This window comes from Ruegeria sp. AG1, from assembly GCF_056541705.1.
In genome coordinates, this window is the sequence record NZ_JBQFYU010000007.1 from 1 (window position 1) to 56,116 (window position 56,116).

Annotated in this window: 53 protein-coding genes and 2 pseudogenes (1 of these 55 cut by a window edge); 19 read left to right on the forward strand and 36 right to left on the reverse strand. The window is 59.8% G+C overall.

Annotated features, from left to right (window positions below):
• Positions 1 to 180: pseudogene (gene glyA, locus ACR0B5_RS11710) on the reverse strand (serine hydroxymethyltransferase); the annotation flags it as partial.
• Between the two features lie 122 nt (positions 181 to 302).
• Here glyA and ACR0B5_RS11715 point away from each other — a divergent pair.
• Positions 303 to 1,109, forward strand: a complete 807-nt coding sequence (locus tag ACR0B5_RS11715) for an NAD kinase (protein ID WP_170465611.1) — start codon at positions 303 to 305, stop codon at positions 1,107 to 1,109.
• A 260-nt stretch (positions 1,110 to 1,369) separates the two neighbouring features.
• Here the strand turns inward: ACR0B5_RS11715 and ACR0B5_RS11720 are convergent, their stop codons facing one another.
• From ACR0B5_RS11720 to ACR0B5_RS11730, 3 genes are all read right to left on the reverse strand, one after another.
• Positions 1,370 to 2,809: an amidase family protein gene (locus ACR0B5_RS11720; RefSeq protein ID WP_480540564.1), complete on the reverse strand. Its 1,440-nt coding sequence runs from the start codon at positions 2,807 to 2,809 to the stop codon at positions 1,370 to 1,372.
• A gap of 63 nt (positions 2,810 to 2,872) precedes the next feature.
• Entirely contained in the window at positions 2,873 to 4,762 is a 1,890-nt protein-coding gene (gene prpE / locus ACR0B5_RS11725) for a propionate-CoA ligase PrpE (protein ID WP_480540566.1), read from the reverse strand.
• A 268-nt stretch (positions 4,763 to 5,030) separates the two neighbouring features.
• The gene (locus tag ACR0B5_RS11730) at positions 5,031 to 7,304 is read right to left on the reverse strand and encodes an NADP-dependent malic enzyme (RefSeq protein WP_480540568.1); all 2,274 of its coding nucleotides are present in this window, start codon (positions 7,302 to 7,304) and stop codon (positions 5,031 to 5,033) included.
• A 161-nt stretch (positions 7,305 to 7,465) separates the two neighbouring features.
• Here ACR0B5_RS11730 and ACR0B5_RS11735 point away from each other — a divergent pair, with 161 nt between their 5' ends.
• The 7 genes from ACR0B5_RS11735 to upp all read left to right on the forward strand — a co-directional run bounded on the left by ACR0B5_RS11735 (position 7,466) and on the right by upp (position 13,844).
• Positions 7,466 to 8,170 (forward strand): hypothetical protein, encoded by a 705-nt coding sequence (locus ACR0B5_RS11735; RefSeq protein ID WP_480540570.1) that lies wholly within the window; start codon positions 7,466 to 7,468, stop codon positions 8,168 to 8,170.
• Positions 8,133 to 9,236: a cupin domain-containing protein gene (locus ACR0B5_RS11740; protein ID WP_480540572.1), complete on the forward strand. Its 1,104-nt coding sequence runs from the start codon at positions 8,133 to 8,135 to the stop codon at positions 9,234 to 9,236. Before ACR0B5_RS11735 ends, ACR0B5_RS11740 begins: the two co-directional genes overlap by 38 nt.
• A gap of 83 nt (positions 9,237 to 9,319) precedes the next feature.
• A complete protein-coding gene (locus tag ACR0B5_RS11745; RefSeq protein ID WP_480540574.1) occupies positions 9,320 to 9,712 on the forward strand; it encodes a cytidine deaminase in 393 nt (130 codons plus the stop codon).
• Positions 9,713 to 9,716: 4 nt separating this feature from the next.
• Positions 9,717 to 11,024 carry a thymidine phosphorylase gene (locus tag ACR0B5_RS11750; protein WP_480540576.1) on the forward strand — a complete coding sequence of 436 codons (1,308 nt, stop codon included), beginning with the start codon at positions 9,717 to 9,719 and terminating at the stop codon, positions 11,022 to 11,024.
• Entirely contained in the window at positions 11,021 to 12,232 is a 1,212-nt protein-coding gene (locus tag ACR0B5_RS11755) for a phosphopentomutase (protein ID WP_480540578.1), read from the forward strand. The genes ACR0B5_RS11750 and ACR0B5_RS11755 overlap by 4 nt, the downstream gene beginning before the upstream one ends.
• Entirely contained in the window at positions 12,229 to 13,215 is a 987-nt protein-coding gene (locus tag ACR0B5_RS11760; RefSeq protein ID WP_480540580.1) for an adenosine deaminase, read from the forward strand. The genes ACR0B5_RS11755 and ACR0B5_RS11760 overlap by 4 nt, the downstream gene beginning before the upstream one ends.
• Positions 13,212 to 13,844, forward strand: a complete 633-nt coding sequence (gene upp, locus ACR0B5_RS11765; protein WP_170374268.1) for a uracil phosphoribosyltransferase — start codon at positions 13,212 to 13,214, stop codon at positions 13,842 to 13,844. The genes ACR0B5_RS11760 and upp overlap by 4 nt, the downstream gene beginning before the upstream one ends.
• Before the next feature lie 6 nt (positions 13,845 to 13,850).
• Here the strand turns inward: upp and ACR0B5_RS11770 are convergent, their stop codons facing one another.
• Positions 13,851 to 14,864, reverse strand: a complete 1,014-nt coding sequence (locus ACR0B5_RS11770) for a hypothetical protein (RefSeq protein WP_480540582.1) — start codon at positions 14,862 to 14,864, stop codon at positions 13,851 to 13,853.
• Positions 14,865 to 15,002: 138 nt separating this feature from the next.
• Here ACR0B5_RS11770 and ACR0B5_RS11775 point away from each other — a divergent pair, with 138 nt between their 5' ends.
• From ACR0B5_RS11775 to ACR0B5_RS11785, 3 genes are all read left to right on the forward strand, one after another.
• Complete coding sequence (locus ACR0B5_RS11775; RefSeq protein WP_480540584.1) at positions 15,003 to 15,938, forward strand: DMT family transporter; 936 nt, start codon at positions 15,003 to 15,005, stop codon at positions 15,936 to 15,938.
• Positions 15,935 to 16,597: a sulfotransferase family 2 domain-containing protein gene (locus ACR0B5_RS11780; protein WP_480540586.1), complete on the forward strand. Its 663-nt coding sequence runs from the start codon at positions 15,935 to 15,937 to the stop codon at positions 16,595 to 16,597. The genes ACR0B5_RS11775 and ACR0B5_RS11780 overlap by 4 nt, the downstream gene beginning before the upstream one ends.
• Before the next feature lie 162 nt (positions 16,598 to 16,759).
• A complete protein-coding gene (locus tag ACR0B5_RS11785) occupies positions 16,760 to 17,545 on the forward strand; it encodes a Hint domain-containing protein (protein WP_480540588.1) in 786 nt (261 codons plus the stop codon).
• 42 nt (positions 17,546 to 17,587) lie between these two features.
• Here the strand turns inward: ACR0B5_RS11785 and ACR0B5_RS11790 are convergent, their stop codons facing one another.
• The 8 genes from ACR0B5_RS11790 to ACR0B5_RS11825 all read right to left on the reverse strand — a co-directional run bounded on the left by ACR0B5_RS11790 (position 17,588) and on the right by ACR0B5_RS11825 (position 25,312).
• Positions 17,588 to 19,789, reverse strand: a complete 2,202-nt coding sequence (locus ACR0B5_RS11790) for a 3-hydroxyacyl-CoA dehydrogenase NAD-binding domain-containing protein (protein ID WP_480540590.1) — start codon at positions 19,787 to 19,789, stop codon at positions 17,588 to 17,590.
• Positions 19,782 to 20,270 carry a cupin domain-containing protein gene (locus tag ACR0B5_RS11795; RefSeq protein WP_170374257.1) on the reverse strand — a complete coding sequence of 163 codons (489 nt, stop codon included), beginning with the start codon at positions 20,268 to 20,270 and terminating at the stop codon, positions 19,782 to 19,784. The genes ACR0B5_RS11790 and ACR0B5_RS11795 overlap by 8 nt, the downstream gene beginning before the upstream one ends.
• Entirely contained in the window at positions 20,270 to 21,481 is a 1,212-nt protein-coding gene (locus tag ACR0B5_RS11800) for an acetyl-CoA C-acetyltransferase (RefSeq protein WP_170552695.1), read from the reverse strand. The genes ACR0B5_RS11795 and ACR0B5_RS11800 overlap by 1 nt, the downstream gene beginning before the upstream one ends.
• A gap of 11 nt (positions 21,482 to 21,492) precedes the next feature.
• Entirely contained in the window at positions 21,493 to 22,131 is a 639-nt protein-coding gene (locus tag ACR0B5_RS11805; protein ID WP_170552697.1) for a glutathione S-transferase family protein, read from the reverse strand.
• Positions 22,132 to 22,191: 60 nt separating this feature from the next.
• The gene (locus ACR0B5_RS11810; protein ID WP_170374251.1) at positions 22,192 to 22,404 is read right to left on the reverse strand and encodes a hypothetical protein; all 213 of its coding nucleotides are present in this window, start codon (positions 22,402 to 22,404) and stop codon (positions 22,192 to 22,194) included.
• A gap of 55 nt (positions 22,405 to 22,459) precedes the next feature.
• Entirely contained in the window at positions 22,460 to 24,241 is a 1,782-nt protein-coding gene (locus ACR0B5_RS11815) for an acyl-CoA dehydrogenase C-terminal domain-containing protein (RefSeq protein ID WP_480540592.1), read from the reverse strand.
• 45 nt (positions 24,242 to 24,286) lie between these two features.
• Entirely contained in the window at positions 24,287 to 24,688 is a 402-nt protein-coding gene (locus tag ACR0B5_RS11820; protein WP_170465668.1) for a MerR family transcriptional regulator, read from the reverse strand.
• A 255-nt stretch (positions 24,689 to 24,943) separates the two neighbouring features.
• On the reverse strand, positions 24,944 to 25,312 hold the full coding sequence (locus tag ACR0B5_RS11825; protein WP_480540594.1) for a MerR family transcriptional regulator: 369 nt from the start codon (positions 25,310 to 25,312) through the stop codon (positions 24,944 to 24,946).
• A 111-nt stretch (positions 25,313 to 25,423) separates the two neighbouring features.
• On the opposite strand from ACR0B5_RS11825, the gene ACR0B5_RS11830 reads away from it, so the two are divergent.
• Genes ACR0B5_RS11830 through ACR0B5_RS11840 form a run of 3 tightly spaced genes read left to right on the forward strand, consistent with a single transcriptional unit; the run spans position 25,424 to position 27,686 of the window.
• On the forward strand, positions 25,424 to 25,843 hold the full coding sequence (locus ACR0B5_RS11830; RefSeq protein WP_170374241.1) for a PaaI family thioesterase: 420 nt from the start codon (positions 25,424 to 25,426) through the stop codon (positions 25,841 to 25,843).
• Positions 25,844 to 25,848: 5 nt separating this feature from the next.
• Positions 25,849 to 26,367: a PaaI family thioesterase gene (locus ACR0B5_RS11835; protein WP_170374239.1), complete on the forward strand. Its 519-nt coding sequence runs from the start codon at positions 25,849 to 25,851 to the stop codon at positions 26,365 to 26,367.
• Between the two features lie 2 nt (positions 26,368 to 26,369).
• Positions 26,370 to 27,686, forward strand: a complete 1,317-nt coding sequence (locus tag ACR0B5_RS11840) for an MATE family efflux transporter (protein ID WP_480540596.1) — start codon at positions 26,370 to 26,372, stop codon at positions 27,684 to 27,686.
• Here the strand turns inward: ACR0B5_RS11840 and arsC are convergent.
• The 4 genes and pseudogenes from arsC to ACR0B5_RS11860 form a co-directional block, all read right to left on the reverse strand.
• Positions 27,683 to 28,024, reverse strand: a complete 342-nt coding sequence (gene arsC, locus ACR0B5_RS11845) for an arsenate reductase (glutaredoxin) (protein WP_480541022.1) — start codon at positions 28,022 to 28,024, stop codon at positions 27,683 to 27,685. The two genes, ACR0B5_RS11840 and arsC, sit on opposite strands and share 4 nt — an antisense overlap.
• The gene (locus tag ACR0B5_RS11850) at positions 28,021 to 29,079 is read right to left on the reverse strand and encodes a quinone-dependent dihydroorotate dehydrogenase (protein ID WP_480540598.1); all 1,059 of its coding nucleotides are present in this window, start codon (positions 29,077 to 29,079) and stop codon (positions 28,021 to 28,023) included. The genes arsC and ACR0B5_RS11850 overlap by 4 nt, the downstream gene beginning before the upstream one ends.
• Positions 29,076 to 29,507: pseudogene (locus ACR0B5_RS11855) on the reverse strand (DUF1330 domain-containing protein). The gene ACR0B5_RS11850 and the pseudogene ACR0B5_RS11855 overlap by 4 nt, the downstream one beginning before the upstream one ends.
• Positions 29,504 to 29,842 (reverse strand): DUF952 domain-containing protein, encoded by a 339-nt coding sequence (locus ACR0B5_RS11860; RefSeq protein ID WP_480540600.1) that lies wholly within the window; start codon positions 29,840 to 29,842, stop codon positions 29,504 to 29,506. Before ACR0B5_RS11860 ends, ACR0B5_RS11855 begins: the two are co-directional and overlap by 4 nt.
• Positions 29,843 to 29,950: 108 nt before the next feature.
• On the opposite strand from ACR0B5_RS11860, the gene ACR0B5_RS11865 reads away from it, so the two are divergent.
• The 3 genes from ACR0B5_RS11865 to mnmH all read left to right on the forward strand — a co-directional run bounded on the left by ACR0B5_RS11865 (position 29,951) and on the right by mnmH (position 33,388).
• Positions 29,951 to 31,534, forward strand: a complete 1,584-nt coding sequence (locus tag ACR0B5_RS11865; protein ID WP_480540602.1) for a bifunctional metallophosphatase/5'-nucleotidase — start codon at positions 29,951 to 29,953, stop codon at positions 31,532 to 31,534.
• Positions 31,535 to 31,622: 88 nt separating this feature from the next.
• The gene (locus ACR0B5_RS11870; protein WP_170688996.1) at positions 31,623 to 32,288 is read left to right on the forward strand and encodes an SOS response-associated peptidase; all 666 of its coding nucleotides are present in this window, start codon (positions 31,623 to 31,625) and stop codon (positions 32,286 to 32,288) included.
• A gap of 47 nt (positions 32,289 to 32,335) precedes the next feature.
• Positions 32,336 to 33,388 (forward strand): tRNA 2-selenouridine(34) synthase MnmH, encoded by a 1,053-nt coding sequence (mnmH, locus tag ACR0B5_RS11875; protein WP_480540604.1) that lies wholly within the window; start codon positions 32,336 to 32,338, stop codon positions 33,386 to 33,388.
• Here mnmH and selD read toward each other — a convergent pair.
• The 7 genes from selD to ACR0B5_RS11910 are packed head-to-tail and all read right to left on the reverse strand — an operon-like array spanning position 33,379 to position 41,462.
• Positions 33,379 to 35,538, reverse strand: coding sequence for a selenide, water dikinase SelD (gene selD, locus ACR0B5_RS11880; RefSeq protein WP_480540606.1), 2,160 nt, complete (start codon positions 35,536 to 35,538; stop codon positions 33,379 to 33,381). The two genes, mnmH and selD, sit on opposite strands and share 10 nt — an antisense overlap.
• 5 nt (positions 35,539 to 35,543) lie before the next feature.
• The gene (locus ACR0B5_RS11885; protein WP_480540608.1) at positions 35,544 to 35,930 is read right to left on the reverse strand and encodes a Na+/H+ antiporter subunit G; all 387 of its coding nucleotides are present in this window, start codon (positions 35,928 to 35,930) and stop codon (positions 35,544 to 35,546) included.
• 7 nt (positions 35,931 to 35,937) lie between these two features.
• Positions 35,938 to 36,207 (reverse strand): K+/H+ antiporter subunit F, encoded by a 270-nt coding sequence (locus ACR0B5_RS11890; RefSeq protein ID WP_152457439.1) that lies wholly within the window; start codon positions 36,205 to 36,207, stop codon positions 35,938 to 35,940.
• Entirely contained in the window at positions 36,204 to 36,701 is a 498-nt protein-coding gene (locus tag ACR0B5_RS11895) for a Na+/H+ antiporter subunit E (protein WP_170467657.1), read from the reverse strand. Before ACR0B5_RS11895 ends, ACR0B5_RS11890 begins: the two co-directional genes overlap by 4 nt.
• Positions 36,701 to 38,236, reverse strand: a complete 1,536-nt coding sequence (locus ACR0B5_RS11900) for a monovalent cation/H+ antiporter subunit D (RefSeq protein WP_480540610.1) — start codon at positions 38,234 to 38,236, stop codon at positions 36,701 to 36,703. The genes ACR0B5_RS11895 and ACR0B5_RS11900 overlap by 1 nt, the downstream gene beginning before the upstream one ends.
• Positions 38,233 to 38,592 carry a Na+/H+ antiporter subunit C gene (locus ACR0B5_RS11905; protein WP_170374216.1) on the reverse strand — a complete coding sequence of 120 codons (360 nt, stop codon included), beginning with the start codon at positions 38,590 to 38,592 and terminating at the stop codon, positions 38,233 to 38,235. Before ACR0B5_RS11905 ends, ACR0B5_RS11900 begins: the two co-directional genes overlap by 4 nt.
• Positions 38,592 to 41,462 (reverse strand): monovalent cation/H+ antiporter subunit A, encoded by a 2,871-nt coding sequence (locus ACR0B5_RS11910; protein ID WP_480540612.1) that lies wholly within the window; start codon positions 41,460 to 41,462, stop codon positions 38,592 to 38,594. The genes ACR0B5_RS11905 and ACR0B5_RS11910 overlap by 1 nt, the downstream gene beginning before the upstream one ends.
• 218 nt (positions 41,463 to 41,680) lie before the next feature.
• Between ACR0B5_RS11910 and ACR0B5_RS11915 the strand changes: the two genes are divergently transcribed.
• Both ACR0B5_RS11915 and ACR0B5_RS11920 read left to right on the forward strand, forming a co-directional pair.
• Positions 41,681 to 42,151, forward strand: coding sequence for a rhodanese-like domain-containing protein (locus ACR0B5_RS11915; RefSeq protein WP_480540614.1), 471 nt, complete (start codon positions 41,681 to 41,683; stop codon positions 42,149 to 42,151).
• A complete protein-coding gene (locus ACR0B5_RS11920) occupies positions 42,151 to 42,975 on the forward strand; it encodes a CE1 family esterase (RefSeq protein ID WP_480540616.1) in 825 nt (274 codons plus the stop codon). Before ACR0B5_RS11915 ends, ACR0B5_RS11920 begins: the two co-directional genes overlap by 1 nt.
• Here ACR0B5_RS11920 and mdoH read toward each other — a convergent pair whose 3' ends face one another.
• From mdoH to ACR0B5_RS11980, 12 genes are all read right to left on the reverse strand, one after another.
• Positions 42,976 to 44,844: a glucans biosynthesis glucosyltransferase MdoH gene (mdoH, locus tag ACR0B5_RS11925; protein WP_480540618.1), complete on the reverse strand. Its 1,869-nt coding sequence runs from the start codon at positions 44,842 to 44,844 to the stop codon at positions 42,976 to 42,978.
• Entirely contained in the window at positions 44,841 to 46,340 is a 1,500-nt protein-coding gene (locus ACR0B5_RS11930; RefSeq protein WP_480541024.1) for an OpgD/OpgG family glucan biosynthesis protein, read from the reverse strand. The genes mdoH and ACR0B5_RS11930 overlap by 4 nt, the downstream gene beginning before the upstream one ends.
• Positions 46,337 to 47,557: an OpgC family protein gene (locus tag ACR0B5_RS11935; protein WP_480540620.1), complete on the reverse strand. Its 1,221-nt coding sequence runs from the start codon at positions 47,555 to 47,557 to the stop codon at positions 46,337 to 46,339. Before ACR0B5_RS11935 ends, ACR0B5_RS11930 begins: the two co-directional genes overlap by 4 nt.
• A gap of 28 nt (positions 47,558 to 47,585) precedes the next feature.
• Positions 47,586 to 48,956 carry a tetratricopeptide repeat protein gene (locus ACR0B5_RS11940; protein ID WP_480540622.1) on the reverse strand — a complete coding sequence of 457 codons (1,371 nt, stop codon included), beginning with the start codon at positions 48,954 to 48,956 and terminating at the stop codon, positions 47,586 to 47,588.
• A 179-nt stretch (positions 48,957 to 49,135) separates the two neighbouring features.
• Positions 49,136 to 50,320 (reverse strand): CaiB/BaiF CoA transferase family protein, encoded by a 1,185-nt coding sequence (locus ACR0B5_RS11945; RefSeq protein ID WP_480540624.1) that lies wholly within the window; start codon positions 50,318 to 50,320, stop codon positions 49,136 to 49,138.
• Positions 50,307 to 51,926, reverse strand: coding sequence for a thiamine pyrophosphate-binding protein (locus ACR0B5_RS11950; RefSeq protein ID WP_480540626.1), 1,620 nt, complete (start codon positions 51,924 to 51,926; stop codon positions 50,307 to 50,309). Before ACR0B5_RS11950 ends, ACR0B5_RS11945 begins: the two co-directional genes overlap by 14 nt.
• An 81-nt stretch (positions 51,927 to 52,007) precedes the next feature.
• Complete coding sequence (locus ACR0B5_RS11955) at positions 52,008 to 52,466, reverse strand: DUF302 domain-containing protein (RefSeq protein ID WP_480540628.1); 459 nt, start codon at positions 52,464 to 52,466, stop codon at positions 52,008 to 52,010.
• Between the two features lie 77 nt (positions 52,467 to 52,543).
• Positions 52,544 to 53,287, reverse strand: coding sequence for a precorrin-6A synthase (deacetylating) (gene cobF / locus ACR0B5_RS11960; protein ID WP_480540630.1), 744 nt, complete (start codon positions 53,285 to 53,287; stop codon positions 52,544 to 52,546).
• On the reverse strand, positions 53,280 to 54,008 hold the full coding sequence (gene cobA / locus ACR0B5_RS11965; protein WP_480540632.1) for a uroporphyrinogen-III C-methyltransferase: 729 nt from the start codon (positions 54,006 to 54,008) through the stop codon (positions 53,280 to 53,282). Before cobA ends, cobF begins: the two co-directional genes overlap by 8 nt.
• Positions 54,005 to 55,327, reverse strand: coding sequence for a cobyrinic acid a,c-diamide synthase CobB (locus ACR0B5_RS11970; protein WP_480540634.1), 1,323 nt, complete (start codon positions 55,325 to 55,327; stop codon positions 54,005 to 54,007). The genes cobA and ACR0B5_RS11970 overlap by 4 nt, the downstream gene beginning before the upstream one ends.
• Positions 55,314 to 56,108, reverse strand: a complete 795-nt coding sequence (gene cobM, locus ACR0B5_RS11975; protein ID WP_480540636.1) for a precorrin-4 C(11)-methyltransferase — start codon at positions 56,106 to 56,108, stop codon at positions 55,314 to 55,316. Before cobM ends, ACR0B5_RS11970 begins: the two co-directional genes overlap by 14 nt.
• On the reverse strand, positions 56,105 to 56,116 hold the 3' portion of the coding sequence (locus tag ACR0B5_RS11980) for a cobalamin biosynthesis protein (protein WP_170767023.1). Its footprint extends 357 nt past the window's final position; only the last 12 of its 369 coding nucleotides appear in the window; its start codon lies beyond the right edge, outside the window; it ends in the stop codon at positions 56,105 to 56,107. Before ACR0B5_RS11980 ends, cobM begins: the two co-directional genes overlap by 4 nt.

Consider the following 56,116-nt stretch of genomic DNA (forward strand, 5'->3'; position numbering starts at 1 on the left):
GTTGGTCATCACCGAGCCCTGCGCTTCCATCACGGCGGCAGAGACGATGTTTTCCGACGCGATCAGCTCGATCTCGTCGCGCTGACGGCCCAGCTCGGACGTGATCGAGCCAAATAGCTCAGGATCACGGTCCGACAAAGACTGGGTGAAAAAACCTGTGTCACGGAGATTGGCGTTCATGATAGCTCCACATGTCTGGGGTATTGCTTGCGGATTTCCTATAGGAAACCCTACCGAGGCAACAGCTTTAAAGCGACGAATTGCACGGCGTGGGCGTCAACTCTGGCCTATTGGGGAAAGGTATGTTTGTTTCGGAACCAAATGTGCAGCACCGGAAACCGGAAAAAATGAAAAAGAGAATCGCTTTTCTCGCAAGCGAGGCTGATGTCGCGCAATCAGCCCGCGAGGTCCTGGTCGCCAAATACGGAAACGCCGCGCCGCGTGATGCGGATGTGGTGGTGGCATTGGGTGGCGATGGGTTCATGCTGCGCACGCTCAAGAACATGCAGCATCTCGATGCGCCGGTATACGGGATGAACCGTGGGACCATCGGGTTCCTGATGAACACCTATTCTGACACTGATCTCTTGGAACGTCTCGATGACGCCGAGGTGGAGGTCATCAATCCTCTGGCCATGCGCGCCATGGATCAATCCGGGAAACTGCATGAAGCGCTGGCGATTAATGAAGTGTCACTGTTGCGCGCAGGTCCGCAAGCAGCGCGTCTGAAGATCAGCGTCGATGGCCGCGAAAGGATGGGAGAGCTTGTCTGTGACGGCGCGCTTCTGTCTACGCCTGCGGGATCGACAGCGTATAACTATTCGGCCCACGGTCCGATTTTGCCGATCGGGGCGGATGTGTTGGCCCTGACCGCGATTGCTGCATTTCGACCCCGTCGGTGGCGCGGGGCCTTGCTGCCCAAAACCGCAACAGTTCGCATAGACGTGCTGGATGCCGACAAACGCCCGGTGATGGCCGATGCCGATTCTATTTCCTTTCCTGACATTGATTGGGTCGAAATCTGCTCGGAATCCGAAATCACCCATCGCATTCTTTTCGACCCCGGACATGGCCTTGAAGAGCGCCTGATTTCTGAACAATTCACTTAGAATTTCCTCAGTTTTGAAAAAAAATTTTTCCTTGTGTGAACAAGTTCACATGCCGGTGAGCGTGCAATAGGTAATGTGATCTTGCCTGGAGAACACGCTTAGGTGGGAGTGAGTGGCCACCAAACGGCGTTTTCGACATACTTGCGCATTTTTTGCGCTGGCGAGGGTGGGTGGTGCCACGCTCGTTATCTGAAATCCAGGCATATTTAAGCAAGCGGACCCCGGGCACAAAAACCCGGGGTCGATTTTTTTGGGGGGGGTCAATCGGAGCGGGTCATTCGCTCCCAAAGAGGTTTGCACATCTGCCCGACCCGCGCCTCGATCGCCGCCGCCGCATCGACTGCCAAATCTTCACGCCAACGACGCGATGCTATCTGAACATTGATGGGCTGCAGGCCGTTGGGCAGGTCTGCCAGTCTTGCCGGAACGCAGGCGGCAGGCAGGCCAAGGAAGTTCATCGCATAGGAATAGACCGCGCAGCCCAGAACCTCATGCACGCCCTCGGCCCCTTCGGTGTCGCGGTCCGGCTTGAAAAAGGGTTGAGGCAGGAACGGCGACAGGACGAGGGGGTAATCTTCAAGGAAGAGGGACCATTCACGGGCATAGTGGCTGCGTTTGGCGAGCATGCGCATCAGTTCAGTCTCGACGATAGGCGGGAATTCCTGAAAATAAACCTCGAAGATATCCTGGATGGTTTGGGAACCGGCCGCCTGGATGTCGGATTTCAGGAGGGTCAGAACCTCACCCATCAATGTGCGGTATCCGATGCGACCACATTCGAAGATATCAGGGGGGTCGATCTCGTCGACCTGATAGCCCGCATCGACCAGCGCGTTGCGCGCGGTATCTAGCGCCTTTTCGACCTCTGTATGCAGGGCGTATCCGAATGTGTTCTTGGTAAAGGCCACTTTGATCGGGGCGCCCAGAGCCTCACCCCGCCATGGCAGAGGAACATGAAACGGGTCGCGCGGGTCCGGGGCGATCAGGCTGGGCATCGACAAGGACAGGTCTGCTGCGGACCGGGTGATCAGGCCCTGAACAGACATAGATTGGGCGAGTATTCCGCGTTCGGCCGTTTGGCTGGGGTTCCAGGCGGGGACGCGACCAAGGCCGGGTTTGACTGTCACCGCTCCGTTGGCGGCAGCCGGAAACCTGAGGCTTCCGCCAATGTCGTTTCCATGCGCCAAAGCGCCAATCCCGGCCATGACGGCCGCCCCGGCACCGCCCGATGACCCTCCGGCCGAGATATGACGCCCCCAAGGGTTATGCGTGCGCCCATAAAGCGGATTGTCCGTGTCGGCGCGGAAGGAAAATTCGGGCGTGTTGGTCCGGCCAATAACGATGGCACCGGCGTTTTGAAGGTTTGATACAACCGGCGCGTCATCAGGGGCGATGACATCTTTCAGCGCTACGACCCCGTTTGTAGTCGCGTGGCCCTTTTGGTCGACATTTATCTTGATTGTCACCGGCACCCCATGCAGCGGCCCGGTCGGTGCCCCGGCCGCCCGCGCATGATCCAAAGCGCGCGCGCGTTTCAAGGCCTGCTGGCTCAGATCCTCGACTACGGCGTTCAGGTCGGGATTGACGGCATTCATGCGAGAGATGGAGGAGGCAACGGCGTCCTCAGCGCTCAGATCACCGTTGCGGGTCAGGGTGGTCAGCTCAGTGGCGCTGAGTTGCCAGATTTTGCTTTGAGTCATGGGCCCTCACTGTCTTAGCAAGACAGTAAGGGGCCTGTTTCAGGTTGCAAGAGGGGGCTCAGGTTACTGAGCGTAGCCAATCGTCTGCAACGCATCCTTGATCTCGTCCAAGATGGCGGGATCGTCGATAGTCGCGGGCATCTTGTACTCTTTGCCATCTGCAATCGACACCATGGTGCCCCGCAGGATTTTGCCCGAGCGGGTCTTGGGCAGGCGGTCTACAACCACGGCCAGCTTAAAGGCAGCCACCGGGCCGATTTTGTCGCGTACCATCTTGACGACTTCGTTCGAAACCTCGGCATGGTCGCGGTCGGCACCGGTATTCAGGCACAGGAAGCCCACCGGCATCTGACCTTTCAACTGGTCCGAAACACCGATCACGGCACATTCGGCGACGTCAGGATGGGCGGCCAAGACCTCCTCCATCCCACCGGTCGACAGGCGGTGGCCCGCCACGTTGATCACGTCATCGGTGCGCGCCATGATATAGAGGTAACCATCCTCATCGATCATGCCCGCATCGCCGGTCTCATAATAACCGGGGAAGTGGTTCAGGTACGAACTTTTGAACCGCTCTTCGGCGTTCCACAGCGTTGGCAAAGTGCCCGGAGGCAGCGGCAGCTTGACCGCAATCGCACCCAGCTCTCCCGGTTTCAGCGTATGGCCGCCTTCGTCGAGGATCTGAACGTCGTAGCCCGGCATCGGCTTGGCCGGAGACCCCAACTTGACCGGAAGTTCCTCGATCCCCAGCGGGTTGCCTGCAATGGCCCAACCGGTCTCGGTCTGCCACCAGTGGTCAACGATCGGAACGTTCAGCGCATCCTGTGCCCAGGTGATGGTATCGGGGTCGGCGCGTTCGCCTGCGAGATACATGGCGCGCAGGCCGGACAAGTCGTATTTGCCAATCAATTCGCCCTTTGGGTCTTCACGCTTGACGGCGCGGATCGCAGTGGGGGCGGTGAAGAAACTGCGCACGTTATGTTCGGAGATGACCCGCCAGAAGGTGCCCGCGTCGGGGGTGCCGACAGGTTTGCCCTCGAACACAATAGTGGTGTTGCCGTTGATCAGCGGGGCATAGCAGATGTACGAGTGGCCAACGACCCAACCCACATCCGAGGCGGCCCAGAACACATCGCCCGGATCGACGTTGTAGATATTTTTCATCGACCAGTTCAGCGCCACCAGATGCCCGGCGGTCGGGCGCACAACGCCTTTGGGCGCGCCCGTGGTGCCTGAGGTATAGAGGATATAGGCCGGATCATTGCCCGCGACCGGTACGCATTCGGCAGGTTCGACGCCGTATTGGAAGCCATGCCAGTTAAAGTCGCGTCCTTCGATCAGATGTGCCACTTCCTGTTCGCGCTGGAAGATGACGCAGAACTCGGGCTTGTGGCTGGCTAGGTCGATGGCGCCGTCCAGCAGAGGTTTGTAATGAACCACGCGACCCGGCTCCAACCCGCAGGAGGCGGCGATGATGGCTTTAGGCTTGGCGTCGTCGATCCGCACGGCCAGTTCGTTGCTGGCAAAGCCGCCGAACACCACCGAATGCACGGCGCCCAGACGCGCGCAGGCCAGCATCGCCTCGAGCGCTTCGGGGATCATCGGCATGTAGATGATGACGCGATCGCCCTTTTCGACGCCCTTGGCGCGCAGCGCACCGGCCAGTGTTGCCACCCGGTTCCGCAGCTCGACATACGAGATCTCGCGCTTGGTATGGGTGATCGGGCTGTCATAGATTATGGCGGTCTGTTCGCCGCGCCCATTTTCCACGTGGCGGTCGACGGCGTTCCAGCAGGTATTGACCTGCGCATCGCTGAACCATTCATACAGAGGGGCGTTGTCGGCAAACAAGGCTTTGCTGGGGGCCGAGACCCAATCAATGCCTTTGGCGGCATCCATCCAGAACGCCTCGGGGTCGTTTTTCCAGCCATCGTAAACGTCTTGATATGCCATCAGGCCCTCCTCCCAAAATCACTGCAATTGTTGTTAGGCGGCGATAGGGCAGTGGGCAAGCGGCGCGAGTGACGGCGCGTCAGTTTATCGCAAAATATTTGCAGGATGGTCGAAAACAGCCTGCAAATTTTTGCAAACCTCAAGATTTTATGGAATTTAGCAGGTTCAAAATGGGATTTTGCAAACCTGCAAATTTATGAGTGCAAAGGGTATTGGTTGAGTCGGACAGCCAGACACCCACAGGATGTCTGGCGTTGATCTGGCCGCTCTAGCCGTAGTGGGTTACGGGCGTGCCGGCGATTGCAGCCATATTCAGCAGCCCCCTTGAGGTGATCGAAGGGGTCACGATATGTGCCTTGTTGCCCATGCCCATCAGGATCGGACCAACTTCGATTCCGTCGGCTTTCATCTTCAGAACGTTGCGCACGCCACTTGCGGCATCCGCATGCGCGAAGATCAGGACATTCGCAGCACCCTCAAGGCGTGAGGCGGGGAAAATACGCTCGCGCAGTTCGGGGTTTAGGGCCGTGTCCAGGTTCATCTCGCCTTCATAAGTGAAGTCGCGCGGTTCGCTGTCCAGAATGGCAATTGCCTCACGCAGTCGCTTGCCCGAGCCTTCGGCCTGGTTGCCAAACTGCGACTGCGAGCAGAAGGCAATCTTCGGCTCAAGCCCGAAGCGCCGCACGTGGCGGGCTGCGCCAAGTGTGATCTCGGCCAGTTCCGCCGGGTTCGGCAATTGCCGCACGTGGGTGTCGGCTATGAATAGCGGGCCATCCTCAAGAATCATCAGCGACAATGCCCCATGCGGGCGCAGGTCAGGGGTACCCAGAACCTGTTCGACGTAATTCAAATGCCAGCGGTATTCGCCGAACGTGCCGCAAATCATGCTGTCGGCCTCGCCGCGCTGAACCATGATTGCGCCAATCGCGGTGGAATTCGTACGCATGATTGCCTTAGCCAGATCGGGGGTGACGCCGCGGCGCTGCATGATCTGGTGGTAAGAGTTCCAATAGTCGTAGTAGCGCGGATCGTTTTCCGGGTTCACGATCTGTAGATCCTTGCCGGGACGGACGACCAGACCCAGACGCTCACAACGTGCCTCGATCACTTCGGGGCGGCCAATCAAGATCGGAGTTTCGGTCGTTTCTTCAAGGATGGCCTGTGCAGCGCGCAATACACGTTCATCCTCGCCCTCTGCAAAGACGATCCGACGGCTTGAGGCTGCGGCGGCCTCGAACACTGGGCGCATCAGCAGGGCAGACTTGAAGACGGTCTGGTTCAGCTTTTCCTTGTAGGCCTCAAGGTCTTTGATCGGGCGTTTGGCAACGCCGCTCTCCATTGCGGCCTTGGCGACCGCCGAAGATACGATCCCCACAAGGCGTGGATCGAAGGGTTTAGGGATCAGGTAGTCCGGGCCAAACGTCAGTTGCTCACCCTTATAGGCAGCGGCGGCCTCGGCGCTTGTGGTGGCGCGGGCCAATTCGGCAATGCCTTCGACGCAGGCAATCTGCATCTCGTCATTGATCTCGGTCGCGCCGACATCCAATGCCCCCCGGAAGATGAATGGAAAACAGAGCACGTTATTGACTTGATTTGGAAAATCACTGCGTCCGGTCGCGATGATCGCATCCGGCGCGACCTCACGCGCGGCTTCGGGCAGGATTTCGGGCGTCGGGTTGGCCAGAGCGAAGATGATCGGGCGGGCGGCCATTTTCTCGACCATCTCGGGCGTCAGAACATTTGGGCCGCTTAGGCCAAGGAACAGATCGGCCCCACCAATCACGTCGTCCAGTGTGCGAAGGTCGGATTTCTGGGCGAACTGATCTTTGTGCGGGTTCATATCCTCGGCGCGACCCTCGTAGACCAGCCCGTGAATGTCGCACAGCCAGATATTCTCGCGCTGGACGCCAAGTTTGACCAGCATATTGAGGCAGGCGATCCCGGCCGCTCCGCCACCGGTCGAGACGATTTTGATATCCTCGAACTTCTTGCCAGCGACGTGCAGTGCGTTGCGGGCGGCGGCCCCGACTACTATGGCGGTTCCGTGCTGATCGTCGTGAAAAACGGGGATGTTCATGCGCTCGCGACACAGCTTTTCGACGATGAAGCAATCGGGGGCTTTGATGTCCTCAAGGTTGATTGCACCGAAGGTCGGCTCCAGCGCGCAGACGACATCGGCCAGTTTTTCAGGGTCTGGCTGGTCGACCTCGATGTCAAAGCAGTCGATCCCGGCGAATTTCTTGAACAGGACGGCCTTGCCCTCCATCACCGGTTTCGAGGCGAGGGCACCGATATTGCCCAGCCCCAGCACAGCGGTTCCGTTCGACACCACTGCCACAAGGTTGCCGCGTGCGGTGTAATGCTCCGCGTTCGAGGGGTCGGCCTTGATCTCAAGACTGGCCTCGGCCACGCCGGGTGAATAGGCGCGGGCCAGATCCCGGCCGTTTGCCATCGGCTTTGTAGCCTTGATTTCAAGCTTTCCGGGCTTGGGATGGGCGTGATAGTCAAGCGCGGCCTGCCGCAAGCTGGGTGTGTCAGACATCGGCGGTAAAGCTCCCTTCAAAATTTGATTTAGCCTTAAACTATTTTTTTCGGCTTGGCTATGCCGCGCCTGAAGCTTGGCAAACCCGACCGTTTCCTTGATTAATTGTCGCAAAATTTTTACAAACCGCAAATTCCCGCGAATTGTTCTGAGACACCAAAATGCCCAACGACCTCAAAATGTCATCTTCCGAGGTGTTCTCGCCATCCCGTTTCCGCTTTGGGGTGGACCGGTTCTGGTTCTGGGCTGCGCTCGGCGTTGCGGCCTTCATCCTCGGGTGCATTGCCTTGTTCCCCTTGCAGGCTGAGGTGTTCAATCAGGAAGGCGGATTGATCGAGACGATCTCGGCAGCTGGCTTGTTCACGGCTGGAGTTGTGGCCTTGGTCAAATACCGAGGCCTCGCGCGGCTTTACATCGGCGTGGGGTGCCTGCTTCTGGCAGAGCGCGAGCTTGAGGCGGATGTTTACGCGGAAGGCTCTGTGCCATTTGCGGTGCTAAGCGGCTTGGACGGTTTGCTGGACATGACGCTCGTGCGTGTCGCCCTGGCGGTGGTCGTCCTGGGGGGCGTGCTGTGGCATGGCATTCCCAACGCGTGGCGGGCGGTCAGGGTTCAGGCGCCCTTCCTTGCGATCTTCGTGTTGGCCGGGCTGGCTGCAGTTGTGGCGCAAGGGCTCGAAGAAATCTCGGGCCTGTATGAGGCCACGATGTCCTCGGTTATGAAGACGCGGCTGTTTGTTCTGGAAGAAACGCTCGAGATGTATTTTTCGATTGGCATTCTGGCGTCGGTTCTGATCGGATGGCCGAAAGAACCGACTGACGAGAGCTTGCATGACCCAGACAGCGCACGCGGCGAACACCCGCGCTGAAATCCGTTTGCCGACGCAGGAATTGCGCGACGATATTCCGTTCTACACCAAGGTTTTGGGGATGCAGATGGATATGATCTATCCTGCTGACGATCCTCGAACTGCCGTTTTTTCCGGCCATGGCCTAAGGGTGCGGATCGAGAAGGATGCGCCCGAAACCCCCGGCACTTTACGTATTCTGACCGAGAACCCTGAGGGTTTTGCCAATGGGGATCGGGTTCTAGTAGCTCCGAATGGCACGCGTATCGAAATCGAGGACCTAAATCCCCCTCTGGTGATGCCTGAAACCGTACATTCCTTTGTGGTGCGCAGGCTCAAAGATCAGGCGCCGTGGATTATCGGGCGGGCCGGGATGCACTATCGCGATCTGGTGCCGGATCGTTTGGGCGGGTCGATCATTGCCAGCCATATTCGCATCCCCGATGGCGGCCCTGTGCCGGATATGGTGCATTTCCATATGGTCGGGTTTCAGCTGATCTTCTGCATACATGGCTGGGTTGATGTCGTTTACGAAGATCAGGGCGACAAATTGCGCCTGACCGCCGGTGATTGCTTTATCCAACCGCCGGAAATCCGCCACCGCGTGCTGGAAGCCTCGGACAATGTGCAGGTGATCGAGATCGGCGTTCCGGCCGAACATGTCACCGAAATAGATCACGAGATGGAACTGCCGACGCCGCATCTGCGTCCTGACCGGGAATGGCAGGGGCAGCGCTTTGTCTACAATCAAGCAAAAGATGCGTATTGGGTGCCGTTCCGACTGTCGGGATACATCTGCCGCGACACCACGATTGCCGAGAACACCAAAGGCGTCGCCGGTGTTCAGGTCGTCCGGCGCGGGCAGGGTGATCCGGTCTGGTCCAGCCACGATACCGACATCCATTTCACCTTCGTCATGAACGGAGAGGTCACTTTGGAAGGCGAAGGCCGTGACCCCTATCAACTGGAGCAAGGGGATGCCTTTGTGATACCACCGGGGATGCGCACACGCTTGTCGCAGCCCTCTGACGATGTTGAACTGCTCGAGGTGACCTTGCCGGGGGTGTTCAAGACGGTGCTGGAATAAATGCAAGGTGGGGCTTCTATTCGCCCCTCGTTTTCCGGTAGGGTCTGAATTTCTGACCAACTGATCAAAAATGGGGAATCGCCATGTCGCTTAAAGATGCCGCCTTGAAGGTCCGTGAAAACGCCCATGCGCCTTATTCGAACTTCAAGGTCGGCGCGGCGATCCTGTCGGGCTCGGGGGCGCTCTATGTTGGATGCAATGTGGAGAACGTGGCCTATCCCGAAGGCACCTGTGCCGAGGCAGGCGCAGTTGCCGCCATGGTCGCCTCGGGTGAAACCGAGCTAGCCGAGGTCTATGTCGTTGCCCAAAGCCCGCAGCCCGTGCCGCCTTGTGGTGGCTGCCGTCAAAAACTGGCCGAGTTCGGTGCTCGGGATGTAAAGGTCACCTTGGCGACAACCGACGGCGCCGAGTTCGAAACCACGATCGGGCAGCTTTTGCCCGGCGCATTTGACGCCTCGCATATGCAGGACAGCTGACCGCATGGATGCGCGTTCGATCATCGCTAAACTGCGCCGCAGCGAAGTGCCCGCCGGGCCAGAGCTTACGTGGTTTGCCCAAGGCCTGGCCGATGGCAGCGTCAGCGACGCCCAGGCTGGGGCCTTTGCGATGGCCGTCTGCATGGGCGGGCTGGACGCGCAGGGTCGTGCCGACCTGACCGTTGCGATGCGAGACAGTGGCGACGTGCTGCGCTGGGATCTGGATGGCCCGGTCATCGACAAACACTCTACGGGCGGTGTTGGCGATTGCGTCAGCCTGATCTTGGCTCCGGCTCTGGCCGAATGTGGGGCCTATGTGCCCATGATCTCGGGCCGCGGGCTGGGCCACACGGGCGGGACTCTGGACAAGCTCGAGGCGATTCCGGGTGTCACCACCCAGATCGGGCAGGAGCGTCTGACACAGGTATTGCGCGACACCGGGGCCGCTATTGTCGGCGCAACGGGGCAGATCGCGCCTGCGGACAAGCGTCTCTATGCGGTGCGGGATGTGACGGCGACGGTCGAAAGCCTCGATCTGATCACGGCCTCGATCCTATCCAAAAAACTGGCGGCAAGTCCCGATGCGCTGGTGCTGGATGTCAAAACAGGCAGCGGTGCGTTTATGAAAACCATCGAAGACGCGCGCGAGCTGGCTCAGGCGTTGACCGCGACCGCGAATGCCGCTGGGTGTCGGACCTCGGCCGTTATTACCGATATGAACCAACCTCTGGCTTCGGCACTGGGCAACGCTTTGGAGGTGGCCGAGGTCATGAAGGTTCTGACCGAAGGGGGAGCGTCTCCACTGGCCGAAATCTCTGCCGAATTGGGCGGGGTATTGCTGGCGGATGTGGGTATCTCTGAAACCGTGGATCAGGGTCGCACCAAAATCGCCGAGATCATCCGGGATGGGCGCGCCGCGGAACGGTTTGGTCGCATGATGGCCGCCGTTGGAGGCCCGGTGCAATTTGTTGAGACGTGGTCGCGGTTCCTGCCCGAAGCCAGCGTGATCACCGAGGTGGCAGCCTCGCGTGACGGATACATCACGGCCATCGACGGCGAAGCTTTGGGGTTGGCCGTGGTGGCTCTTGGCGGCGGACGTCAGGTTGAAAGCGATGTGATCGATCCGGCGGTGGGTCTGTCAAACATGGTACGGCTGGGCGAGCGGATCACCAAAGGCGCGCCATTGGCCGCTGTTCACGCGGCGCGCGAGGACGCGGCGGCTCAGGCGGCCCAGAGCGTATTGGCGGCGATCACGATCGGTGATGCTCCGGTTGCCGTGCCCGATCTGGTGCATGAAAGGATAACGGCATGAGCCGCGCCTTTCTCGTCGTGATGGACTCAGTCGGTATCGGCGGGGCGCCTGATGCAGGCGCGTTTTTCAACGGGGATGTGCCTGACACCGGGGCCAACACACTGGCCCATATCGCGCAAGCCTGCACCGAGGGGCGGGCTGAGGACGGACGCAGCGGCCCGCTTGCGCTGCCTCATCTCGATGCGCTGGGATTGGGTGCTGCGACGCGTTTGGCCTCGGGCGACGTAACGCCGGGGCTGGCGGCTCAACCAACGGGCATGTGGGGATGCGCGCGCGAGCTGTCGCCGGGCAAGGATACGCCCTCGGGCCATTGGGAACTGGCGGGGCTGCCCGTGCCGTGGGACTGGCACTATTTTCCTGACACGCAGCCCGCGTTTCCTCCCGATCTGAGCCAAGCAGCAGCGCAAGCTGCGGGGACCGAGGGAATTCTGGGCAATTGCCACGCATCCGGAACAGCCATCATTGCCGAACTGGGGGCCGAGCATATTCGCACCGGCTGGCCGATCTGCTACACGTCCGCTGACAGCGTGTTCCAGATCGCCGCGCATGAGGAGAGCTTTGGCCTCGAAAACCTGCTTGCGATGTGCCGAACACTCGCGCCGCGTTTGCATGAGATGAAGGTGGGCCGTGTAATTGCGCGCCCCTTCGTCGGCTCATCTGACGAGGGGTTCACCCGCACAACGAACCGCAAGGACTTTGCCATCTTGCCGCCCGCGCCCGTGCTGACGAACTGGGTTCAGGACGCAGGCCGCCGGGTGCACGCCGTTGGCAAAATCGGAGACATCTTTTCGATGCAGGGCATCGACACGCTGCGCAAAGGCACGGATGCCGAATTGATGGGGCACCTGTCCGACCTGGTGGATCAGGCCGAGGATGGCAGCCTGAGTTTTGCCAATTTCGTCGAATTCGACAGCCTCTATGGTCATCGTCGCGATATCAGCGGCTATGCAAGTGCGCTGGAATGGTTTGATCAGGAAATCGGAGCCATCCTGCCTAAGCTGCGCCCGGATGACATGCTGGTATTGACGGCGGATCACGGCAATGACCCCAGTTGGATCGGCACCGACCACACCCGTGAACAGGTGCCGGTCTTGGTGGCCGGGAAAGGGACAGGCCAGCTCGGTCAGATCCATTTCGCAGATGTCGCCGCCAGCATTGCCCATCACCTGAACGTACCGGCGCAAGGGCCGGGAAAGAGCTTTCTATGAGTGTCGCAGACCTTCCGAAAATCGAGCTACATCTGCATCATGAAGGCGCTGCACCGCCCGCATTCATCCGGCAATTGGCGCATGAAAAACGCATCGATCTGAGCGGCATCTTCAAGCCCGATGGCAGCTACGACTTCCGCGACTTCGCCCATTTCCTCAGCGTCTATGAGGCCGCGTGCGAAGTTCTGAAATCGCCCGAGGATTTCCGCCGCCTGACCCTGGCGATCCTTGAGGAAAGCGCCGCCAATAGGGTGGTGTATTCCGAGACCTTCCTCAGCCCCGATTTTTGCGGCGGTGGCGATCTGCACGCGTGGCGCGACTATCTGAACGCCATTCAGGACGCCGCCGATGAGGCCGAGCGCAAGTTCGACATAACTCTGCGCGGCGTGGTCACCTGTGTCCGCCATTTCGGCCCGGATCAGGCCAAGATCAGCGCCCGGTGCGCTGCGGAAACCGCAGGCGATTGGATCACCGGTTTCGGCATGGGCGGAAATGAGTCCATTGGTACCCAGGGCGACTTCAAATGGGCCTTCGATTGCGCCCGCGAGGCCGGTTTGCGCCTGACCACCCATGCAGGTGAGTTCGGCGGTCCAGAAAGCGTGCGCGACGCGGTTCGTGACTTGGGTGTTGAACGTCTCGGCCACGGCGTTCGCGCCATTGAAGACCCCGATCTGGTGCATGAACTGATCGACCGGGATGTCACGCTTGAGGTCTGCCCGGGATCAAACGTTGTTCTGGGTCTCTACCCTGATTTCGCCGCGCATCCGATTGCGCGGTTGCGCGATGCCGGGGCGAAAGTCACCGTTTCCACGGATGACCCACCATTTTTCCATACCACTATGCGGCGTGAATATGAGATGTTGCAGGCAGCCTTTGATTGGGGCGCAGAAGACTTCGCAGCCCTGAATGAAACGGCCCTGAACGCCGCCTTTTGCGATGAAGACACCCGCGCGCGGGTCAAGAAAAGACTGGAGAACACATGAGCGAACACCTGACCGTCGTTGACCACCCGCTGGTGCAGCACAAACTGACGCTCATGCGGGACAAGGGGACCTCTACCGCCGAATTCCGTCAGTTGCTGCGGGAAATCACCCTGTTGTTGGCCTACGAGGTGACCCGCGAGCTTAAGCTGACCACCCGCCATATCGAAACCCCAATGGAGGAAATGGACGCGCCCATTCTAGCTGGCAAAAAGCTGGCCCTCGTCTCGATTCTACGTGCCGGGAACGGGATGCTGGACGGAGTGCTGGAACTGATCCCGTCCGCCCGCGTGGGGTTTGTGGGGCTGTACCGCGACGAAGAAACACTGAAACCCGTTCAGTATTATTTCAAAGCGCCCGAGGGCCTGAAAGACCGGCTGGTCATTGCCGTGGACCCGATGCTGGCCACCGGTAACAGCTCGGCTGCAGCGATTGATCTGCTGAAAGAGGCGGGCGCAACCGAGATTCTGTTCCTCTGCCTGCTGGCGGCACCAGAAGGGGTTGCCCGCATGAAAGAGGCCCATCCAGACGTGCATATCGTCACTGCCGCGCTGGATCGTGAACTGAACTCGAAAGGTTATATCATGCCCGGCCTCGGTGATGCCGGAGACCGCATGTTTGGCACGAAATAAGCCCGATCACTCGCTGCAGATGTTTTGAAGCTGGACCCAATCGCGGTCCGGCAACACCTGTTCCAGCGTGCGTCCGGCCATCGGGTCGGCCTCGATCAGGCCAAGAACCGTTTCCCCGGTCACATCCCGCGCGTAGGCATATGGAGTCGAGGGCAGGGCGGCCTGTGCAAAAACAGCCAGCAGCGCCTCATCTGTCAGGGACGGGCGAGGTTCCGACAGGACTTGTTCGGTATAGCTGTCGACGATCTCGGGCGTCAGGCCTCCGGTCGTCAGCAGGCGAAAAGCCGAGGTGGCGCCGGTTCGGTTCAGAACATCATCCAACGGGTCTTGTGCCGCGATACGGGCGCGCTCGGCAATGACATAGCCGGCGGCGACGGCGGGATCTTCATGATCCTCGATCAAGGCCCGGTTCAACAAGACCGTCCCGCCCGGCAGGCTGAGGCTGTCCTGCACCCCGGCGGGCAGGATGATGATCTGCCGCACGCCCGTGCGCTTGGCCAGCCGGTCCAAAGAGGCCTGCGCATCGCGTGAGGCGCAGGCGCGCCCCGAGACCCGCTCGATTCGTTTCAGAATCTCGTCACCGATGTCCTGCCGTTTGACCTCGGGGACGACCGAGACCACATGGTTTTGCAGGGCCCCGGGCAACCAAAGCAGCAACACCGCCAGAACAGCGGCGACGACGCCTGCGACGCTAAACCAGCGCAACCGACCGGGATGCGGGCGCGAGCGGTCGATGGCGCGTTGCAGCCGGTCGATGGCCTCAAGCATGGTCTTTTCGCTTTCGGCCAGTTCCAGCGTTTCGTCCGGATCGCCGTCAGGGTTGAAAATCGCAGGGAAACTGCCCGGATTCTGTCGCTCCAACGCGGCCAGAGACCAATGCGTCAACGCCCGGTCGTTGAAATCCGAGATCGTCAGGGTCGCCTCGCCAATCGAGACCACAACCTCGCGCCGCTGTTCATCGGGCGAGGAGCGCCACAGACCGGTGGCTTCGATCCGCTGATACTGTTTCAGGGCCGTCATCTGGATTGGGCTGCTCGTGTTTTTCTTTTGCCAAAGCATAGCATGTCGAAATCACGGGGCGCAAACCTGTTGCGCAGGCTTTCAGAAATATGCTGGATGGCACAAGCGCTGTAGCGCGCATCTAACCCGAGGCAGGACATGCAGCCAGGCAAAGAAACGCTCCCTTTTTTGGCCTCGGTGCTGATGGTCTCGGCAATGGCCATTCTTGGCGTGATCGACAACGTGGTGATCCTGCTGGCTGAAACCATCGGGCTGTGGCAGTTCCATCTCAGCCGTGCTGTTTTGATGTTGCCTCTGATCATCGGGCTGTCCCTGTTGGGTTTGGGAAGTCTGCGGCCAAAACGGCTGCGATTTGTCCTGCTGCGCAGCGTTCTGATCGCGACGGGCATGTTGTTCTATTTCGCCTCGCTGGCGTTGATGCCGATTGCGCAGGCCCTGGCGGGCTTGTTCACCTCGCCGATGTTCGTGCTGTTGATTTCTGCATTGGGCCTAAAACAGGTCATCGGACCATGGCGCATCGGCGCGGTTCTACTGGGGTTTGTTGGCATCTTGTGCGTGTTGCAACCCAACCCGACTGAGTTCGACGTCAGGACCTTTTTGCCGGTTGTCGGAGGCTTCTTCTACGCTCTCAGCGTGATTGTCACGCGGACTTATTGCTCGGATGAAAGCACAGTCGCCCTTCTGGCCAACAACATGCTTGTTCTGGGCGTTGCCGGGGCAATCGGTTTAATCGTTTTAACGGCCTTTCCCGCGTCCGGACCCGATGGTCCCGAAGGTTTTGTGACCCGTGGTCTGGTCCTCGATATGCGCGCTGCCTTGCCATGGGTCGCGGTTCAGGCCGTCGGGTCCACCGTGGCCGTCTTCATGATGATCAAGGCCTATCAGGTCGGTGAGCCCTCATTCGTTGCTGTGTTCGAGTATTCAATCATGATCTTCGGGCCACTGTTCGCCTGGGTCGCCCTTGGACAGACGATCGGAGTGATGCAGATCTTTGGCATCGGTCTGATCGCAACAGCCGGCGCGGTTTTGGGCTGGAGAGCCAGGCGCGCGACCCCCGAGCAGGAGGTCGCATGATCATTTCTCGCGGCCGCCGCTACGTGTTTGTGCACATGCCCAAGACGGGGGGAACCTCACTGGCCTTGGCGCTGGAGCAGCGGGCCATGAAGGATGACATCCTGTTGGGAGACACGCCAAAGGCCCTGAAACGGCGGCGCCGCGCCAAGGAACTGACCTCGCGGGGGAGGCTGCACAAACACGCGACGCTTGCGGATATCGACGGAGTGTTGCCGGACGAGGAGCTTGAGGCAATGTTTGCTTTCACGCTGGTCCGCAACCCGTGGGACCGCATGGTCAGCTACTACCACTGGCTACGGTCTCAGAGCTTCGCGCATGAGGCAGTCACCCTGTCGCAGCAATTGGCATTCGAGCCTTTTGTCCTGCACCCATCCATTCGTCGTTCGTTTCAGGACCATCCGGCGCGGCGCTACATGACCCGCGCGGATGGGGTCGAACAGTGCCAGTTGTTCATTCGGTTGGAAAAGTTCGAAAAAGACGCGCTGCCTCTGTTTCACCATTTGGGGTTTGAGGTGGAATTGCCCCATATCAACCCCTCGGACCGGCAGGCAGACTATCGGGCGTACTATTCCGACAGCTCCGCCCAATCTGTGGCAGAAGCCTGCGCAGAAGACATCGAGAGATTCGGCTACGCTTTTGACGTAACGACCGGCTCATAGTTTCCGATTGGTCGATAAACCCACTCCTGCAATGCTTTCTGTCGCGTAAAACCCCTCGTTTTAACCCAAATTGGGCGTAAATACGGCCAAACTAAGACGGAAAACCGCTGCATCTGCTATCTCTTGCGATGTGAGTATTTGTGCCTAAAGGGGGTTCGGCACGTGTTGGAAGTAGTGAGTTTTTCGGATGTTTCCGAGTATCATGACGATGCGGATCTGCCAGTTGCGCTGGACGCAGTGTCATCGCGCAGAGGAGGGTTCCTGCACGGAACCAAAATCGCGACCACCAGTGGATGGAAGCTGATCGAACGTATCGCTGCAGGTGATCTGGTTCGAACGCTGGATCACGGTTTCAAGGAGGTTCGCAGGGTCTCGACCAGTTGGGTCAATATCCCGGCAGGTGAGAGGCGATCAGCCTATCTACCCATCTTTGTGCCCGCGCGGGCGGCTTATAATGGCCGGGCGGTTTGGTTGATGCCGGAACAGGGCGTGGCGCTGGATCGCGGCAAACTGGACCTGACTGATCAAGGTGTATCGGTAGTGCCTGCGCGGGTTCTGGACGGGGCCTGTCGGTTGTCCTCGCAGTCGCCGGGATCGTCATTTGAGGTCACAACCCTGTTCTTCGATCAGGACGAGGTGATCTATATCGAGGGTGGCTTGCAAGCCTATTGCCCTTCTGGGCGCTTCAGCCGCACGTCTGGTCAGGCAAAAGAGTATGCGGTGGCTGACGAAGACGCTGCGACTGCGTTGGTCGGTGCGCTTGCTGCAAGTGGTGAGATTTCCGCACTGGCGAACCCATTGGGCGCTTTGCCTGCTCCGATCCCGACGGATCCGATTTTCCCGATCCGCCCCGCGGCGGGTATTCGTAGGCCCGGACGCCCGGGTCGACCAAGTGCGCCGGTTCTGTTTCTCCGGCCTGAATGGCAAACCGCTCCGGCTGTTCAGTAAGGAAGACGCAGGCGCAAGGGGAGTTGCGCCTGCGTCGTTGTTTTACGCGGCTTTGGCGTCCGGGTTGAACCGGCCGTAGAAGCTCTGACCTTTTTCAGCCATTTCACGCAGCAGGGGCGGGCAGGCGAAACGTTCGCCATAGGCCTCGGCCAGCTGATCGCAACGCTCGGCCGCATAGGGCGTGCCGATGATATCCAGCCAGCTGAGCGGACCACCGGACCAAGGCGCAAAGCCCCAACCCAAGATCGCGCCCACGTCACCTTCTCGGATGTCTTCCAGAACACCTTCTTCCAGCGCACGGACGGCTTCCAGAACCTGTGCGAACATCAGACGTTCCTGCACTTCGATCAGATCAGGTTGCTCAGCGGCCAGGGGGTACTTGTCCTGCAGACCCTTCCAATATTCGACGCGCTTGCCCTTTTCGTCGTAGTCGAAGAAGCCTGCATTGGCCTTGCGACCCAGACGGCCCTGTTCCTCCATCCAGAAGATCAGATCGTCCGAGGGGCTTTCGGGATAGGCATTGCCCATCGCCGCTTTGGTTGCACGTGCAATCTTGGCACCCAGATCAATCGAGGTTTCATCGGTCAGCTGGATCGGTCCCACTGGGAAGCCCAACTGACGCGCCGCGTTGTCGATTAGGATCGGGCTGACGCCCTCGGTGATCATGCGCGCACCTTCGTTGATATAGGGGATGATGCAGCGGTTGGCGTAGAAGAAGCGCGCATCGTTGACCACGATCGGCGTCTTCCGGATCTGGCGCACATAGTCCAGAGCCTTGGCGACGGCGCGATCACCAGTTTCCTTGCCCTTGATGATCTCGACCAGGAACATCTTCTCAACCGGTGAGAAGAAGTGGATGCCAATGAACTGCTCGGGCCGGACCGAGGCCTTCGCCAGATCGGTGATCGGCAGGGTCGAAGTGTTCGAGGCAAAGATGCAATCCTCGGGGATGATCGCCTCGACCTTTTTGGTCATATCGGCCTTGACGCTTGGGTCTTCGAACACGGCCTCGATGATCAGATCGCAGCCTTTCAGATGCTCCAGATCAGGGGTGGCTGTGATGCGGGCCAGTAGGGCGTCCTTTTTTTCGGCCGTGGCTTTGCCGCGCTTGATGCCTTTGTCCATATAGCTCTCGCTATAGGCCTTGCCCTTGTCGGCGGCAGCCTGATCACGGTCGACCAGAACAACCTCCATCCCGGCCTGCGCCGAGACCAGAGCGATCCCGGCGCCCATCATGCCAGCGCCCAGAACGCCGACCTTTTTCACGCGTTGGTCTGCCACATCTTTGGGGCGAACCGCGCCTTTCTCCAACGCTTCCTTGTTCAGGAACAGCGACCGGATCATGGCCGACGACGACGGGTTCATCAGGACGTTGGTGAACCAGCGTGCCTCAATCTTCAGGGCGGTGTCGAAGTCGACCAGCGCCCCTTCGTAGATCGAGCTCAGAAGAGCCTTAGCCGCTGGGAAAGCACCTTGTGTCTTTCCGTTCACCATCGCGTTGGCACCAACGAAAGTCATGAAGCCAGCAGGGTGGTAGGGCGCGCCTCCGGGCATTTTGTAGCCCTTCGCGTCCCAAGGCTTGACCAGATCGGCGTCTTTGGCGTTCAGAACCCATTCCTTGGCTGCTGCGACCGGATCGTCCGAAACATCGTCGACCAGCTGTGCGCCCTTGGCTTTCTTCGGGTCCATCATTTTGCCTTCCAGCAGGACCGGAGCGGCTGCCATCGCACCAACCATACGGCTATAGCGCATGGTGCCGCCACCACCGGGGAAGATGCCCAGCAGGATCTCAGGCAGGCCAATCTTGGCCTTGGCGTTCGAGGTCATGACGCGGTGATGGCAGGCCAGAGCGATCTCGGTCCCGATGCCAGCGCAGGTGCCGTTGATGGCACAGGCGATCGGCTTGCCGCCCTTCTTGGTCTTGGGGTCCATGCCCGCCAGTTCCAACTTGCGCAGGATGTGGTGGCCGCCCATGACGAAGTCGAACAGCGCTTGCGCTGGTTCATCACCGGCCTCCTGACGGATGGTGGCGAGGGTATTCAGATCCATGCCACCCGCGAAAGAGCCTTCTTTGCCCGAGGTGATAACGATCCCTTTGATCTCATCATCGCTCAGGGCCTGATCGATCAGCTGGCTTACCTCCTGAAAGGCCTCGCGGGTCAGAACGTTCATGGATTTACCCTGGGCGTCCCAGGTCACAAAGGCGACGCCGTCTGCGTCTTTGGTCAGAGTGAAATCAGTCATTGTCATCTCCAATCTGGTCAGCCGTCAGTGGGCTGCCGTCTTTCCGGGTGAAAGAGAATCCGTTCTCATCATCCTTCACCATCATGTCTATGTCGCTGTAGTAGCCGGTCTCGGTCGGGGTCCGTGTGCCCACCACCAGAAAGGTCGCGGGCGCATCTGTCTTGTTCACAAGGTGATGGCCGTTGGCCTCACCGGCTGGCCAAGCAGCGCAGTCGCCGGGCAGCATCTCATGCTCACCATCGTCATCGATCAGCACGCATTTGCCGCTGAGCATAATGGCAAACTCGTCCTGCTCCATGTGGTAGTGGCGCAGCGAGGACAGAGCCTGCGGTTCAAGCCGTACGATGTTGACCCCGAACTGGGTCAGTCCACCTGCATCTCCGACGCCTTGGTTGAAACGGCCACCGACCGCTTCTGCGAGTTTGCCGGGATAAGACGAGCCACCCTTGAACGGGATCTGAGAGAGATCCAGCTTGGGCATCAGACCCGCTCGATAATGGTTGCCGCGCCCATGCCGGACGCAATGCAGAGCGTGGCGAGGCCTGTTTCCTTGTCCTGACGCTCCAGCTCATCCAGCAGCGTGCCGATGATCATCGCACCGGTAGCACCCAGCGGGTGACCCATTGCGATCGAGCCGCCGTTGACGTTTACCAGCGCCGGATCGACGTCGAACGCCTGCTGGAAGCGCAGCACGACCGAGGCGAAGGCTTCGTTCACTTCGAACAGGTCCAGATCGCTGATCTGCATGCCGTTGTCGGCAAGGATCTTCTCGGTCACTGGAACCGGGCCGGTCAGCATGATGGTCGGGTCGGTGCCGATCTTTGCGGTTGCTTTGATGCGGGCGCGCGGCTTGAGGCCGTATTTCTCACCGAATTCCTTGTTGCCGATCAGAACAGCGGCTGAGCCGTCAACGATGCCCGAGCTGTTGCCCGCGTGGTGGATGTGGTTGATCCGCTCCAGATGCGGGTATTTCAACATCGCGACTTTGTCGAAGCCGGGCATTTGCTCACCCATCATCTGGAAGGACGGGTTCAACGCGCCGAGGCTCTGCATGTCGGTGCCGGGGCGCATATATTCGTCGCGATCCAGAATGGTCAGGCCGTTCTGGTCCTTGATGGTGATGACCGATTTCTCGAACCGGTTGTCTTCCCAAGCCTCTGCCGCGCGTTTCTGAGACTCAACGGCCAGCGCATCGGCGTCGTCGCGGCTGAACCCATACTCAGTCGCGATAATGTCGGCCGAGATACCCTGCGGCACAAAATAGGTGTCCATTGCCAGCGTCGGGTCTACTGCAATCGCCGCACCGTCGCTGCCCATGGCCACGCGGCCCATCATCTCGACACCGCCCGCGATATAAGCTTCGCCCGCGCCGCCTTTGACTTGGTTCGCGGCTAGGTTCACGGCTTCCATGCCCGAGGCGCAGAAGCGGTTAATCGCCAGTCCGGGGATCGACTGGTCGAGGTCAGAGGCCAGCACCGCCGAGCGCGCCAGACAGCCGCCTTGCTCCATCACCTGCGTGACGTTGCCCCAGATCACATCCTCAACGGCGTGGCCTTCAAGGTTGTTGCGTTCCTTGATCGCGTTCAGGGTCAAGGCGGACAGGCGCACCGAGGTTACCTCGTGCAGGCTGCCATCCTTACGGCCCTTGCCGCGCGGAGTGCGCAGGGCGTCATAAATGTAAGCTTCGGTCATGGGTCTTCTCCTTAAGCTCGATCCGACGGGTTGCCGGGCATCAGGTCATAGGGGTGTTTCCAGCCGGGCTGCTCGGACAGGCGAGTCAGCCAGGCGTCGATGTTGGGCCAGTCGGCACGGTCAAAGCCGAATGGTTCGGGATAGTAGAGGTATCCGCAGCAGCTGAGATCAGCGTTGGTCACGCCATCACCAACAATCCAGTCGCGACCCTCAAGGTGGTTGTTCAGAACATCGTAGGCCGCTTTCAGACGGCCTTGGTTGAAGGCAATCACATCGGCATTGCGGTGTTCTTCTGGCAGGAAGTTCATCAGAAACCGCGTCATGCCGGCCATCGAGCTGAGTTTGTGGTTGTCCCACAGCACCCACCGAAGGATCTCGTAATTCTCTTCCCGCGTCTTGCCGCCGAACTTGCCAGATTTCTCGGTGACGTAAGCTTGAATCGCGCCAGATTGGGAGGTTTTGAAATCGCCGTCGATCAGGAAGGGCGCTTCGCCCATTACGTTGACATCCGAGCGGAATTCGGGGCTGCGGGTGACGCCTTTGAAGAAATCGACAAAGACCGGCTCCCACTCAAGGCCGGACATTTCCAGCGCCAGAGCGGCCTTGTAAGAATTTCCGCTTTCACCGAAGCAGTGCAGTTTTATGGTCATGCGGTCGCCCCTCCCGTGGCGTTTTGTGCATCGTCCGCCCAAGGTTTTCAGCCTTGGGCCCTAGCGCTTGCGTGCCTCCAACTCGGAATTGAAGAGGCGCAACCGATGGGTCAGGTTGTCTTCGTCAATGACGCTGTTGAAGTTCTCAAACAGAAAAGACAGCGCTTCGCCTTCATCCAACCCGGCCTCGCGGGCGAAGCCGCGGAGTTTGCGATAGCCGTCCTCGGTCATGGCGACTGGGAAACGGCGGGTCAGGCGAAAGCGTTTGGGCATTCTGTCTCCTCCGAATAGTAGGGCCCGGGCGGTGTCGCCCGAGCCCAGACTTTGATCAGAAGTTCGCCGCGTCCAGAACCATCACAGTGTCTGCGCCAGTCTGAATGCGGGAAAGATGCATCGCAGTCGCGGGCAGGCGGCGTGCCATGTAGAACCGGCCGGTGTTGATCTTGGTCTCGTAGAACTCTTTGTCCGAGGCCCCACCGTCCAGCGCGTCTTGCGCGGCCTTCGCCATCTGCGCCCACATCAGGCCCAGGCAGACATGACCGAACATATGCATAAAGTCGTAAGAACCAGACAGAGCATTGTTCGGGTTCTTCATCCCTTCCTGCATGAAGTACATGCCAGCGGCCTGCAGATCCTTGGACGCTGCTTTCAGCGGTTCGATGAAGGCTTTGTCATAGGCTTCGTTCTGGCCTGCGTTTTCCTTGCAGAAGGTTTTGACCATTTCGAAGAACGCCATGACGTGCTTGCCGCCGTCCTGCGCCAGCTTACGGCCGACAAGGTCCAGCGCCTGAACGCCGTTCGCGCCTTCGTAGATCATGGCGATACGGGCATCGCGGGTGTATTGCGACATACCCCATTCTTCAATGTAGCCATGGCCGCCATAGACCTGCTGAGCCTGAACGGTCATGTCGTAACCTTCGTCCGTCAGGAAGCCCTTGATCACCGGTGTCAGCAGCGAGATCAGCCCATCGGCGTCCTTGTCACCCGAGCGGTGCGCCTTGTCGATCATAGTTGCGCCCCACAGGATGAACGCACGCGCGCCCTCAGTGAAGCTTTTCTGGTCCATCAGGTTGCGGCGGATGTCAGGGTGAACGATCAGCGGATCGGCAGGGCCATCCGGATTCTTCACACCTGTTACGTCGCGGCCCTGCAGGCGATCCTTGGCGTATTCAACAGCGTTCTGATACGCAGCTTCGGCCTGCGACAGGCCTTGCATGCCCACACCCAGACGCGCTTCGTTCATCATGGTGAACATGGCGCGCATGCCTTTGTGTTCGTCACCCAGCAGCCAACCGGTGGCCTCGTCATAGTTCATGACGCAGGTCGAGTTGCCGTGGATGCCCATCTTCTCTTCGATCTTGCCGACCGAAACGCCGTTGCGCTCACCCACAGATCCGTCTTCGTTCACGATGAACTTGGGCACGATGAACAGCGAAACGCCCTTGATGCCTTCTGGGCCACCGGGGATTTTGGCCAAAACCAGATGGATGATATTGTCGGCCATGTCGTGATCACCGGCCGAGATAAAGATCTTCTGGCCCGAGATTTTATAGCTGCCGTCGCCCTGAGGTTCTGCTTTGGTGCGCATCAGACCCAGATCGGTACCGCAATGTGGCTCGGTCAGGTTCATGGTGCCGGTCCATTCGCAGCTGATCATGTTCGGCAGGTATTTGTTTTTCTGCTCGTCCGAGCCGTGCGCCAAGATCGCCGAGGCCGCGCCGTGGGTCAGGCCCTGATACATCGTAAACGCCTGGTTCGCGCCCGAGAACATCTCTCCCACGGCCGTACCAATCACGTAGGGCATGTTCTGGCCGCCATACTCTTCCGGCATGTCGAGGCCAGTCCAGCCGCCTTCTTTCATCTGCTCGAAGGCATCTTTGAAGCCTGTGGGTGTGTAGACGATACCATTTTCCAAACGGCATCCTTCGGTGTCGCCGACAACATTCAACGGGTGAAGAACATTGGTGGCGACCTTGCCTGCTTCTTCCAGAACGGCGCCGGTGAACTCGGCCTCTAGTTCGTTGTAACCCGGAATGTCAGATTCCGAGATTTTCAGGACATCATGCAGGATGAACTGAGTGTCTTTTGTTGGCGCGTTGTAGACGGGCATGTGAAGCTCCCTTAATTCATATGTCCGGGTGACTGGCTGACGAGGTTACTCGGCGGCCTTCTTTTCGGTCTTCATCGAGGCGATGACTTTCTCGCCCCAGCGCAACTGCTCTTTCAGATCGTCGATGGCCTGCGTCAGCTCTTCTCGGCGCGATTCCATATCGGCCAGACGTTCGCACGCGATTTCATAGGTGCGCGACATCTGGGTCACCTGCTGGTCGCCCACGTGATACAGGTCCAGAAGCTGGCGAATCTCCTCGAGGCTGAAACCAAACCGCTTGCCGCGCAGAATCAGCTTTAGCCGCGCGCGGTCGCGTTTGGTGAACAGACGCTTCTGACCCTCGCGGATCGGAAACAGAAGTTCCTTCGCCTCGTAGAACCGCAAGGTGCGGGGCGTGACATCATAGGTCTCGCACATTTCACGGATGGTCATCAGATCTTCGGTCATTCGTCATACTCTCGTCACTGGCGTCGTCCGAATAGAGTTGCGCAGTTGCTGGACGCTTTACAACATGTAGGTGACGTTTACGTAATCCAGACGCTGCGTCATTTCTAAGTTGACGTAACTTCCAGTCGCGTAATGACGGGTTTTGCGAAATTTTCTTTCCCTAGGGGCAAGGGAAATTCACCCTCAGATTGGTCTGAGGACGCGATTCCAAGGTGCATTGCTTTGTCTCACCAGAACCCAGAAGGGCAGGGTGTTCTACTTGATGGACTTAGCCGTTTGATCCCGAAGCTGCTTGAGGGCATCCATCGCCTCGTCCAGCTGGGTGCGCTGCTGGCGCAGCTCTTCCATCTGGCGATCTGCCATTTCCACGAAGGTCGCCATCTGCGCTTCGTTGCCTTGATCTTCGTAGATCAACAGCCATTGGCGAATCTCTTCCAAAGGAAACCCGAATTTCCGGCCGCGCATGATCAGGGTCATGCGGGCACACTCTCTGGGGCCATAGTACCGGGATCGCCCTTCACGGTCGGGCTGCAAGAGCTCGATGTATTCGTAGTAGCGCAGAGTGCGCGGAGTCACGTCGAACTCGGCGCACATCTCTTTGAATGACAAACGGTTGTCGGACATTCGGGGTCTCCTCGGCAGCAACCTAGGACGTCATGCGAACAAGCGCAACAGGTGGGCTTGCCCTTTGATCGGATGGCGGCTCATAAAGGGGCAAGACAACAGGATATGATCATGGTCGACAAAGCAAAGCTAGCCCGACAGTTTATCGAAGCCATTCCACACGCGCGCGCGCTAGGCCTTCATCTTAGCCAGATCGGGGAAGGTGAAGCCGAGATAACAATGCCTTACAATGAGGATCTGATCGGAGATCCGCGCACGGGCGTGATCCATGGCGGCGCGATTTCGACCATCCTGGACACCTGCTGCGGGGCCGCAGTCATGAGCCACCCGTCTTCTCCGGGCGGAACAGCGACGATTGATTTGCGCATCGACTATATGCGCGCCGCCACGCCAGGGCAGAGCATCACCGCGCGGGCCAATTGCTATCACATCACCCGAAATGTGGCCTTCGTGCGTGCAACGGCGATGGATGATGATCTTGACCTGCCAGTGGCGACCGCCTCGGGGTCTTTCACGGTTGAGGGGAAGTAAGTAATATGGCCCGTTCCCGTCCCGAACCCATGCAGGTTGTCAAACAACGGCGCGACGCCGCCTTGCGCGCTTTGGTTGATGGTGTGCCCTATATCCGGTTTCTCAATATCAGTTTTGACCGGCGCGGGGATGAACTGACTGGCGTGCTGAACTTTGACGAGAAACTGATCGGCAACCCGTTTCTTCCAGCCCTTCATGGCGGCGTTACCGCGGCGTTTCTTGAGGTCACTGCCGTCATAACGCTGAGTTGGGAGCACATGTTCTCGGACATCGAAAGTGGTGAAATTGATGCCGAGGCCATTGTTACGGATGAATCGATCCGCTTTCCCAAAACCATCGACTTTACGGTCGACTATTTGCGCTCGGGTCTGCCGCGCGATGCCTATGCGCGTGCCTTTGTGAACCGGGCCGGACGGCGTTACGCCTCGGTTCGGGTTGAGGCCTGGCAGGACAACCATGCCAAGCTTTTTGCGCAGGCGACGGGGCATTTCCTCATGCCGCAACAGCCCCGCGACAAGGGCTGAACATGCAGGATGCCTCGGCACCCATAACTCACAAACGGGTGCTGAAGATCGCGGTTCCCATTGTGTTGTCTAACGCGACTGTGCCGATCCTTGGCGCCGTGGATACGGGCGTTGTGGGGCAGATAGGGGCGGCTGCTCCGATTGGCGCGGTGGGCATGGGCGCGGTGATCCTGTCCGCGATCTACTGGATTTTCGGCTTTCTTCGAATGGGCACAACGGGCCTTGCGGCGCAGGCACGCGGGGCCGGAGAGACCGCCGAGATGCGCGCCTTGCTCATTCGCGGGTTGATGCTCGGCGGGGCGGCCGGCCTCGTGTTTATCTTTGCCCAGGTCGCAATCTTCAGTGGCGCGTTCTGGCTATCCCCGGCCAGCCCCGAGGTTGAAACACTCGCGCGGTCGTACCTTGAGATTCGGATCTGGGGCGCGCCCGCAACCATTGCCCTCTATGCGATCACAGGCTGGCTGATCGCGGTCGAACGGACACGGGGTGTGTTCCTGCTGCAGATCTGGATGAACGGTCTGAACATCGTGCTAGACCTGTGGTTCGTTCTGGGACTGGGCTGGGGCGTCGAAGGCGTGGCGATTGCAACCCTGATCGCAGAATGGACAGGGTTGGCGCTGGGTCTGTGGCTGTGCCGGGACGGGTTTGCCGGGCAAATCTGGCGCGACTGGCCACGCATCTTCGATGCCACGCGGCTGCGTCGGATGGTGCAGGTGAACGGAGACATCATGATCCGCTCGGTTCTGCTGACGGGCTCGTTCACCACCTTCCTTTTCGTCGGGTCCGATTTGGGAGACGTCAATCTGGCGGCCAATCAAGTGTTGCTTCAATTCCTTGAAATCACCGCCTTCGCTCTGGACGGATTCGCCTTTTCCGCCGAGGCGCTGGTCGGAGGCGCGGTTGGCGCACGGGACCGATACCAAGTGCGGCGCGCCTCGGTCATGGCGTCTCAGTGGGGGGGCGGTGGCGCGGTGCTACTCAGCGCAGTTTTCTTCTTTGCAGGTCCCGCGCTGATTGATCTGATGTCCACCTCTCCCGAAGTACGCGAGGCGGGACGCACGTTCCTGTTCTGGGCGGCCTTGGCCCCGATAATCGGGGTCGCAAGCTGGATGTTCGACGGTATCTATATCGGGGCCACATGGACCCGCGATATGCGCAACGCGATGCTGCAATCGGTGGCGATCTATGTGGTCGCTTTGTTCATTCTGGTACCCGCTTTCGGCAACCATGGCCTTTGGGCCGCGCTTATGGTTCTGAACCTTGCGCGCGGCGTGACGATGGGTTGGCGCTATCCGAAGCTTGAAGCTCGGGTGGCCTAGAGCAGGGTGAGCAGATTTTCAGGTGGGCGGCCAATTGCGGCTTTGCCGCCCGAGATGGCCAGAGGACGTTCGATCAGGATCGGGTTCTCCGCCATGGCTTGGATCAGCTCCGCATCCGGCGCTTCCTTTGAAAGGCCCAGCTCCTTGAACCGCTTCTCACCAGTGCGCATCATCTCGATGGCAGGCAGGTCCAGCAGGGATTGCGCGGCGCGCAATTCGTCGACCGAGGGGGCGTTCTCAAGGTACTTGCGAACCTCGATCTCTGCACCGCGCTCTTCCAGCAAAGCCAACCCCATGCGGGATTTTGAACAACGCGGGTTGTGCCAATATTCGATCACAGCCAATCCTCTCGCTTGCTGCCCACAGCCTGAGCCACGGTGTCAAACCCATCGCGGGCAAGAAGCGTATCCAGACCCTGCGCGATATCGGCAGCCAGGGACAGGCCGCCATAGACCATCGCGGTGTAAAACTGTACCGCCGACGCGCCTGCACAGATCTTGGCATAAGCCTGTTCTGCCGAGCTGACACCGCCCACACCGATCAGAGGGATTTTGCCATCGGTCAGCTGGCTCAACCGGGCCAAAACGCGGGTGGATTTCTCAAACAGTGGCGCACCGGACAGGCCGCCTTTTTCGTCCTTGTGCGCGCTAAGCAGCCCGTCGCGCGACAGGGTTGTGTTGGTGGCGATGACCGCATCTACGCCCGTTTCCGAGGCCACTTCGGCGATGTCCTGCAATTCATCCTCGGTCAGGTCAGGCGCGATTTTCAGGAAAATGGGCAGAGGGCGCGGCAGAGCGTCCCGCGTCTCGATCACACCACTCAACAAAGCGCCAAGGGCCGCCTTGCCCTGAAGATCGCGCAGCTTTTCGGTGTTGGGGGAAGAGACATTGACCGTCGCGAAATCCAGATGCGCCGCGCAATGGGCCAGCACTTTGGCAAAATCACCGGGCCGGTCATCGCTATCCTTGTTGGCTCCGAGGTTCAGGCCGATCACCGCATCCTTGGGACGTTTGGCCAGCCGTTCGGCCATCACCGCCATACCTTCATTATTGAAGCCGAAACGGTTGATGGCGGCTTTGTCCTCGGTCAGGCGGAACAGGCGGGGTTTCGGGTTGCCGGGTTGCGGGCGCGGGGTCACCGCTCCGACCTCGATGAACCCAAACCCTGCGCGGGAAAGAGGGGCCAGAACCTCTCCGTTCTTGTCGAACCCGGCGGCGAGGCCTACGGGGTTGGGCAGGCGCAGCCCTGCGAGTTCGGTCTGTAGACGTGATGACGTCACCGGTCCGGGCGTTGGGGCAAGGCCGGCCTGCAAGGCCTTGATCGACAGACCATGGGCCGTTTCAGGGTCCATACGGTGCAGGGCGGCGAGGCCCAGTTTCTCGGTCAGTTTCATCCGAAAGACGCGCCTCCTTGCGCGGTGCCGCAGCGGATCAGGCGAGAGGTTGCCACGGCGGCCTGACGGTGAACCACCGCAGACCGGTAAATCGGGTCTGTTACCATCTCAAGAAACGCATGGGCTGTGGGATATCGGGCAATGAACACTTCATCCTAAGCCTCGTCCTGCGGTCCGATCAATGTGGTCTGAAACGCCCCACGCCACAGGATCGACGCCCCGATCCTGGCGATAATCGGAGCGGTCTCAGTCCCGTAGTGGCGATAGGCTGCGGCGCCTGTCAGACCCTGATCCGCCAAGGCGTGGCCCACCGGGTAGTCGGCCTTGGTGCGAAACCTTACAAGGTTCAGCATCTCGATGGGTTGATCCCGATCCAATGCCTTGAAGGCTTCGAACTGTTCGCGGTCGGGATCAATGTAGGCGGTCATATCATCTCGCTCGGGAACTGGTGGGTTTGGCCATCGAAGGGCAGGGGGCGAGCCCAGACCACGTCGCTGAGCCGGATTTGGCGGTAGAGATGCGGAAACAACGCCCCACCACGCGACACTTCCCATTTCAGGTCGTCGCCCATGGCGTCAGCGTCGCAGCCAAGCAATGTCAGACCTTCGACGCCAGCAAAATGTTTGGCTGCGGTTTCCGCCGCCTGTTCGGCTGTCGAAAAATGGACGAACCCGTCAGCGATATCAATTGGCGCGCCATCAGTTGCGCCATTTGCCTGCAACGCGGCCCATTCCTCGGCCCGGAATATCTTGTAGATCAGCATGAGGGTCTGATGCCCCGCATAGCCCGTGGAATCAAGCCGGATTTCCCCCTTTGACTCTTCCGCCGCATCAGCGCACGATCCCGAAAAACAATGACAGGGAGTTTCAACATGGTAAGCCGCCTTTTGACGTCGGTCGCGATCCTCGGCCTGAGTGCAGGCATCGCTGCTGCCGACTACAAGCTGACCATTCTGCACACCAACGACATTCACAGCCGGATCGAGTCGATCAACAAATACGATTCCACTTGCGATGCTGAAGATGAAGCCGAAGGGAAGTGTTTTGGCGGTGTGGCGCGTCTGAAAACAGCCGTTGACGCCAAGCGCGCCGAACTGGCGGATGAGAATGTACTTTTGCTGGATGCGGGCGATCCGTTTCAGGGCTCGTTGTTCTACACGACCTACAAAGGTGCCGCCGAGGCCGAGTTCATGGAAGCGATCGGTTATGACGTGATGGCCGTCGGCAACCACGAATTCGATGACGGGCCGGAAGGTCTTGCGGCCTTTATCGATGCGGTCAGCTTTCCCGTGATCTCTGGCAATCTGGACCTGTCGTCTTCGGCTGAGCTGAAGGACAAGGTGCAAAACCACGTGGTGCTTGAGGTGGGTGGCCAGAAGATCGGCATCATCTCGGCCCTGGCCACCGATACGGTGGACACGTCCAGCCCGGGCAAGGACGTCATTTTCCAAGACGAGGTCGAAAGCCTGAAGGCCGATGTGGCCGCTTTGGAAGCCGAAGGTGTGGACATCATCATCGCGCTGAACCACGTCGGTCTGGCTCAGGATATTAAGATCGCCGAACAGGTGCCCGGCCTTGATCTGGTTGTCGGTGGACACTCGCACACTCTGCTGTCCAACACGGATGAGGACGCGGCAGGTGCGTACCCGGTGATGGTGGGCGATGTTCCGGTGGTTCAGGCCTACGCCTATTCGAAATACCTCGGCGAGATCACCCTGACCTTTGATGATGACGGCAATCTGATTTCGGCAGAAGGTGAGCCGATTCTGTTGGATGCCTCCGTCACACCGGACGAGGGCATCGCGGCCCGTGTCGCAGAAATGGGCGCCCCGATTGAAGAGATGAAGGGCCGCGTTGTCGCCAGTTCAGCTGCTACAATTGAAGGCTCGCGTGATGTCTGCCGTGTGCAGGAGTGCGAGATGGGCAATCTGGTTGCAGATGCCATGCTGGCCCGCGTTGCGGATCAGGGCGCTCAGATCGCGATTGCGAATGCGGGTGGTCTGCGTGCCTCGATCGACGAAGGCGAGGTCACCATGGGCGAAGTGCTGACGGTCCTGCCGTTCCAGAACACCCTGTCGACCTTTGAGATCACCGGGCAGGGCGTGATCGACGCGCTGGAAAATGGCGTGAGCCAGGTTGAAGAGGTCAAAGGCCGGTTCCCGCAGGTGGCAGGCCTGACCTTTACATGGGACCCCTCAGCCGCCCCGAATGAAGGGCGCATCACCGAGGTGATGGTCGCCGATGGTGACGGTTTTGTTCCGATTGATCCCTCGGCCATGTATCTGGTGGTGACCAATAACTACGTGCGCAATGGCGGTGACGGCTACAGCGTCTTCGAAGGCGACGACAAGAATGCCTATGATTTCGGCCCGGATCTGGCGGATGTGACGGCGGAATACCTGGCCGAAAACGCGCCGTACCAGCCTTATCTGGATGGTCGCATCAAGCAGAAGTAAGACCTGAAAAGCCGTGCCCGTTTGGGTGCGGCTTTTTCTTTTGGCTGAAATCGCATCCCGCGATGATCCGGGATTGGACAACGGACTGATGTGCGGACGGTTTGCAATCACTTTGCCCAATGACGCGATGGCGCAGCTGTTTGCCGCGCGCCCTGCCAATGCCTTGCCCGACGTGCCCAACTATAACGTTTGCCCGACCAATCAGGTGCACGTCGTTCGTGCAGGAGATGCTGGCCGTCGCTTGGATGCGCTGCGCTGGGGCTTTCTGCCCCATTGGTACAAGGCCGAAAATGCAGGCCCCTTGTTGATCAACGCACGAGCCGAGACACTGGCTGAAAAACCCGCTTTTCGCGACGCCTGCCGATCGCGGCGCTGCCTGATCGTGGCAACAGGGTTCTATGAATGGACCAAGACCCAGCAGGGCACGCGCCTGCCGTGGTACATCCACCGCAAGGACGGTGCGCCCATCGCCTTTGCGGGAGTTTGGCAGGATTGGGGGCCGGAAGAGGCACGGCAATCCACCTGTGCCATCGTGACGACCCAGGCGAACCAGAACCTGTCGACCATTCACCATCGGATGCCATTAATCTTAGAATCCGACGATTGGCCGCTTTGGTTGGGAGAAGCAGGCAAAGGTGCCGCGCGTTTGATGCAACCCGGCGCTGAAGATGTGCTGGAGTTTCATCGTGTCGACCCCGCCGTTAACTCCAATCGGGCGTCTGGCCCGGACCTGATTGAAGTCATCGAGGACTAGCTGCAGATGCGTTCCATTTACTTGCGACTAAGAGATGTGCGCTTGGTATGGCACTGAAATTCACAGAATTACCGCAGCTCTACGCGCACGGGTTCGATACAGTTATCGACGTCCGCAGCCCGGCAGAGTTCGCCGAAGACCACCTGCCGGGGGCGATCAATCTGCCGGTTCTGGACAATGAAGAGCGCGCGCGGGTCGGCACGATTTACAAACAGAAAAGCCCTTTTCTGGCGCGAAAGCTAGGGGCGGCGCTGGTGTTTCGCAATGCAGCGAACCATATCGAACATCGCCTCAGCCATCATGAGGGGAACTGGCGGCCCTTGGTTTATTGCTGGCGCGGCGGGCAACGCTCGGGCTCGTTTACATGGACGTTGCAGCAGATTGGCTGGCAGGCGGATGTCGTCGATGGAGGTTATCGGACCTATCGCCGGCTAGTGAAGGCCTACCTGTACGACCAGCCGCTGCCCTTCCAACTGATCGCGCTGGATGGCTACACTGGCACCGCCAAGACTGAGTTGTTGCACCATCTGGATCAACGCGGCGTGCAAGTGGTTGATTTGGAGAGGCTAGCCAACCATCGCGGCTCGCTGCTTGGCGAAAGGCCAGGTGGGCAGCCCAGTCAGAAAGCCTTCGAATCTGCTCTGTCTGCCACCTTTTGCGCCCTAGACCCATCTCGCCCTGTGGTGGTCGAGGCGGAGTCGTCGAAAATAGGCGATCGCATCCTGCCGCCCAGCGTCTGGACAGCGATGTGCGCCGCGCCTCGTATTCATATCGACGCGCCTTTGTCCGCCCGGTCGGCTTACCTGACCCAGGCCTATGACGATATCCTGTCGGATACCGAGCGTCTTCGGGATCGTTTGTCTCCACTGCGATCTCATCGCGGGCATGAGGTCGTGGACGGGTGGTTGAACCTCATGTCGTCGGGCGACAATGAGGCTCTGACCCGTGCGCTGATGGAGCAGCACTATGATCCGGCCTACGCCAAATCCCAGCGTCAACACCCGGCAAAGACTTTGGCGCGGATCGAGATCGCGCAGTTGGATGATAATGGCCTGAAGGGCGCGGCGGATCGCATCAAAAACACGCTGGATCAGCTTTGAAGGTTCAACCCCGGAGTTTCGGTCAAATGCCCGATCCGCGCAGCCGGGTAACCCGCCGCTTGCAGATCCTGTAGCAGTTTGTCGGCTATTTCAGGCGCTACCGCAGCCAGCAGCCCGCCCGCTGTTTGTGGGTCGAACAACAGCGCGGCTTTGCCGTCTATGGGCAGTTCAGGCGCAATGGAGCGGTTATCTGCGAAAAGGGTCGATTGGATGCCTGCGTCGCTCAGCTCCGCGGCTCCGGGCATCACGGGGACCGCCTCAAGTTCAAGCACAGCGCCGCAATTTGATGCCTCGCACAGCCCGTTCAAATGCCCGGCCAAGCCGAACCCTGTGACGTCGGTCATCGCATGGGCCTCTGCCAGAATGCGCGACGCTGTGCCTTGCGGTTGGGTCATCATCTCATAGGCTTGCGCGACCGTTGCGCCTTCGGCCCGTCCGGCCATTTCGGCAGCCATCAAAACGCCGCTGCCGATGGGTTTGGTCAAGATCAGCGCATCGCCGGTCCTGCCGCCCGCCAGAGTGATTGGGTCTTTCGCGCATAGTCCGGTCACCGTGAAGCCAATCGTCATCTCATCGCCCATTGAGCTGTGGCCGCCGACGATCTCGGCTCCGGCGTCTTGCATGACGTCGCTGGCAGTGTGCATGATCTCGGAAAGCGTTCGCTCCTGCAGGTCAGAGGACATGTGCGGCAGGATGAGAGTGGCCGTTGCGGCCTGCGGCTCTGCGCCCATCGCCCAAATGTCCCCCAGTGCATGGACGGCGGCGATACGGGTCATCAGGACCGGGTCATCGGTGACACTGCGCAGGTGGTCCGTGGTCATGACCTGCCGCGCTGTCCCAATTGTCAACAGCGCGGCGTCGTCTCCGGGCAGCGCTGTCACATCTTGACGCAATGGTTCGGGCAGCGCTGACAGTGCGCCACGCAGAGCGCCGCGACCGAGTTTCGCCCCACAGCCGCCGCACATTGGTTTGTCACCAAGGGTTTCGGCCATACCGGCAGCATGCGCGCGCGGGAGGGCGGGGGTCCCCATGGCAGGGAGATCGCGGAACTTGTTCATGAAGCTCTGGTCGATATGGTCCTTCCAACGCCACATCAGAGCACCGCTGAACGACGTGCCCAGACGTTCGGCCAATGCGGACTTTCCACCCAATGAGATCAGCTTGAGATAGTCCTTTTGCGGCACATATCGCTGCATGGTCCCGGTCCCCAGGGCCGCGCGCAGGTTGTTGAACAACACCGGAGCCTCGCGCACCGCGTAGACGCCCGCCTTGGGGCGCGGATTCTCGGTCAGGTGGGCGCAGTCTCCGGCGGCGAAGACGGCGGGGTCGCTGGATTGCAGCTGGCCGTTCACGCGGATGAAACCCTCGTGCAGGTCCAGCCCGGTGTGCTGGATCCAGCTATAGGGTCTCGCCCCCGCAGCGCCGGTCACAAACTCGGCAGGGATCTGGCGGCCATCGTCCAGTGCGACATGATCTGCGGTGATCTCTTTGATCGAAACTCCTTCGAGCACGTCGATGCCAAGACCGGCCATCACCTTGCGGATCGTCGCTGCGGCTTTGGGGCCGGTCGCTGTCAGGGCCGAGGCATTGTCGATCAGCGTGATCCGCGCGGGTCTGCCTTTGGTTTTCAGTGCATGGGCCATGGCCATCGCCAGCTCGACCCCAGCGGCGCCTCCGCCTATCACGGCCACCGAGGCAGGGCCGGTGCTGTCCAGATATGCAGACCAGCACGCGGCAAAGGCGCCCAAGGGTTTGGCCGGAACGGCATGGTCTGCAAAACCTGGCAGGGCGGGCATGTCCGAGGTGATCCCGACGTTGACCGAGGCGACATCGAATGCCACCGGAGGCCGTCCCGGCACATGCACATGGCGCTGGTCAGTGTCGATCCCCTCAACCGCGTCCAGAATGACCCGTGCGCCCGCGAAACGGGCCAGACGGACCAAATCAATGTCCAGATCAGAGCGGGAGTAGTGACCGGCGACAAAACCGGGCAGCATCCCTGAATAGGGCGCAGTCGGGCCGGGGTTGATCACCGTTACGCGCGCACCGGGCAGAGGGTTCATGCCCCATTTGCGCAGCAGCAAAGCATGGGTGTGACCTCCGCCAATCAAAACCAGATCACGGGTCAGGGGCAGCGGAGGGTTATGCATCTGGCTCAGTTCGCGCTGTGATCAGGGACGTCTTCAACCTGCTCGACCGCGTGGGTGGCCCAAAGCTCATCCTCGCCCGCATCCGGCAGATCCTGCGGCTTTTCATGACGATGAATGTGCCATTTGGCAATGAACAGGGCCGTGATCGGGGCCGTCAGAAACAAAAACAGCGTGATCAGCAGCTCATGCATCGATAGCTTGCCCTCAAGCAGCACGGAATGTGCGATCGAGGCCAATAGAACGCCGCCGACACCCAGCGTTGTCGCTTTGGTCGGCGCGTGCAGGCGCGACATCGGGTCTTTCAGTTTGATCATCCCAAACGATCCAACGAAGCCGAACATACCCGACATGATCAGGAAGGCGGCAATCAGCAATTCGACGAGAAATGTCATGTCGCCCTCACTCGATAATGTTGCCGCGCAGCATGAAGCGCGCATAGGCTACGGTTGAAACAAAACCCAGCATGGCGATGATCATGGCAGCCTCGAAGAATATCTCGGTGCCTTGATCCAGCCCGTACAGGATCATAAGCGCGATGGTGTTGATCACCATCGTGTCCAGCGCCAGAACGCGGGTGCCGACACCATCGGCGGTGATGATCCGCCACAGGCACATCATGATTGCGGCTCCGAAGCAGGCGAAGGCGAAGTAGATCGCATAATCAATCATTCGAAAATCTCCTTCAGGCGGCGTTCGTAGCGCTGTTTGATCTGGTCGCGCACAGCCTCGGGGTCAGGCGCGTCCAGGCAATGGACCAGCAGGTTGTGGCCTTGGGCTGACAGATCGCAGCTGACCGTACCGGGCGTCATCGTGATTGTCCCGGCCAGTACGGTGATTGCCTCGGGCGTACGCAGTTCAAGCGGGACGCAGATCCAGTTGGGCTGTCGGGCGTCGTCGCGTTTGAACAGGATGATCCGGGCGACAGTGATATTTGCGATAACGATGTCCCAGAGCACTACCAGGATGTACTCCGCTACCATGGGCCAGTTGCGCAGTTTGGGGCGATCTGGCCAGTAGGGTTGGGTGATAAAGGGAATGATGATCCCGAGAATCAAACCAAAAACGAGCGAGTTTAACGACCCGTTATTGGCAAGGAGAACCCAGACCAGTGTCAGCAGAAAGCTCAGGTGAGGGTGTGGGAATATGCGGTGTAGCAGCTTGATCATTCTGCCTCTCCCAATACGGCCGAGATGTAGTCTTCGGGTGTGAACAGTTGCTCGGCGGTTTTGCTGGTGTATTCGAGCGCGGGGCCTGCAAACAAGGTCAGCAGGATCAGACCGCCGACCAGACCGAAGACCGCTGTAAATGCCAGTCCTGGGTGTGGTTCAGGGGCGGGTTGAGGCTCGGCGTCTTCCTCTTCGGGCTTAGGGTTATGGTCCGCGTCGTGGCTTTTCCAAAAGATCAACGTGCCGGCCCGTGCCAGACCAACGATAGTGACAAAGGACCCGATCAGGATGACCGCCCAGACCGAGGTTGCGTCAGGTGCATCCCGGGCCGCATCCAGAACCAGCAGCTTGCCGATAAAGCCGGACAGCGGAGGCATCCCGGCCATCGCAATCGCTCCGACGAAGAACAGCGCTGAGATCAATCCAGTCTGCGCCATTGGCCTCGTGGGCGAGATGGCCCCACCGCGGCGTTCCATCACCAGATCAGCGACGAGGAACAACAGGGCCGTCGCAAGCGTCGAGTGGAACACATAGTAAAGCGCGGCTGCACTGGCATCCGGCGTGAACAGCGAAATGGCAATCAGCAGCGTACCCATCGAGGCGATAGCACAAAAGGCGACCATTCGCGCGATATGTTGCGAGCCGAGGATGCCGATAGCTCCGACGGCAAGCGTAAGTAGCGCGGCAGGTTGCAGCCAATTGCCAACCAGCCCTTGCGTCGCTTCAACCTCGGGTCCGAAGGCCAGAGTGTACATCCGGATGATTGAATACGCCCCAACCTTAGTCATGATCGCGAACAAGGCCGCCACGGGTAGGGGAGCGTTGGCGTAGCTGGCCGGTAGCCAGAAATGCAACGGTAGAACGGCGGCCTTGATACAGAACACCAACAACAGCAACACAGCACCAACCCGCAGTAACGCGGTATCCTCAGGCGGTATCTCGGCCACGCGCAGGGCGATATCGGCCATGTTGAGCGTACCGGTCACACCATAAAGCGTACCCAGGGCAAACAGGAACAGGGTCGATCCCAGCAGGTTATAGGCCACGTATTGCACGCCGGCCTTCAGCCTGACCGCTCCGCCGCCATGGGTCATCAGACCGTAGGAGGCGATCAGCAGGACCTCGAAGAACACAAAGAGGTTGAAGGCGTCTCCGGTGAGGAAGGCCCCGCACACGCCCATAAGCTGGAAATGAAACAGGGCGTGAAAATGCTTGCCACGCTCGTCCCAACCCGAGCCGATGGCGTAGAGCACAATGGGCAGGGCCAGTAAGGCCGTCAGCAGAACCATCATGGCTGATAGCCGGTCCAGCACCATGACAATCCCGAAGGGGGCGGGCCAGTTGCCCAGTTCATAGACCTGAATGTCGCCTCCCGCAGCCTGCGCGGTGATGGTCAGGGCAATGCCCAGCAGCGCAACAACCCCCGCGACTGAGAAAATGCGCTGCAGGTCGAGGTGATAGCGCAGGACCATGATGATGAATGGGGCCAGGATCGCAGGAAGAACGATCGGCGCAACGATCCAATGGTTCATGCGTCTTCTCCCGGCGCGTCCACGCTGTCATGCGGGCTCATGTCGATATGGTCATCCTTCGAGGACAGATACGCCGAGAGCGAGATCATCACGATCACCGCCGTCATCCCAAACGAGATCACGATGGCCGTCAGCACCAGCGCCTGCGGCAGCGGATCGGTATAAGGGACGTCTTCGTATTTGTTCAGAACGGCAGGCGAATTCAGCGCCAGACGTCCGGTTGCGAACAGGAACACGTTCACCGCATAGGTGATCAGCGACAGGCCAAGAATGACCGGGAATGTTCGACGACGCAGGATCAGGAAAATCCCGGCGGCGGTCAGAATACCTACGGCAGAGGCAACGAGCGCTTCCATCAGGCCTGCTCCTTCTCTTGTTCTTCTTCCGGCGGAGCGTCCCGCAGCGGGTTGATATCCATCGGGAACTCCTGTGCCATGCCCGGCTGCCATGCAAAGCGGGACAGGCTATCCAGCGCCAGCATCACCGCGCCCAGAACAGCGAGGAAGACACCGGTGTCGAACAACATTGCGGTGGCCCATTCGAACTCTTCCAGCGGTGGCCAGTTGATGTAGCCGAAGTCGCTGGTGAGGAAGGGACGTTCATTGAACCAGGCGCCGAGACCGGTAGCGGCGGCGATCAGCACACCCCAGCCGATGGTGCCGTGATAGTAGAACCTTTGCCGTTCGATCGCCCAGGTGTAGCCGCTGGCCATGTACTGCATCAGATAGGCGATGGCGACGATCAGGCCGGCGATAAAGCCGCCTCCGGGCTGGTTGTGGCCACGGAAGAAGATGTAGGCACCCACCATCAGGGCAATTGGCATCATCACGCGGGTCACGACCACCATCATCAACGGATGGGAGTCGCCCGATTGCGGCCAATGCGGCTTGCGATTCAGCAGGTAGCCCCGGACATTGCTGCTCAGGACCGCTTCGGTCAGGGCAAAGATGATCAGCGCCGCGATGCCCAGAACGATGATCTCGCCAAAGGTATCAAAGCCCCTGAAATCCACGAGGATGACGTTTACCACGTTGGTGCCGCCACCACCTTTGTACGAGTTGGCAAGGTGGAATTCGGAAATCGTCGGGAAGGCGAAATCACGCAGCATGATCGCATAGACCAGAGCACCTGTCCCAATCCCGGCCACGACCGAGATCGCGGCATCCCGCCAACGCCGCGCGGCGGTACTGTCCCATGGGGTCTCGGTCGGCAGGAAATTCAGCGACAGCAGCAACAGGATCATCGTCACCACCTCGACTGAGATCTGCGTCAGTGCCAGATCCGGAGCCGAGAGGTAGTTGAACGCAACCGAAACGATCAGCCCGACAACACCAATCAGAACCAGCGACAACAGGCGGTTACGGTGGAACCACATGATGCCCAGCGTTGCGCCCACCAGACAGATCCAGCCAACGATCGGAATGATCTGCGCAGGCAGCGGCACGCGGGTTTCAACTCCGATCGTCCCGGTGGAATAGGCGTAGTAGCCAAGGCCGACGGTAAAGGCGACAAAGATGATCGCATACCGGCTGAGGACACCATTGTGCAGCTCATCTGTGATCCATTGGCTGAGCCGCGTAAACGCATTGATAATGGCCTCAAAGATCACTTTGGCCTCAGGCCGGGGCAGGGTGTTCCAAAGCTGCTGCGCGCGTTTGTGTTGCGACATCAGGAACAGACCGCCCAACGTCGCGACAACGGACATATACAGCGCAGGCGTAAAGCCGTGCCACAGTTTCAGCGAATAATAGGGCAGCTTTTCGCCCCCGATTACGGCGCTGGATACGACAGCTACCAACGGGCCGACGATGGCCGTCGAGTAAAGGCCGATCAGCACGACCAGAACGACCATAAACGCGGGTGCCAACCACAGCCCAACCGGAGGGTCATGCGGATGGGCCGGGTAATCCTCACGCTTTGGTCCAAGGAAGACATGGCTGACAAAACGGAAGGAATAGGCTGCCGAGAACAGCGCCGCCAGCAGGGCGAGACCCGGAACGAGATAGTGAGAGTTCAGCCAAGTTGTGTGGACGGTTTCCTCCAGCATCATCTCTTTTGACAAAAAACCGTTCAGCGGAGGCAGACCAGCCATGGACAAAGCTGCGATGGTGCCAATGGTGAAGGTGATCGGCATCAGATGACGCAAGCCGCCCAGCCGTTTGACATCGCGCGTTCCGGTTTCGTGGTCTACAATGCCTGCGGTCATGAACAGCGCGGCTTTGAACGTCGCGTGGTTGATGATGTGGAACACCGCGGCCACGGCTGCAAACTTGGTGCCAAAGCCCAGCAGCATTGTGATCAAACCCAGATGCGACACGGTTGAGAATGCCAGCAGAGCTTTCAGATCGTCCTTGAACAGCGCGATCACGGCGCCCAGCAGCATGGTCACCAACCCGGTTGTTGCAACGATATAGAACCACGCCTCCGTCCCCGCGAGAACCGGCCACATCCGCGCCATCAGGAACAAACCGGCCTTCACCATGGTGGCCGAGTGCAGATAGGCGGAAACCGGCGTTGGGGCGGCCATGGCGTGAGGTAGCCAGAAATGGAACGGGAACTGCGCCGATTTGGTGAAACAGCCCAACAGGATCAGGATCAACGCTGGCAGGTAGTACGGCGAGGCCTGGATCAGCTCTTTGTTCTGCAAAATCACGCTGAGGTCATAGGACCCGACGATATTTCCCAAAATCAGCATCCCGGCAATCATCGCCAAGCCACCGCCTCCGGTAACGGCCAGTGCCATGCGGGCGCCTTGTCGGCCTTCGGGCAGGTGTTTCCAATAGCCGATCAGCAGGAATGAACTGAGCGAGGTCAGCTCCCAGAAAATGAGCAAAAGCAGGATGTTATCGGACAGAACAATCCCAACCATCGCGCCCTGAAACAGCAATAGATAGGTGTAGAACTGCCCCATCGGGTCTTCGCGCGACAGGTAGAACCGCGCATAGAGGATGATCAACAGGCCAATGCCGAGGATCAGCAGGGCAAATAGAAAACCAAGCCCGTCCAACATGAAATTCGCGTTCAGCCCCAGCCCCGGTATCCAGTCGAACCGCGCTGTCACGACATCGCCGCGCATCACGCTGGGGATATGGATCAGCAACCCCATCAAGGCGAGGAAAGTGGTCAACCCTGCGGCCGAGGCGGCTGCATTTCGTCCCGCCCGTATCAGGAGGGCTGGGAAAACAGCTCCGAGGAAGGGAAGGGCCGCGATGAGGAATAGGGACAAGTGCGATACTCCGGTCTGGGCGGTCAATATGACAGATTTTGTAGGATAATTTAATGATTGCCCAAAAATTGCAAGGTTTTGACGGATGTTAAAAGGTGTATACCGAACCTATCTTTCTGCGTGATAATGACGCGAACTTGATCCCGCTGCCGGAATTCCCCGGCGCGCGGTTGCAACCCTTGTGATAGAACCAAGCCATGAGTGCAGGAGAACGCTATATGGCAGACGGGAAAAGCCGAACGCGACGGTGGGTTTTGATGGGCGGGGCAGGCGCAATTGCCGCAGGATTTGCCATTCGTGAGTACAGCCTGATCCCGCAGGATTACTCGGGCGGCCAGCTGGAGGTAACGCAGGCGCATAAGAAGGCCGTCGCTGGGGACGTGTTGCTGGTGGATATCCGCACACCTCGGGAATGGAAGGCCACAGGCGTCGGGCAGGGTGCGCAGCCTCTGGATATGCGGCGCGAGGATTTCATTCCGGCCTTGGTGCAAATGGCTGGCGGTGACAAGTCAGCCCCTGTGGCGCTGATCTGCGCGCGTGGGGTCCGTTCGGCACGGTTGAGCAATCAACTGACTGCAGCCGGGTTTACCAATATCATTGACGTGCCTGAGGGTATGTTGGGCTCGGCCGCCGGACCAGGCTGGGTGCGGGCCGGTCTGCCGGTTGAAACCTTTGTCGAGGGAGCGTGATGAAATACAAATACTGGCTATCTTTCTGTCTGGCCGCAGCGGCGCAACCAACCTTGGCCGATTGTGGCACGGATGAAGGTACCTGCGAGATCGCCTCGGGCGCGTATCACATCGAGCTGCCCGAAGCCGAAAATCCGCCTCTGGTCGTGTTTCTGCATGGCTACGGAGGCAGCGGCTCAGGAACCATGAACAATCGCAGTATGGTCGAGCCTCTTCTGGCGCGCGGCTATGCGGTGATGGCACCGGAGGGGTTAGAGCGGCCAGACCGGGGCGGCATTCAAAGCTGGAACTTCTATCCCGGCTTTGGTGAGCGTGACGAAACGGCCTTTCTCAGCGAAGCGGTTGATGACGCTGCAGAACGGTTTGGCATTGACGGCGAACGCGCTGTTCTAGGAGGGTTTTCCGCCGGCGGCTTCATGGTGAATTACCTCGCCTGCGACGCGCCTGAGACCTTCTCGGCTTACGTCCCCGTCTCGGGTGGCTTCTGGCGTCCGCATCCCGAATCCTGCGCCGGACCGATCCGCATGTTTCACACCCATGGCTGGATCGACAATGTCGTCCCGCTCGAAGGGCGCTTGTTGGGCGGTGGCCGTTTCCATCAAGGTGATATCTTTGCCGGGCTTGAGATCTGGCGCGAGGCAAATGGCTGTGTTGATACCAAGCCCAGCGGGTTCTCGACCACGGGCCAGTTCATGCGGCGCAACTGGATGGGATGTGCCGAGGGCAGCGCGCTGGAGTTCGCGCTGTTCCCCGGCGGTCATACGGTGCCCACCGGGTGGGCGGATATGATGCTGGACTGGTACGAAGGATTGCCCGGCGGTTGATTATTCCGCCGGGGTCATGCTGCCCTTGCCTTCGATCAGGCGCTTCAACTCATTCCGATGACGACGGGCCGAGCGGGTGATGGCAGGCTCAGCAAAATCCTCGCGCATACCGACCATGCGGCGGGCGGTACCAGCCGACACACCGCTGAGCGCGGACAGCGGTATCGCCAGTGCAAGGCTGATCGCAATCGGGGCCAGCCAGACTGAGACTAGCCCGGCCAAAATACCAACGCTAAGTGCTATGCCACTGACGGTTTCCAGCGCGTGGCACAGGACCAGCGTCCGCAAGGAATAGCTGCCCCCGTCACGCGCCTGCGGGGACCAGCCTTTCTGGATGCCCAATGAAGTGCGGAACACAGCGATCATTTGCTGTACCATCAGGATCGGCGCGTAGAGGATCGATAGGATGACCTCGAACAGGAACGAGGTGAAGAACCGCCGCCAGCCGCCGAAATCCGAGTAGCGCACACCGCTGAGCGGCAGGGCTGCCACGCCTAGTACTTTGGGGGCCAGTAGCATGGCGTACATGACCAGAATGATCAGCACATGGCGTGTCTCAGACATCTCCGGCCATTGTGGGAACAGGGGGTTGTCGGGGCTGAAATAATGCAAGACCGAAGCGTCCTCACCCTGACCGATCAGCGCCCACATCAGCAACAGGGCAAACCATAGCGGTGACATCAGGTAACCGACCGCGCCGTGGAACATGTGAAACCGCGAGACCGAGCGGAACCCGCGCGAGCCCAGCAGTTTCAGGTGCTGCAGGTTGCCCTGACACCAGCGGCGGTCCCGCATGGCGTGGTCGATAAGGGTGGGTGGTGTTTCTTCGTATGAACCACGAATGCGCGGCAGGAACCGAACGGCCCAACCGGCACGGCGCAGCAGACCGGCCTCGACAAAGTCGTGGCTCATTATCAGCTTTTCCTGCCCGTTGAAGGCGCGCAGCTTGGGCAGTCCGGCACAGGTGGCAAAGGCCTTGGTGCGGATGATGGCGTTGTGGCCCCAATAGTTGCCCTCTTGCCCACACCAGCGGGCCAGACCTTCGGCAAAGGCGATACCGTAGACGCCATTGGCGAATTGCTGCATCCGGGCAAAGACCGACTGAGCACCAATGAGTTGTGGGTAGCTTTGAATCAAGCCTGCGCCGGGATCACGCGCCAGAGAATCCGTCAGCCGAGCAATCGCGCGGCCTGTCATCAGACTGTCGGCATCCAGCACCAACATCGCGTCCCAATCCGCGCCCCAGCGGCTGACCCAATCGGCGATATTGCCAACCTTGCGGTCAGTATTCTGTTCGCGACGGCGGTAATAGAGCTTCAGGTCGGGGGCCAGTGTGGTGCGCAGCGCCTCGATACTGGCTTGTTCTTGCGCGGCGATGTCCGGGTCGCGGGTGTCCGAGAGGATGAACATCGCGTATTCATGCTGCCCGCCTCGGGCGCGCAGTTCTTCCAGCATGGTGCGGGCATTGCCCAGCACGAACCACGGCACCTCATTGTAGGTCGGCATCAGCAGGGCAACGCGCAGTGGTTGCGCGCGGTCTTGTCGGATCGGGCGCTCCTGCCGGGACAGCGAGATCATGCCCAGCAGCACGGTGCAGACCGTGAACGAGATCCAGAAGAAGTTGAACGAGATCAACGTTAGAAGGATGGCTTCGACAAGGTTGATACCTTCGGATCCGAACCAGTCGCTCATGACCCATAGCAATCCCAGCGTTGCCGCCATTGCGGGCGAAAACGCTAGCGCGCGCCAGAACCCGGCTGAGGGGCGGGTACCCGCTGGGACCTGCGCATCGCGGAAACCACTGCGGAAGTCCTGCGCGGGCATTACCAGCGGTGCCTCGGGTGGCATGATATGCAGGTCGCGGCTCATGCGGTCCAACGGTACAGCCAGACTTCGGAGGCAGGTTGCTTGCCGACCAGAAGCTGCGCGCGCAGCTCGACATGGTCGCGGTCCCCCGGCTGGAACGAGAACGCCAGACGCACACCGCCGGTATCTGGGTTTCGCTGCAACACACCGTCCGAGGTTTCCGCATGGGGCGAATTGGCGAAGATACTGACCGCCTCCAGATCGTCGAACAGCGGGCTGGGCTCAAAGTCGATCACGGCCAGACGGCCTTCGCCAAAGGTGTTCTCACCCATCGCCGTGTTGATGACCCGCGGCATCGGCGTGCGCTGTGGTTCCTCACCCCAGATCAGGCGGTAGCTCAGGTCTACCTGGCTGCCTGCGGCATAGGGCTCGGCGGGCCGCCAGTAGGCGACGATATTGTCATAGATCTCCTGATCGGCGGGGATCTCGACTAGCGTCACCGTGCCCTTGCCCCAATCGGAGCCGGGCTCGACCCACAGGCTGGGGCGCTTATGATAGTTCGCCTCAAGATCCGCATAGTCCGAGAACTCGCGCTTGCGCTGCATCAGGCCAAAGCCCTGAGGGTTCATGTCCACGAAAGACGAGATTTGCAGACGAGTCGGATTCGCCAGCGGACGCCAGATCACCTCACCCGCGCCGTTGCGGATCAGCAGCCCGTCACTGTCATGGACAGCCGGGCGGAAATCGTCGAACCGGCTGTGATTGGTCTGATCGAACAGGAACATCGAGGTGCCGGGCGCGATACCCACATGCGGCAGTTCTTCGCGGGGGAAGAGGGTGGCCTCAATATCCATGATGCAATCGGCGCCAGCGGTGACGTTAAAGCGGTAGGCACCGGTCACGCTGTGGCTGTCCATCAGGGCGTGGACAACCATGTTGCGCTGACCGGGTTCGGGACGTTCCAGCCAGAAGCGGATGAATTCGGGGAACTCCTCGCCATCCGGATCGCCGGTTTTCAGGGCCAGACCGCGCGCGGACAGGCCGTAAACCTCATGCAGACCAATGGCGCGGAAATAGCTGGCGCCCTGCCAGACGCAGAACTCATCGGTTTTGCCGGGGCGGTGCATTTCCGTACGCAGACGCAGGCCCGAGAACCCAAGCGTTTCGTCGATTGGAAGGGTCGGGACCTCTTCGGCCTTGTCGAACATCTCAAGGTCGAAAGCGACCGGCTTGGCCATCCCGTTCTCGACAGTCGAGACCTTGACTGTGCGCGGGAAATACAGGCCGGGGGTGAAGAAATCGACGTTGAAGGGCGTCTCGGTCTCGTACCAAAGCGCGCGGTCCAGCCGGAAGCGGATCGAGCGGTATTGCGTGTAGGTCAGGTCTTGCCATTCCTGCGGCACCATCTCGCGCTCGGCAAAGGGGCGGCTGGCCAGTTCACGGGCGAGTTCGATCACGTCATTGCGGTCGAACGGAACCTCTGACCCCGAGGCAAAGGTGGCCGGCGCCAGAAACAGCGCAGAGGTCGAGGCCAGAAATGCGCGGCGAGTCAAATTCATTTCTTTGATTTCCATGGCTGAGATTTGAACCAGGCGGCCAGATAGGCCACCCCGATGATCATGGCAAAGCCAATCATGTTAGCGACAAAGACACTGGCAACATCCCGCTCGGTCTGATCCAGCGCGACCCCGATCAGGCGGGCTGCGGCCATCGAGAAGACAAAGACCGCCAGCGATTGCTGTCCCACTTTGGTGATCAGTTTCAGAACCACCTGCCAGATGCGCGCGCCCACAGAATGCCCTGTGGCGATCAGGCGGTGACCATGCTCACCGGCAACGACCCAGCCCAGATAGGCCAGCGACAGGAAGTGGATGTAGCGGAACAGGCCGAATTCGGTTTTTCCACGCAGTTCTTTGGTCAAAGGCCAAATCTCGCGGATTTGTTCGGCCAGACCGGGGGCTGCTGATTGAACCCACAGGAAAACCTTCCACGATCCAAAGGGCGCGGACAAAACCAGAAATGCAATGGCCGCCCAGATCAGCGTTTTTGATACCGGAGGGGCTGGAATCCAGCCGCGCATAAAGGCGAACCCGGTGAAGAACAGCAGCTGCCAACCGAACGGGTTGAAGAACCATTGACGGTCCGACCACGGCTCAGCTGGAAGGGCCAATGCTCCGGTCTGTGCCACAAGCCAGATTGCGACCGACACAGCCGCCATCAGCCAAAAGCTGACGCGGTATAGGGCCATGTAGAGCGGCATCATCGCCAGAACGACCAGATACATCGGCAGGATGTCGAAGTAGTTGGGCACATAGGTCAGGGTGAATATCCCGACCATTTGCGGCAGCGGATCATTGAAGAAATGCTGCAGGTTCAGCGATGAGACATAGCTTTTTTCGAACAGGCCCGAATTGTCCAGTGCGGCCATGCTCATGGCCACGAAGAAGAACAGACAGATATGCGCCCAATAGACCTGCCAGATGCGGAACGCCACGCGAGCGGTCCCCATCCACCAGCCTTTGCGTAGGAAGGCACCGCCGAATGCGATGGCCGAGGCCATGCCCGAACAGAACACGAAGATCTCGGTCGCATCCGAGAACCCGAAACGAGCTGGGATCCATTTGGCCCAAGGATCGTTCGGGATATGGGCGATCAGGATGATGAACATCGCGATGCCGCGATAGAAATCCAGTCGCGGATCGCGCAAACGGGCAGCGGGCGCTGCGGCCGAGGCCGCAACAGTCGCAAAATCAGAAGCGGGCGAAACAGTCGCCATACGTTTTCTGTCCTTCTAGGTCTTTTTGTTATTCAGCCGGGACGCTTTGTGCGTCGCCGTTGTCGCGGGCCGCGTTGATCAGGGCGCGGCGCGCGAGTGCGTAATTATCCTCGCCTCCGGCGCGTTTGGCGCGGCGGTCATCCAGAATACGCTCGACCGCATCCAGGCGCCCGGCGCGCAGGCCGGAATCAATTGTGATGCGCTCGAATACATCACGTTGGGCGTGACTGCCACCGGCCAACTGCATGCCCGAGCGGGCGGTCGACAGGAAATCAAACGCCGCGCCGTACAGACCGTCCCCAAAGGCCTCAAGCCCCTTGGCGGCGGCTATGCCGGGGTCAGACATGCGGATCGGTGTGTCGCCTTGATTGCGCTGCGCGTCTTTCTGGATGCGCTGCAGCATCTTGCCCGTCGCGTCCGAGCGGTTGTCGCCGGTCAGCGCCAGCAGATAATGCAGGTCGGCGAAAATCAGGCAGCCATCTTCGGTCCGGGCAGCGCTGAGATCGGCCAACTCCTCCCAGCGGTCGCCGACATCAATGCCTTCAAGCTCCATCCGGGACAGCAGCGAGGTTGCGTTCGAGATATCGCGATAATCGTCAGTCTTGTCCTTGCGGATATGCTGGTCATAGAGGTCGATGACCTGATCGACTTGACCCAGATCCAGATGCATCAGCGCCTTGTGCCACCAAACGTGATAGCGGAAGTTGTTGCAATGGGCCCAGGCGTCCTCACGCCCCGCCAGCCAATCCAGACCGAGCTGAGCATTGCCCGTCATCTCGTGAACATGTGCGACCGCGTGCAGACCCCAGGCATCGTCGGACACCATCCACAGTGCCTGACGACCGGCAATCTCGGCCTTTTCGTAGGATCCGGTCTCTTCCAGTGCGAAGGAATGACAACCCAGCAGATAGCCACGGCCTGCATGATCCGGCTCGTAGGCGGGCATGACGCGTTCGATCGAGCGCCGCATGCCTTCCGCGTCGCCCAGCACAAACCGGGTCGCATGGCTTAGCTTCATCGCCAGCGAGTCGGTCGGATGGGCGCGCAGCACCTCTTCGAATTTCTGCACGGCTTGAGACGGCAGGTCCGCCAGATAGAGGGACAGGGCCTCAACAAATAGCTGCTCGCGCGTAGAGACGGGCTGACGTTTCATCGCTTCAGTAGCGGCGCTCAGCGCGTCAACGGCGACGGGCAGCATCTCGCGCCGGCCCAGAAGAACCATGAACAGGCCCTTGACCGCGTGGCCCAAAGCGAAGTCGGGCTCAAGCTCCAACACTTTTCCCAGATGCTGAGGAGTAATCGCCGCATGCGCCATGAACCCAAGCAGAACACCGTCCCATGCCTCGACGGCCGCCGGGTGGGTCAGAGTGTTCATCTGTCCAAAAACGTCTTGTTTCATACTTGGGTCCAATCTGGTTGCGGTATTTGACACTGTTCGATTTATCAGAGTCTGCGACGGCCTCGTAACAGTATCGACCCTGCTCTCGAATTGGTGAAATCGCGTGTGTGAAAAAAGTGAAAAAAACCGCCGATTCAAGGGCATGTTTCAGCAAGTTGCTGCCGAAACATGCAAGTGTTTCAATCTTCGAACGGGTTTTCAGCGCTTAAAATATCATCAGTATCGGCCCCGAAGACCGGCGGCGCATGCCGATATGTTACAGGCGTGAGCGACAGGTTGAGCGGATTGCCGATCAGATTCACCTCTCCCGGTTGGGCCTGCATGGCGATCTTCATCTGCCGCGCGGCGACCTGATCGGTGTCAAACACCTGATCCACCGTTTGCACCGGGCCGACGGGCACCTTGAGGGCCTCAAGCTCGGAAATCACAGTCGTCGTCGGGCGCTGTTTCATCGCCGGGCGCAGGATAGTGTTCAGTGCGTCACGGTGCTCTAGTCGCGCCGGATTGGTGGCAAAGCGTGCGTCTTCGGCAAGATCGGCGTGGCCTATGAACGCGCAGAACCTGCGGAACTGGCTGTCATTTCCAACGGCCAAAATCACGTGACCATCTTCTGTCTCATAAACCTCATATGGGACAATATTTGGATGTCCGTTGCCGCGTCGCTGAGGTACCTGGCCCGAGGTCAGGTAGTTTGTGCCCTCATTGATCAACCACGAGATCTGTGCATCCACCAAGGCAAGGTCGATTTGTTGCCCTTCACCGGTTTGATCTCGGTGGCGCAGCGCTGCCAGAATGCCAACGGTTGCGTACATGCCGCACATCACATCGGCGATGCCCACGCCCACCTTCATAGGCGCGCCTTCGGGGTCGCCGGTCAGGGACATGATCCCACCATAACCTTGCGCCATAAGGTCATAGCCGGGCTTGCTCGAGTTTGGTCCCGTCTGCCCGTAGCCGGAAATCGAGCAATAAACGAGGCCGGGAAGATCCTGCGACAAGCTGTTGTAATCCAGCCCGTATTTCGCCAGCCCGCCGGGTTTGAAATTCTCGATCAGGATATCAGCATGCGAGGCCAGCCGCTTGATCTCGGCTTGTCCTTCTGGCGTTGCAATGTCGATGGCGACGGATTTCTTGTTCCGGTTGGCCGACATGAAATAGGCGCTCAGGTCGGAACGGTTGCCCGCTTCATCCTCAACATACGGAGGGCCCCATTGCCGCGTATCATCCCCGCCGGTCGAGGGGTTTTCGATCTTGATAACACTCGCGCCCAGATCGCCCAGCAGTTGGGTGCAGGTCGGTCCGGCCAGAATACGCGACAGGTCCAGAACCTTTACGCCTTTCAGCGGCCCGTTAGATTCGGCCATCATATCCTCCACGCTCGATCTCGGCAGCGATGACGGTGAAGCGGTCGGCTTTGACCGCCTCATCCAGTGCTGCACGCAGTTCTGCGCGGTTGCGGACCGTGTGTCCATAGCCTCCGAACGCGCGGCCCAGGGCGGCAAAGTCATGGCGGTCGAAATCGACCCCCTTGTTGCCCATCTGCCGTTGGCGTTGTTTCAGCTCGATCAGGGCGAGGGAGGCGTCGACAAAGACCAGAAAGATCGGGTTGCCACCCATTTCAGCGGCGGTCGACAACTCTCCGGCGACCATCAGGAACCCGGCATCGCCCGAAAAGCTGATCACCGGGCGGTTCGGTTCCGCCAGTTTCAGCCCGATCGCCATTGGAACAGCGCAGCCCATGGTGCAAAGGGCTGAGGACTGGATCAGCCCGCGTGGCTCCGAACACTCCCACATCTGGCTGAGGAGAATGCGGTGCGCGCCGCTATCCGCGGTTGCCAAAGTATTCGCGGGTAGGGCGGCACGGGTTTCGGCGATCACGCCAGCTGGCCCCCAATCGTCATTCTGTGGGAAGGCTTCCGCCAAAGCGGCTTTGACCTTCGCAGGCTCTCGGGCAGGCCATGTGGCGCGGGCGGGGTTGCCTTTGGCAATGGCTTCAAGGGTCTGGCCAGTATCGGCGACAAGGTTCAGACCGGCCTGATGCATGTAGTGATCATTGACCACGGCCGAGATATCGATGACGCGCGTTTCTTCGGGATTCCAGATCTCACGCCAGCCGGGGCGCATTTCGATGGGGTCATAGCCTAGGCACAGAACCAGATCGGCCTGTTCCACCAGCGGGACAAGGTGTTTGTCGGCCAGAGGGGACAAACCGGCACCGCCGAGACACAAGGGATGATCTTCGGGCACCACGCCCTTTGCTTTGTAGGTCGTGACGAAGGGGATGCTGAAATGCTCCAGAAACGCCTGAACCACGCTGCGCGAGTCGTCATAGAGGACATCCAGCCCGATGATCGCAATCGGACGCTCGGCCTCAGACACCCAACGACGGGCTTTGGACAGGCAATCGCCTTCGGGGGCCACTGCGGCCACTTTGGCCAGACGGCGGCGTTTCGTCGATGAGACGCGGGTATCCGCGACCGAGATCGGCACGTCGATATGCACCGGGCCGGGGCGGGGCTGGTTGGCAAGCGACACCGCCTTGTCGGCGATGATATCCGCGCCCTCAGCGGTGAGGGTAAAGGTCCCTTTGGTGATAGAGCGATAGACTTGGCTGTGATCCATGACCTGATGCGTGTAGGTCAGCGCCTCATCCGCGTCGACGCAGCCGGTCAGCACGATCATCGGCACCCGGTCTTGCAGCGCGTTGGCAACCACGTTGATCCCGTTCATCGCGCCGGGGCCTAGGGTCGCGACAAGAATCGCAGGCGCGCCGTCGCGGTGATGGACGGCTTCAGCCATAAACCCGGCTGCGTTCTCGTGCTTGGTCAAATGAAAGGTGATGCCGGCCCGTTCTAGCGCGTCCACCAGCGTCAGAACCTCGCCGCCCGGCATGCCGAACGCATGGCGGCACCCTGCCTCATACAATCGTTGAGCCAGTAGATCCGCCGCGCGGGGAGAGAGGTCCTGCATCAGTCATGCTCCGAGAAAAAGATATGTGACAGCAAATGTCTGACACACCGGCAAGAGGCAAGCGGGTTCACATCAGTGTGACTATTTGACGGCTGTTTCCGCGATGGATTGAAACTTTTGGTCTAGTTCTGCGGCAATATCGGAAAGCGCCTGACCGCCCTGATCCGCGTAGGGCTCAAACACAAAGCTGGGGGTTTTGTAGGACAAACTCGCGGTGCCGTCGTCATTTTCGGTGACATACAGGCGAATCGGCGCCTCGATCATCGCCGCGGTTGAGGTTTCCAGCACCCGCACCGCATAGTCGTTGTTGAACACGCCGATCACGCGATTGCCCGGAATGGTGATCCCACGGGCCGCCGCCGCTTTGGTCGGCCCGGTTTGAGTGACAACGATCAGCCCGTGTTCCTTGACGGCAGCCTTGGTGTCGGCCACCAGCGCGTCATAGGGTTTCCCTGTTTCATGAACGGCCCATCCCGGCAGGGCCTGATCCGCCAGAGCAGGCGAGGCCAGCAAGTAGACAGCAGCACAGATTGCTCTCATCACAGGGTCTCCGTCTTGTTGGTACCCAACTAGAGCAGGTTTCGCCCATCGCTGCATTCACATTTTCGTCTGCGTCTTCAGGGTGACCGTTTTTGCAGCAGGTAGATGTCCATGATCCAACCATGATCGGCTCGGGCCTGCGCACGGGTGGTCAAAATGGTCTCGGCGACTTCATCCAGCGGGCCGTGGATCAGGATCTCTTCCTTCATGCCGACATAGGCGCCCCACCAGATATCGAACGCCCCCATATCCAGCGCCTGGAACGAACACTCACCGTCCAGCATCACGGCGACCTTGGTGGCGTCCGAGGGCCAGCCTTCATCGCGAATACGACGGCCAGTCGTCACCATATAGGGCGCACCGATATCGTTGATGGGAATGGCATGGGCTGCCGTCAGCGCCTGTAGCGCGGTAATCCCCGGAATCACGCGTTTACGCGGTTGCGAGTTCAGCCGAGAAGCAATCCGCAGGGAGCTGTCGTAAAGCGAGGGATCGCCCCAGATCAACAGCGCGATCTTCGAGGCCTCTGGATAGACCGCCATCGCCTCTTGCCAGCGCAGGGCAATAGCATCGTGCCAATCATCCACACCTTGCAGATATCCGTCATCCGAACGGCGTTTGGGGATATCGAAATACGCTATCTGCGGAGGGGTCTCAGTGACCTTGGCGATGATCTCCTCCCGCAGTCCGGCCAGATCGGCTTTGTTCTCACCCTTGCGCGGGATCAGGATCAGATCCGCCTCGCGGATTGCCTGCGCGCCTTGCAGGGTCACGTGATCGGGGTTGCCGGTGCCGATGCCGATCAGAGACAGCTCATACATCCTCGAACTCCGCCAATGGACCATAGAGGATCAGGGCAGGCGCGTTTCCGATCTCGGATTTCAGCGTTTCGGCCAGCGCGCCTATGGTCGAGCGGTGCAGCTTCTGATCCGGTGTGGAAACGGATTCCGCCATCAGCGCGGGCGTATCCAGCGGCAGGCCGTTGGCATTTAGGGCCTCGACCAGTAGCGGAAACGTCCGTTTGCCCATGAACACAACGGTGGTCGCCGCCGCATCAGCCAAAGCGGTCAGATTCAGATCGGGGGGCAGCTGCCCGCTGACATCGTGGCCAGTGACGAACTGTACCCGCCGGGCCGTCAACCTGCGGGTCAACGGAATACCGGCAGCTGCTGCGGCTGCGATGGCAGAGGGGACGCCTGGAATGATCTCATAATCGATCCCGGCAGCACGCAGGGCGACGATTTCTTCCTCAAGCCGTCCGAACATGCCGCCATCGCCAGATTTCAGCCGCACGACCCGTTGACCGGTCTGCGCGTATTCCACGAGCAGACGGCTGACATGATCCTGTTTCGGCGAGGGTCGCCCGGCCCGTTTGCCGACGCCCACAAGATCAGCATCCGGTTGCGCGTGGCTCAGAATCGGCCCGCTGCTCAGATCGTCGAACAGAACGGCGTCGGCCTTCTGCATCCGGTCCACGGCCTTCAGGGTCAGCAATTCCGGGTCTCCCGGACCGGACCCGATGAATGACACAAACCCACTCATGCCGAGGCCTCGGCGATCAGGTGAAAGAACGTACCAGTGACGTTGCCACGGCGCGATCCGGTCTGCGGGCCTTCATCCCCTTCGGCATCGAACACACGCGCCAGCGGTGCATCTGGCTGTTCGACGATCGAGGAATAGTGGAACTCGTGCCCCCGCAGCGATGCACCTTGCGCAAACCCTGGCATCGACGCCAGCAGTTCGGCCCGGCGATACCCCAGATTGAATTTGCGCTTCTGGTACGAGGTCTGCAGCCCCAGCAATCCAGCCATCTGGTGCGGCACGCCCTCTTTGTCGATCAGAACCTCACCAAGGGCCATGTAGCCACCGCATTCCCCATGTACCGGCTTGGTTTTCGCGTGTTTCCGCAAACCGGTCAGAAACGTGTTCGCGGCGGCCAGAGTGCCTGCGTGCAGCTCCGGATACCCACCCGGCAACCAAACCAGATCGGCATCATGGGCTGGGGCTTCATTGGCCAAAGGCGAAAACGGCAGGATATCGGCCCCCGCCGCGCGCCATCCCTCCAGCAGATGCGGATAGGTGAACGAAAACGCCACATCCCGGGCCAGCGCGATTCGTTGCGCCGGAGGCTGCGGCAGCGCGGCTGACGATGGTCCTTTGGGGCTTGAGGAAGCCGCCAGCTTGATTGCCTCAAGGTCCACATGCTCCCGCAGGAATGCGGCATAGCCGACAATGGCACTTTCCAGATCGGGATGCTCAATCGCTTGTATCAGTCCCAGATGACGTTCCGGCAGGGTCAGGTCTCCGCGACGGGGCAATACGCCCAGAACCGGCAGGCCTGCACGTTCCATACCCAAGCGTGTTAACCGCTCATGTCGAGGGCTGGCGCAGCGGTTCAGGATCACTCCGGCAAAAGGCAGGTCAGGGTTGTACATCTTGAACCCCAGAGCAGTCGCCGCTGCCGATTGGGCCTGACCGCCCACGTCCAACACCAATACAACTGGCCAGCCCATGCGTTGCGCGGTTTCGGCGCTCGATCCGTGGCCCAGCTCTCCGGGTTTGGCGACGCCATCGAACAGACCCATCGAGCCTTCGGCCACCACGATATCCGCCCCTTCGGCCTGATCCGAGATCGCGCCAACCAGCCCGTCACCCATCGCCCAACTATCAAGGTTGAACGAAGCCCGCCCTGCCGCTGCGCGGTGGAAGGCCGGGTCGATATAGTCGGGGCCGCTCTTGAACGGCTGTACGGTGAGGCCATCCTCAGCCAGCGCCCGCAACAGGCCCAGCATCACGGTGGTTTTGCCCGTCCCCGAAGAGGGCGCAGAGATCAGAATGCCCGGAGGGTTAGTCATCACCATGACTCCAGCTCGACCATGGGCTGTCCGCGCTCTGAGGGCGGTAGCGACGGTCGTAGTCTTTTGAATACAGGCAGCTCTCGTCGAACCCTTCACCCGCCAGCGCAGGCCCGACCATGATCAGCGCGGTGCGCGAAATGCTCTCATCCAACGCGTCTTTGAGGGTGGCCAACGTTGCACGGATGATCCGCTCATCCGGCCAACTGGCTCGATAGACGACCGCTACAGGACAATCCGTGCCATAGGCAGGGCTCAGATCGGCAATCACCTTGTCCAAATTACCGATCGATAAATGAATGGCCAATGTCGCGCCGGTGCGAGCGAAGTTCTCTAATGTTTCGCCTGTGGGCATTGAGGACGCACGGCCCGGGGTCCGCGTCAGAACCACCGATTGCGCAAGGCCGGGCAAGGTCAACTCTGTGCCCAAAGACGCCGCAGCCGCCGCGAAGGAAGGCACGCCCGGGGTCACGCTGACGGGGATGCCCATCTCTTTCAGACGGCGGATTTGCTCACCCATCGCCGACCAGACCGAAAGATCACCGGAATGCAGGCGTGCCACGTCCTGGCCAGCCTGATGGGCCGCGTCGATCTCGGCCATGATCTGATCTAGATCCAAGGGCGCGGTGTTGATGATCTTCGCGCCTTCGGGGCAATGGCTTAGAATCTCTTCGGGCACCAAGGATCCCGCATAGAGGCAAACGGGGCAGGAGGCGATGATATCGCGCCCGCGCAGGGTCAGCAGATCGGCGGCGCCCGGTCCGGCGCCAATGAAATGAACGGTCATGAGTGTCC

Excerpts from the sequence above, each read along its gene's own strand:
- ACR0B5_RS11715 (WP_170465611.1), top strand. The coding sequence starts at position 303 with ATGTTTGTTTCGGAACCAAATGTGCAGCACCGGAAACCGGAAAAAATG.
- ACR0B5_RS11805 (WP_170552697.1), bottom strand. The coding sequence starts at position 22,131 with ATGACCATAAAACTGCACTGCTTCGGTGAAAGCGGAAATTCTTACAAG.
- cobA (WP_480540632.1), bottom strand. The coding sequence starts at position 54,008 with ATGAGTGGGTTTGTGTCATTCATCGGGTCCGGTCCGGGAGACCCGGAA.
- ACR0B5_RS11815 (WP_480540592.1), bottom strand. The coding sequence starts at position 24,241 with ATGCCCGTCTACAACGCGCCAACAAAAGACACTCAGTTCATCCTGCAT.
- ACR0B5_RS11890 (WP_152457439.1), bottom strand. The coding sequence starts at position 36,207 with ATGATTGATTATGCGATCTACTTCGCCTTCGCCTGCTTCGGAGCCGCA.
- ACR0B5_RS11950 (WP_480540626.1), bottom strand. The coding sequence starts at position 51,926 with ATGCAGGACCTCTCTCCCCGCGCGGCGGATCTACTGGCTCAACGATTG.
- ACR0B5_RS11935 (WP_480540620.1), bottom strand. The coding sequence starts at position 47,557 with ATGGCGACTGTTTCGCCCGCTTCTGATTTTGCGACTGTTGCGGCCTCG.
- ACR0B5_RS11745 (WP_480540574.1), top strand. The coding sequence starts at position 9,320 with ATGTCGCTTAAAGATGCCGCCTTGAAGGTCCGTGAAAACGCCCATGCG.
- ACR0B5_RS11760 (WP_480540580.1), top strand. The coding sequence starts at position 12,229 with ATGAGTGTCGCAGACCTTCCGAAAATCGAGCTACATCTGCATCATGAA.
- ACR0B5_RS11885 (WP_480540608.1), bottom strand. The coding sequence starts at position 35,930 with ATGACATTTCTCGTCGAATTGCTGATTGCCGCCTTCCTGATCATGTCG.
- ACR0B5_RS11825 (WP_480540594.1), bottom strand. The coding sequence starts at position 25,312 with ATGTCCGACAACCGTTTGTCATTCAAAGAGATGTGCGCCGAGTTCGAC.
- ACR0B5_RS11795 (WP_170374257.1), bottom strand. The coding sequence starts at position 20,270 with ATGCCCAAGCTGGATCTCTCTCAGATCCCGTTCAAGGGTGGCTCGTCT.
- ACR0B5_RS11865 (WP_480540602.1), top strand. The coding sequence starts at position 29,951 with ATGGTAAGCCGCCTTTTGACGTCGGTCGCGATCCTCGGCCTGAGTGCA.
- ACR0B5_RS11790 (WP_480540590.1), bottom strand. The coding sequence starts at position 19,789 with ATGACTGATTTCACTCTGACCAAAGACGCAGACGGCGTCGCCTTTGTG.
- ACR0B5_RS11775 (WP_480540584.1), top strand. The coding sequence starts at position 15,003 with ATGCAGCCAGGCAAAGAAACGCTCCCTTTTTTGGCCTCGGTGCTGATG.
- ACR0B5_RS11735 (WP_480540570.1), top strand. The coding sequence starts at position 7,466 with ATGCCCAACGACCTCAAAATGTCATCTTCCGAGGTGTTCTCGCCATCC.
- ACR0B5_RS11750 (WP_480540576.1), top strand. The coding sequence starts at position 9,717 with ATGGATGCGCGTTCGATCATCGCTAAACTGCGCCGCAGCGAAGTGCCC.
- ACR0B5_RS11740 (WP_480540572.1), top strand. The coding sequence starts at position 8,133 with ATGACCCAGACAGCGCACGCGGCGAACACCCGCGCTGAAATCCGTTTG.
- ACR0B5_RS11955 (WP_480540628.1), bottom strand. The coding sequence starts at position 52,466 with ATGAGAGCAATCTGTGCTGCTGTCTACTTGCTGGCCTCGCCTGCTCTG.
- mdoH (WP_480540618.1), bottom strand. The coding sequence starts at position 44,844 with ATGAGCCGCGACCTGCATATCATGCCACCCGAGGCACCGCTGGTAATG.
- ACR0B5_RS11970 (WP_480540634.1), bottom strand. The coding sequence starts at position 55,327 with ATGGTGATGACTAACCCTCCGGGCATTCTGATCTCTGCGCCCTCTTCG.
- cobM (WP_480540636.1), bottom strand. The coding sequence starts at position 56,108 with ATGACCGTTCATTTCATTGGCGCCGGACCGGGCGCCGCCGATCTGCTG.
- ACR0B5_RS11930 (WP_480541024.1), bottom strand. The coding sequence starts at position 46,340 with ATGAATTTGACTCGCCGCGCATTTCTGGCCTCGACCTCTGCGCTGTTT.
- ACR0B5_RS11770 (WP_480540582.1), bottom strand. The coding sequence starts at position 14,864 with ATGACGGCCCTGAAACAGTATCAGCGGATCGAAGCCACCGGTCTGTGG.
- ACR0B5_RS11720 (WP_480540564.1), bottom strand. The coding sequence starts at position 2,809 with ATGACTCAAAGCAAAATCTGGCAACTCAGCGCCACTGAGCTGACCACC.
- ACR0B5_RS11780 (WP_480540586.1), top strand. The coding sequence starts at position 15,935 with ATGATCATTTCTCGCGGCCGCCGCTACGTGTTTGTGCACATGCCCAAG.
- ACR0B5_RS11850 (WP_480540598.1), bottom strand. The coding sequence starts at position 29,079 with ATGAAACTGACCGAGAAACTGGGCCTCGCCGCCCTGCACCGTATGGAC.
- ACR0B5_RS11860 (WP_480540600.1), bottom strand. The coding sequence starts at position 29,842 with ATGCTGATCTACAAGATATTCCGGGCCGAGGAATGGGCCGCGTTGCAG.
- ACR0B5_RS11870 (WP_170688996.1), top strand. The coding sequence starts at position 31,623 with ATGTGCGGACGGTTTGCAATCACTTTGCCCAATGACGCGATGGCGCAG.
- ACR0B5_RS11915 (WP_480540614.1), top strand. The coding sequence starts at position 41,681 with ATGGCAGACGGGAAAAGCCGAACGCGACGGTGGGTTTTGATGGGCGGG.
- mnmH (WP_480540604.1), top strand. The coding sequence starts at position 32,336 with ATGGCACTGAAATTCACAGAATTACCGCAGCTCTACGCGCACGGGTTC.
- ACR0B5_RS11800 (WP_170552695.1), bottom strand. The coding sequence starts at position 21,481 with ATGACCGAAGCTTACATTTATGACGCCCTGCGCACTCCGCGCGGCAAG.
- ACR0B5_RS11730 (WP_480540568.1), bottom strand. The coding sequence starts at position 7,304 with ATGTCTGACACACCCAGCTTGCGGCAGGCCGCGCTTGACTATCACGCC.
- ACR0B5_RS11900 (WP_480540610.1), bottom strand. The coding sequence starts at position 38,236 with ATGAACCATTGGATCGTTGCGCCGATCGTTCTTCCTGCGATCCTGGCC.
- ACR0B5_RS11810 (WP_170374251.1), bottom strand. The coding sequence starts at position 22,404 with ATGCCCAAACGCTTTCGCCTGACCCGCCGTTTCCCAGTCGCCATGACC.
- ACR0B5_RS11940 (WP_480540622.1), bottom strand. The coding sequence starts at position 48,956 with ATGAAACAAGACGTTTTTGGACAGATGAACACTCTGACCCACCCGGCG.
- ACR0B5_RS11945 (WP_480540624.1), bottom strand. The coding sequence starts at position 50,320 with ATGGCCGAATCTAACGGGCCGCTGAAAGGCGTAAAGGTTCTGGACCTG.
- ACR0B5_RS11905 (WP_170374216.1), bottom strand. The coding sequence starts at position 38,592 with ATGGAAGCGCTCGTTGCCTCTGCCGTAGGTATTCTGACCGCCGCCGGG.
- prpE (WP_480540566.1), bottom strand. The coding sequence starts at position 4,762 with ATGGCATATCAAGACGTTTACGATGGCTGGAAAAACGACCCCGAGGCG.
- ACR0B5_RS11755 (WP_480540578.1), top strand. The coding sequence starts at position 11,021 with ATGAGCCGCGCCTTTCTCGTCGTGATGGACTCAGTCGGTATCGGCGGG.
- ACR0B5_RS11835 (WP_170374239.1), top strand. The coding sequence starts at position 25,849 with ATGGCCCGTTCCCGTCCCGAACCCATGCAGGTTGTCAAACAACGGCGC.
- upp (WP_170374268.1), top strand. The coding sequence starts at position 13,212 with ATGAGCGAACACCTGACCGTCGTTGACCACCCGCTGGTGCAGCACAAA.
- ACR0B5_RS11820 (WP_170465668.1), bottom strand. The coding sequence starts at position 24,688 with ATGACCGAAGATCTGATGACCATCCGTGAAATGTGCGAGACCTATGAT.
- ACR0B5_RS11830 (WP_170374241.1), top strand. The coding sequence starts at position 25,424 with ATGGTCGACAAAGCAAAGCTAGCCCGACAGTTTATCGAAGCCATTCCA.
- ACR0B5_RS11840 (WP_480540596.1), top strand. The coding sequence starts at position 26,370 with ATGCAGGATGCCTCGGCACCCATAACTCACAAACGGGTGCTGAAGATC.
- ACR0B5_RS11920 (WP_480540616.1), top strand. The coding sequence starts at position 42,151 with ATGAAATACAAATACTGGCTATCTTTCTGTCTGGCCGCAGCGGCGCAA.
- cobF (WP_480540630.1), bottom strand. The coding sequence starts at position 53,287 with ATGTATGAGCTGTCTCTGATCGGCATCGGCACCGGCAACCCCGATCAC.
- selD (WP_480540606.1), bottom strand. The coding sequence starts at position 35,538 with ATGCATAACCCTCCGCTGCCCCTGACCCGTGATCTGGTTTTGATTGGC.